Genomic DNA, 56,391 nt, shown 5'->3' on the forward strand with positions numbered 1-56,391 from the left:
CCGTCCCACATACCAGGACGTGCGATCCGCCCCGGCCTCCCGGTAGGACAGCACCCCCCGGATCCCGGTCACCCGGGTCCGGTACTCCTCCACCGCGTCGACCCGGCCTTGGGCGTTCGCCGCGAGCAGCCCCGCGCGGCGCGGGTCGGTGCTGAACGCGTACCGCCACAGCCGGGCGGGCCGCTCGCCGCCGGGGGCCGTCCACTCCGCGGCGACCAGGCTGGCCGGCGCCGTACCGCGGTCGAGCGCGAGCGCGCCGGGACAGGGCGGTCCGGTGGGCGAGCAGCGGCCGCCGGCGAAGCTGTAGCTGCCGACCGCGGGCATGACGTACCGGTACCCGTCGGCGGACCAGCCGCCCCGCACCCGGCCGATCGCGGGCCCGTCGACCGTGGCGCGCTGGATCCGGTCGAGGTCGTACACGTAGAGCGCCGCGGAACCGCCGCGGCGGGTGGTGACCAGCAGCTTGTCCCGGTACCAGACCATGGAGGAGACCCCGGAGCCCAGGCCCCGGTAGTCGCGGCCACCGTCCACCGGCACCACCAGCAGCACCCAGCGGTAGGCGAGCCGGTGGGGATCGTCGGCGTCGACGAGGGCGACCCGGGCGAGGCCGCGCTCGGCGCGCGGACCGGTGCGGGTGCCGTGCGTCCAGCCGCTGAGGACCACCCGGTGGGTGCCCCACACGCCGTCCTCGTCGGCGTCCCCGGACGTGGTCACCGAGGCCGGACGCCAGCCCGTGGCACCGGTGTCGGCCGGGTCCCAGCAGTACGCGCGGGTGGGCGAGGGCGCGACGGGCAGGGTCTCGCGGTCGGCGTCGGAGCAGCCGGGGCCCTCGCGCAGGGTGCGGTCCGCGCCGGCGAGCACGGCGTCCACGCCGACCGGGCGGCCCATCGAGGCGGCGAGGCGGTCCAGGGTGCGGGCGGGCACCAGGTGCTCGCGCAGCCGCAGCCGTGCGGTGTCCGCGGGAGAGGTGAGCGGCTTGAGCGCGCCGGGACGCTCGGTGACCTGTGCCTGGGAGGCGCTGATCAGGGTCGCGGCCGTGGTCAGGGCCAGCGCGGTCCCGGTCAGCACGGCGCGCAGGACCGTGCCCCGCCTGCGCCGGCGATGTCTGCCGCGATGCATCATGTCGTCCCCTCTTCAGGGCCCTTCCGCTCCGGCGCACGCCGTCGCCCCGGCCTGGCCGGAGCGGACCAACTGCGCTCGCCGGTCCGTACGTTGACGCCGCGTCCGGGCCCTCAGGGGATGCTACGGCAGTAACGGTCCGCGCAGGGCGAAGACCCCGCAAATACCCGGAAGTCACGCCGGAAACGCCGCGCCCCCGCCGTCACGCGGGCCGCGGACGGTCCCGCCGCTGCGCCGTCCGGCGGTGCGCCACCGCCGTCGCCGTGGAGCGTGGCAGCAGGTCACGGGGGTCATCGGGCAGCACGACCTCGACGTCGGCCGTATCGGAGAAACGATACGGCCGATGCTGGAGAAGTCCTCCGAGATAGCGGCGGATCCGCGACATCTCCGCCCGCACCGTCACCGTGCGTGTCGGGTCCCCGAAGAGGTCACCGGCCAGCTCCGCCGCCCCGCGCCCGCCCGGGTGTTCGGCCAGCAGGAACAGCAACTCGGCATGGCGCGGGCTCAGTTCCCGCGACCAGGCGCCCGTCGGCGCGGACGCCGACACGGTCACCGTGGCGCGCTCCGGCCGGGAGAGGTCCAGCACGAGGCGGGAGGCGGCCGTGGCGTGCGGCTCCCCGTCGGCCCGCAGCAGCCAGCCCTCGCCGAGCGGCTCCACCGCGCACCAGCCGAGCGCGGCCAGCCACCGGCGGCCCGGCACCAGCGACTTGGGCAGTGTCACCCGCCGCAGATACGGCATCCCGGTCACGGCCGCCGACCAGCCGTCCCGGTCCACCACCAGCGCCCGCCCGTCGAGCCGCGCCAGCACCGGCGCCGCCACCGTGCGCAGCCGCTCCAGCGAGCCCACGTGCAGCTCCCGCAGCCGTGCCTCGGCCAGCTTCGCCACCGCGTTCACCCAGGCGAGCGTCGCCGGATGCACGGTCTCCAGCGGGCCGCTGAGATCCACCACCCCGAGCAGCCGGCCGTCCCGGGGGTCGGTGATCGGCGCCCCCGTACACGTCCACGAGGTGTGCGACCGCACGAAGTGCTCGGCGGCGAACACCTGGACCGGCCGCCGTACGACCGCGGGGGTGCCCACCCCGTTGGTGCCGACGACGTCCTCCCGCCAGTCCGCGCCCGGTTCCAAGCCCAGCCCGTCCGCCTTGCGCAGCACCGCGACGGAGCCCTCGCGCCACAGCACGCGCCCGTCGGCGTCCGCGACGACCATGATGTGCTGGACCACGTCCGCGACCGAAAGCAGCCCCTCGCGCAGCACCGGCAGCACATGCCGCAGCGGCGACTGCTCGCGTCGCCGCCGCACCTCCTCCGGGGACAGTGGCCGGGATCTGAAGCCGCGGTCCGGGTCGACGCCGCTGCGCAGCATCCGTCCCCAGGACTGCTCGATCACCGGCCGGGGCGCGAGCGGCCCGCGCTGGCCGGCGAGCGTGGCCTCGCGCATCTCGCTGAGCACCCGCGCCGCCTGCGCCGCGTCCACGGCGGCCAGGCGCGCCACGTTCATCGGCGGGTTCACCACGGGTTCTCCTCCCGGCGAAGGGGGCCGTACACACTCTTCGAGCCGTCCGGGCGGCGCTTTCCGGTCGGCCGCACCTCACATACTGCCGGGCCGGGCAGGCCGGAGGCACAGACTCCGCGCATGTGCGCCAACAAGTTGCAACCCCCTGCAACCCTGGTGAACCGTCTGAACCCGGCCGAGACTTGACCAGGACGCCCGTCGCGGCGTCCACGGGCCGCAACGGGCCCATGTGGCGGGGGTGGTGCCGTGTCGGCGCAGCACCACCCCCGGCCGGGCACCGGCGGTTTTTGGCCAGTGCGGCGAGCAGCACCCGCCCTCCGCACGACGCTTCAGCGGACCGGGCGCGCCCGCTCCACCACCGACGCCAGGTCCAGACCCCCCGGCAACGTGCCGAACGTCCCGCCGTGATCGCCGCCGAGCCGCGAGGCGCAGAAGGCGTCGGCGACCTCCGGCGGCGCGTGCCGCACCAGCAGCGAGCCCTGGAGCACCACCGCGAGCCGCTCCACCAGCCGCCGAGCCCGGCCCTCCGCGTCCGCCAGATCGGCGAGTTCGGTGAACAGGTCCTTCACCGCCCGGTCCAGCCGGTGGTCGGCGCCGTGCGCCTGCCCGATCTCCGTCAGGCACGCGTCCAGCGCGGCCGGCTCCCGCCGGAGCGCCCGCAGCACGTCGAGCGCCTGTACGTTCCCGGCGCCCTCCCACACGGAGTTGAGCGGCGACTCGCGCACCAGCCGGGGCAGCCCCGACTCCTCCACGTACCCGTTGCCGCCCAGGCACTCCGCCGCCTCGACCACCACGGGCGCGCACCGCTTGGTGATCCAGTACTTGGCGGCCGGCACCGCGAGCCGCAGGAAGGCGCGCTCCCGTTCGCCCCCGTCGTCGTACGCCGCCGCGAGCCGCAGCGCCAGCGCGGTCGCCGCCTCCGACTCCAGCGCGAGGTCCGCGAGCACGTTGCGCATCAGCGGCTTGTCGAGCAGCCGGCCGCCGAACGCCTCGCGGTACGCGCAGTGGTGCACCGCCTGCGCCACCGCCTGCCGCATCAGGCCCGCCGAACCGAGCGCGCAGTCGAGCCGGGTCGCCGCGACCATCCCGATGATGGTGCGCACCCCGCGCCCCTCCTCGCCGACCCGGCGCGCCCAGGTGCCGTCGAACTCGACCTCGGCGGAGGCGTTGGCGCGGTTGCCCAGCTTGTCCTTCAGCCGCTGGAGCAGGAAGACGTTGCGCGTGCCGTCCTCCAGGACGCGCGGCACCAGGAAGCAGGTCAGGCCCCCGGGCGCCTGCGCCAGCACCAGGAAGGCGTCCGACATCGGGGCGGAGCAGAACCACTTGTGCCCGGTGAGCGCGTAGGCGTCCGCCTCCGCGAGCGGGCGGGCCCGGGTCGTGTTCGCGCGGACGTCGCTGCCGCCCTGCTTCTCGGTCATGCCCATCCCGAAGAGCGCGCCGGGCTTGCGCGCGGCGGGCCGCAGGTCGGGGTCGTACACCGTGGAGGTCACCCGCGGCTCCCAGACGGCGGCGAGCGCGGGATCGGTGCGCAGCGCGGGCACGGCCGCGTGGGTCATGGACAGCGGACAGCACGTGCCCGCCTCCACCTGGGTCCACAGCAGGAACCCGGCCGCCCTGCGCACATGCCCGGCGGGCCGGGTCCAGGCACCGGTCAGCCCGGCCGAGACGCCCTTGCCGAGCAGCCGGTGCCAGGCGGGGTGGAACTCCACCTCGTCGATCCGGTGGCCGTACCGGTCGTGGGTGTGCAGCCGGGGCGGCTGTTCCTCCGCCTGTCTGCCCCACTCCTGCACCTGCGCCGAGCCCCCGGCCCGCCCCAGCGCGGACAGCTCCGCGCGCGCCTCGGCCAGCAGCTCCCGCGGTGTGTACCGCTCGACGGCGTCCACCAGCGCCCGGTCGCCGGCGAAGAGGTCGTGGCCGACCAGTGGGGGCGGCTGGTTCGTCACGGTGTGGGTGGAGATGCCTGCCATGATTGCGAACCTACCCGGGACGGCGGCGGTGATGGCCTCCAGGGTGGCACAGGGCCGCCCGGGGTGGTGGGAGGGAACAGGGCGGGGTGGTGGGAGGAGATAGGGCGGGGCGGTGGGAGGGAACAGGGCGGGGCGGTGGGAGGAAACGGGACAGCCGGGTGCGGGACGCGCGGAGCCGGTCGCCGGACCGCCCCGCATGGTGAGGTCGGCCCGTCGCTGCGGATACCTTTGGGTCGTGCAGCCAGCTAGTGATTCCCCCGAACGGCCGGTCGGACGGTTCCACCGGGCCCGCGCCCTCTACCGGAACGTATCCAAGCGCAGGACCGCCTGGCTGCTGCTCAAGGACACCGTCAACTCCTGCATGGAGTACCGCATCCTCGGCCTCGCCGCCGAGGCCGCGTTCTTCACCCTGCTGTCCGTCCCCCCGCTGCTGCTCTGCCTCATCGGGCTGCTCGCCTACGTGGACACCTGGACCGGCGCGCACACCATCGGCAGCCTGGAGACCAACCTCCTCGAAGCCTCCCGGACCGTCCTGTCCGACAAGGGCGTCAAGGAGATCACCGAGCCGATCCTGCACGACGTGATAAAAGGCGGCCGGCCCGACGTCATCTCCCTCGGTTTCCTGTTCGCCCTGTGGTCCGGCTCCCGCGCGGTGAACGTCTTCATCGACACCATCACCGTGATGTACGGCCTCGACGGCGTCCGGGGCATCGTCCGCACCCGGATCATGTCCTTCGTGCTGTTCATCGTGGCGCTGCTGATCGGCTCGGTGGCACTGCCGCTGATGGTCGCGGGACCGGACGCGGTGGTACGGGTGGTGCCCTGGTCGGAGACGGTGGTGCAGGTCCTGTACTGGCCGGTCGTCATCGTCCTGTCCGTCGTCTTCCTGACCACGCTGTACCACGTGTCCGTGCCGGTGCGCTCGCCGTGGATCGAGGACGTCCCGGGCGCCCTGGTGGCCCTCGCCATGTGGGTCCTCGGCAGCTTCCTGCTCCGCATCTACCTCGTGCACACCGTCGAGGGCGCCACGATCTACGGCTCCCTCGCCGCGTCCGTCGCCGTCATGCTCTGGATCGGGGTGTCCGCCTTCGCCGTGCTGGTCGGCGCGGCGGTCAACGCCGCGATCGACCGGGTCTGGCCGGCCGCCGCCACGGCCGCCGCGCGCGAGGCCAACGAGCGGGTGCGGGAGGCGCAGGTCGCCGAGTACGTGGCGCGTGCGGCGGCGGCGCGGGAGAGCGACCCGGACGACCCCGACATGCCGTCCGAGTTCCCCGAGCGGTGGTCCCGGTTCCTGCCGCCGGAGGACGTGACGTCGCGGCTGCGCGGGCATGCGCGGGGCGCGCAGGGGGCGGGCAGGGGGAGCAGGGAGCAGGCCAAGGGGGACGGCCCCCAGGCGAACGGCGACGGTCCGCACGTGACCGGCGGCGGGCCCCGGTCCCCCGGCGACGGCCCGTACTCCAACGGCGAGGGGAACGGCGGCGACACCCCCCACCGCCGGTGGTGACCTGACCGCGTCGTCGGGACGAGCCCCCGCCGCCGTCGTACGCTGGCGGCCGTGTACGCGGAACGGACCTCCCGGCTGACCGGCGCGGTGGTGTGGACGAACGAGCCCGTCGCCGACCCGGTCGCGGCCCGGCCCGTGCTCCCCGACGGCTGTATGGACCTGCTGTGGGACGGGGAACGGCTGCTGGTCGCCGGGCCCGACACCCGCCCGTACCTCCCCGAGGGCCCGGCCCGCCGCTGGGCGGGCGTCCGCCTCCGCCCCGGCACCGCCCCCGTGCTGCTCGGCGTCCCGGCGTACGAACTCCTCGACCAGCGGGTGGAGCTGGCCGGTCCGTGGCCCGTCGCCCGGGTGCGCCGGCTGCGCGACCGCATGGCGGCGGCGGCCGACCCGGCGACGGCCCTGGAGGGCATCGCCCTGGACGCGGCGGCGCGGGCGCCGGCCCCCGAGCCGTGGGTGCACCGGCTGGTACGACGCCTCGACGAGGGCCGCCCGGTCGCCGCCACGGCCGCCGAACTCGGCCTCGGCACCCGCACCCTGCACCGCCGCTGCCTCGGCGCCTTCGGCTACGGCCCCAAGACCCTGGCCCGCGTCCTGCGCCTGCGCCGGGCGCTCGCACTGGCCCGCGCGGGGGTGCCGTACGCCGAGACGGCGATCCGTGCGGGGTACGCCGACCAGCCTCACCTCGCGCGCGAGGTGAGGGAGTTGGCGGGCATGCCGCTCGGGCGGCTACTCGGCGGCCGGTAGCGGCGCGAACAGGTCGACGCCGTTGCCGTCGGGGTCGAGGACGATGGCGTACCGCTGCCCCCAGACGGCGTCCCACGGTGCCGCCTCCCCGTGGTACCCGGCGCCCACGAGGTCCGCGTACAGCGCGTCGACCTCCGTGGGCGCCCCGCACCGGAAGGCGAGCGCGACCCGGCCCCCGGCGGGCAGGTGCCGGCCGGGGTGGAAGGAGCGGACGGTCTCCTCGGTGTCGAGGGCGAAGATCAGCCCGCCGGGCAGCCCTGCCTCGGCGTGCGGCAGGGCCTCGGCGCCCTCGGGAAAGACCAGTCCGAGGCGGCGGTAGAAGGCGAGCGAGGCGGCCATGTCGGAGGCCACCACGCCGATCAGGGCGAAGTGTGCGGTCATGAGGGGCACGGTAGGCGGCGGCCGGGGAAGGGGTCTTGAAGGAATCGGACACCGGGCCGCGGGGTCAGCCGAACGTGACCGGCCCGTTGGGCGTGTCCACCGTGAACGTGAGCGCCTCCGGCCCCTTCGCCAGGGCGAGTCGCGTGCCCAGCGCCGTCAGCGGGCCGCGCACCTCCTCCGGCCCCGGCGCCGTCGCGGACACCGTGAGCAACGGGGTGACCGGCAGCCCGGAGGCGGCGGGGTGGCGCGAGTCGCCCCAGTCGATCAGGAACGGCACCAGGCCCGAGGGGTGCGCCTGTTCGCCGCCGGTCAGCCGCCAGCGCAGCACCGTGCCGTCCGGGGTGCGCCGGCTCATCGGGTGCGCGGGACCGGGGTCGTAACCTCGCGCGCGGGCCGCCGCGATCGCCTCGTCCAGGTCCGGCGGGCTGATCGCCCAGGTCAGCACGCACGGCCCGGGAAGCCGGTCGACCCCGAACGGCCGCTCCCCGACCGGCCCCGGCTGCTCCGGGTCCGGGCCGACGATCTCCAGATAGGCCCGGCCGCCGAGGCCCACCAGATGGTTCCTGGTGCCATGGCCGGGGTGCGCGCCGCCGGGCGCGGGGGTCACCCCGGTGCGCCGCGCGAACTCGGCGACGGTGGCGTCCAGATCGGGGGTGGCGAGGACGAGATGGTCCAGATACGCGGGAATGGCGTTCACCCCGTGGGAGGCTACGGTCAACCGCCGCCCCGTTCAAGGCCGTCACACCGACGGGCCGCCACCGACCGCGACTCCGTCCCGGCCTTTGCCTCCCGGACTTCCCGGTTCACCTGGACGGCGGACCCCTCTGGGCGGATCGGCTCCTCAAGTGACGTTTCTGCGGTGAACGGATTACGCCACCCGAGTGAGTAAAGCTGGCGTCATGTCAAGTCAATGTGAGTACCTAGAGATGCTCTTGGCTTGGTAAAGAACCTTCAAGGTGCGGTGGCTCCCGCCGCCGCTCCCGCGTACCCACAGAAGGAGCCGGACCTTGACCTACGGGAAGAAGCTGCGCGATCGCATCGCCGGGCCCGGGACCACACCGCTGATCGGCGTCTACGACATGTACTCGGCGTCGATCGCGGCCAAGCACTACGACGGGATGTTCGTCTCCGGATTCGGCTTCGCGGCCTCGTACTACGGCCTGCCGGACATCGGGTTCATCGCCTGGCCCGACATGGTGGCCTTCGTCCAGCGGCTGCGGGGCGCGTTCCCGCACCACCACCTCCTCGTGGACATCGACGACGGGTACGTCGACCCCGAGGTCGCCTGCCACGTCGTCGAGGGCCTGGAGCGCATCGGCGCCTCCGGGGTGATCCTGGAGGACCAGAAGCGGCCCCGCCGCTGCGGACACGCGGACGGCAAGCAGGTGCTGCCGCTGGAGGAGTACCTGGAGAAGCTCCACCAGGTCCTGGAGACCCGCAAGGACCTGGTCGTCGTCGCCCGCACCGACGCGACCGACGAGCACGACATCCTGCACCGCGCGGAGCGGCTCGCCGCGACCGACGCCGACGTGGTCCTGGTCGACGGGGTGCGCAGCGTGGAGTGGATCAAGCGGATCCGGGAGGTCGTCGGCGACAAGCCGCTGCTGTTCAACCAGATCGCGGGCGGCAAGTCCCCGCGCCTGTCCCTCGGCGAACTCTCCGAACTCGGCGTCGACGTCGCCATCTACAGCACGCCCTGTCTGTTCGCCGCGCACGAGGCGATGGACTCGGCGCTCGCGGGGCTGAAGGCCGCCGACGGCCGGCTGCCCGTGGTGGACCCGGCGACCGGGGTGGGCGTGCAGGCGTCCACCACCCTGCTGGAACGCAACATCGCCCGCGACCGGCTCGTCCCCGAAGGCGTGGGCGTGTGACCGGCGGGACCCGCGCCGGCATGGCGGCCGCGCTCGCCGTGGCCCTCCTCGGCACGGGTGCCGCCCCGGCACTCGCGGACAACAGCCTGGTCACCCTGGTGGACAACTCCCACGCCGACTCCTGGCTGGAGGTCGACCGCACGGCCAACGTGCAGACCGGCAAGGGCGACGCCGGCAGCGACCACGACGGCAGCGCCGTGGACGCGATCGAGGCCCTGCTCGGCCATCCACCGCCCCCCGACGAGGACTGAAGGGGGCTGAGAAGGGGCGAGGGGGCTGAGAAGGGGGGCGCGCTCACGCGGTCGTGACGGCCGCGTGCTCGGGGCGGCGAGGGCCGGGCACCTTCCACGTGGAGGCCGCCCGGCCTTCGTCGTCCCGGCTCACGCCGGAGGCGGTCGCCCCGGTCCGCCGAACGGCGCGGACGCAGGTCCGTGCACCGGAATACATCGAAGCCCCCCGGCGCTCTGCATATGAAAGGTGCATGACGGCGAAGGGCTGGTGGGCGATGGCGGCAGACCCGGCGGGCCCGGTGGTCCGAACCCCGCACGGCGCCGTACGCGGCCGCTACGAGCGGGGTGTCGCCGTGTTCCGGGGCATCCCCTACGCCGCCCCGCCCGTCGGCCCCCGGCGCTTCCGGCCCCCCGAGCCGCCCGAGCCCTGGGACGGGGTGCGGGACGCGGCGGAGTTCGGGCCGACCGCGCCGAAACCGCCGTACTCCGAGGCGTTCGCCCAGTACCTGTCCGACCCCTCGATCCCCGGCGACGACTGCCTCAACCTCAACATATGGACGCCCGACCCGTCCCCCGGCGCCCGGCTCCCCGTCCTGGTGTGGCTGCACGGCGGCGCCCTGACCAGGGGCTCCTCGGCCGTGCCGGTCTACGACGGCCGGACCTTCGCCCGCGACGGCGTCGTCTGCGTCTCGGTCAACTACCGGCTGGGCGTCGAGGGCTACGGACTGTTCCCGGACGCGCCGCCCAACCCCGGCCTGCGCGACCAGCTCGCCGCGCTGCGCTGGGTGCACGAGGCGATCGGCGCCTTCGGGGGCGACCCGGACCGGATCACCCTGGGCGGCCAGTCGGCCGGCGCGATCAGCGCGGGCGTCCTGCTCGCCTCCCCCCACACCGACGGCCTGATCCGCCGCGCGGTGCTCCAGAGCGGCCCGCCGGAGGTCTGCGAGCGGGACAAGGTACGGCGGATGGTGCGCCGGATGGCCGCCCGCCTGAAGATCCCCGCGACGGCCGCCGCCTTCGCCGCCACCGACCGCGAACTGCTGCTGCGCACCCAGGCCGAGGTCGGCCGGCTGTCCGGGCCGGTGCTCGGCGGGCCGGCGTTCGGCGTCGTCGTGGACGGCGACCTCGTGCCCCGCGACCCGCTCAAGGCCCTGATCGAGGGCGACACCGCCCGGGACGTGGACCTGCTGATGGGCTGGACCCGGGACGAGTACCGGCTGTGGCTGGTGCCCGGAGGACTGCTGGAGCCCATCGACCGGCTCGGCGCCGTCGCCGTCGCGGGGGCCATGGCCCGCTGCCGCGCGGGGCACGAGATCCCGCGCGGCTACCGCGCCCTGCGCCCCGGGGCGGGGGCCGCCGAGATCGTCGGCCAGATGGTCACCGACCACATGCTGCGCGTCCCGCTGCACCGCCTCGCCGACGCCCGCCCCGCCACCAGCCACCTCTACGAGTTCGCCTGGCCCTCCCTGCGCCCCGGCCTGGGCGCCTGCCACGCCCTGGAGCTGGGCTTCGTGTTCGACTCCGGGGACATCCCGGAGTCGCGGAAACTGGCCGGGGAGGGCGCGCCGCACGAGCTGTGCGACGCGATGCACGGCGCCTGGGTACGGTTCGTGACCACCGGCGACCCCGGCTGGGAGGCATGGAACCCCGCGCACCCCGTCCGCGTCTTCGGCGACGGCGCCCCCCGCACCGCCTACGGCCCCCGCGACGCGGAATACGCCCTGTGGTCCACCACCCCGCGCACCCCGCCGCCCCGCCCCACCGCGGTCCCCCGCGCCCCCGGCGCCGAGCTGGCCTCCGCCATGCGCCGTCTGCGGCACTCGGTGGGGGCGCTGCGCCGCTGAACCCCGGCCTTCGCGCCCCGGCCGGCTCACCGAACGCCGATGCCCTCGACCTGCCGCACGTCCTCGGGCCCTCGGGCCCCGCCCGCCGGTCAGCCCCGTTCCGCCCCCAGCGCCCGCGCGATCGCCCCGATGCCCTCCGGGCCCACCCGGCAGCACCCCCCGATCAGCCGTGCCCCCCGTGCCCGCCAGGCCGTGACCTGCTCGGGGCCGAAGGTCGTACGGCCGTCCCAGGAGCGGGCCGCGGCGTCCCAGGACTCGCCGCTGTTGGGGTAGACCACGACCGGCTTGCCGGTGACGCGGGCCGCGATCTCCACGGCGGGGGCGACGTCCTGAGGGGCACAGCAGTTCACCCCCACCGCGATGATCTCGTCGGCGTCGGCCGCGAGGGCGAAGGCCCGCTCCAGGGGCTGGCCGGCGCGGGTGCGGGGGCCGTCGATCGTGAAGGACAGCCAGGCCGGGACCCCCAGACCGCGTACCGCCCGGAGCAACGCCTCGGCCTCGTCGGTGTCCGGGACGGTCTCCAGGGCCAGGGCGTCCGGCGCGGCGGCGGCCAGGACTTCGAGGCGGGGGCGGTGGAAGCGCTCCAGCTCGCCGGTGGTGAGCCCGTAGCGGCCGCGGTACTCGGAGCCGTCCGCGAGCATCGCGCCGTACGGACCGGCCGAGGCCGCCACCCACAACGGGCGCCCCACGCCCGCGTCCCGGGCCCGCCGGGCCGCGTCCCGGGCCAGCCCCACGCTCAGCGCGAGCAGCCGCGCCGCCTCCGCGTGGCCGATGCCGCGCCGGGCGAAGCCCTCGAAGGTGGCCTGGTAGCTGGCGGTGATCGCCACGCTCGCGCCCGCCAGGTAGTAGGCGAGGTGCGCCTCGGTGATCGCTTCCGGTTGTTCGGCGAGCAGCCGCGCGGACCACAGCGCGTCGCTCAGGTCGTGCCCGGCGGATTCCAGCTGGTTGGACAGCCCGCCGTCGAGGACGACCGTCCCGGCGGCGAGGGCGGCGGCGAGGCCGGGGGCGGAGACGTTGCCGGTCATGCCGGTGACGCTAGTCCAGACGGCGCGGGAGCGGGGCGGGTGTCCAGCGGCTGGGCGGCCGGTCGGGGAAGCGCCCCTCGCGGGCGCCCGCACGTTTCGGCCCGCGCCGAAACGATCCGGAACTAGCGTGGCCGCATGACCGCAGACCCGTCATCCCCGGGAACCTCCTTCGCCGCGCTCCACCACCGCCCCGGTGAGCCGCTGCTCCTGCCCAACGCCTGGGACCACGCCTCGGCCGCCGCGCTGGCCGCCCGGGGCTTCGCCGCGATCGCCACGTCGAGCCTCGCGGTCGCGGCGGCCGTCGGGCTGCCCGACGGGGAGGCCCGCACCCGGGAGCACACCCTGCGGCTCGCCCTGGCCCTCGGTTCCGAGCCGTATCACCTGACCGTGGACGCCGAGGGCGGCTTCGCCGACGACCCGGAGGAAGTGGCCCGGCTGGCACAGGAGTTGTGGACCGTCGGCGCGGTCGGGGTCAACCTGGAGGACGGGCTCGGGCCGAGCGGCCTGCTCGCCGCGAAGATCGCCGCCGTCAAGGCCGCCGTGCCGGGGATGTTCGTCAACGCCCGTACCGACACGTACTGGTCGGGGGACGGCGACGAGAGGGACACCCTCCGCCGCCTCGACGCCTATCGGCAGGCGGGCGCCGACGGCGTGTTCGTGCCCGGCCTCACCGACCCCGCACGCATCGCCGGTCTCGTGCGGCGGCTCGACGCCCCCCTCAACATCCTCCACTCGCCCGCCGGACCCACCGTTGCCCACCTCGCCGACCTGGGCGTGGCCCGGATCAGCCTCGGCTCCCTGCTCTACCGCAGGGCGCTCGGCGCGGCACTGGACGCGATGGCCGACATCGCCGCGGGGCGGGCGCCGGGCGGCACGACGCCCTCCTACGACGAGGTGCGCGCGCTGGAGCGCAGCGTCTCGGTCAGCAGGTCCGCGAACTCCACCGGGTGATCCAGCGCGCCCAGGTGGCCGCCGGGGAACTCCGCGAACGCGCCGCCCAGCCGTCCGGACAGGAACTCGGTCGTGCGGTGGAGGAGTTGGCCCTGCGAGTCGGCGCCCGCGGCGAGCGTCAGCCGGGTCGGGTCCTCCACCGCGAGCGGCGTGTACGCGGTGAACGGGTGCAGCACCCGCGCCAGGAAGACCCCCATCGCAGTCGCCGACCCGCCCTCGGCGGGCGGCCGCTTCGGCCCGTCCAGCTGTCCGAGCAGTTCGGCGCGCCGCTCGGCGCCGTCCGGCAGCACGGTGACGCACGGCGGCTCGTGCGCCACCACATGCGCCAGCCGCTCCGGATGCCGTGCGAGCAGATCGAGCACCGCGATCCCGCCCGAACTGGTTCCGAACACATGCGCCGACCCGCCCTCGGGCAGCACCGCCGCCAGCACCCGGTGGGCGCCCTCGCTCCAGTCCGCCACCCGCTGCTCGGGCACCGGCAGACCGAGCCGCCCATGGGCCAGCCCCAGCGGATCGTACGTCACCACGGTGAACCGCGTGGCGAGCCGCTCGACCAGCGGTCCCAACCCCATCGGATGCCCGGCCCCGCCCGGCAGCACCAGGAGCACGGGCCCCTCGCCCGTGACGTCGTAGTGGTCGCGGCCCTCGTGTGCCGTCTCGGTCATCGCTCGTCCTCTCCGGGTCCGGCGCCCGCGGCCGGCCGCGGGGCGTCGGTCGTCCTGTCCGCCGGACAGTACGTCCCGCCCCGCTCCGAAGCACGCGAATTAGGCGGCGCCCGGCCGGGCGGAGAAGACGAAGGAGAACTCCGCCGGTTCCGCCCGCAGCCGGTAGCGCGGCAGCGGCCCCGGCCCGCACGACTGGGAGCCGATGCCGTGCTGGGCGTGGTCCAGGCCGACCCAGACCGTGTCGCCCGGCACCAGGTCGGTCCGGTGCGCGGCGGCGTCCAACTGCTCGCTGGTCCAGCGGCGGGCCGTCAGGAGGAAGACCGGGTCGCCCTCGACGCGCAGTCCGCCCAGCTCCGCCCAACGGACGTCGATCCGGGCGCCGTTCTCCTGCGGACGGACGTACGGCGTCTGCAACGCGGCCACCGTGGACTCCCAGCACCCCACCACGGCGGCCGACCTGGTGTCCGGATACGCCTCCCCGGGGCCGCCGCCGAACCAGCGCACACGGTCGGTCGTGGCCGCCGCCAGCCCGAGGCGGACGCCGAGCCGGGGGAGCGGCACCGTCCAGTCGCCCTCCGGCACGACGCTCACGGCCAGCCGCAGCCGGTCCCCGTCCGACGTCCAGCGGTACACCGTCGACAGGCCCAGCTCCCGTGCCGCGGGCGCCACCCGGGTGCGGACCGTCAGCGCGTACCCATCCGCCTCCACCGCGTCCAGCCGGTGCCGCATCCGGTGCAGGCCGAGCCCGCGCCACAGCGGGCCGCAGCGCGGATCGTGCTGCCAGGCGGCGCCCCCGTCGTTGTCGGTGGGCGCCCGCCACACGTCCAGCCGCGGCCCGTCGACGGCCACGCCGCCGACCGCCGTCAGGGCGCCGGTGCGCGCGTCGAACGTGCCGGGGCCGAGGGTGAACACACGGTCGCCGGCGCGGAGTCGGGCGGTCGCCGGGACACGGACGACGGTCCGTTCCGTCGCCGGGAACTGGCCCCAGGCCACGACATGACCCCGCTCCGCCCAGGGCGCGTCGGCCGCGAGCACCGCCCGGATCAGCCAGTGCGCCTCCCCGTCCGGCGCCTCGGCAGGCGGCGCGGGCAGCTTCACGTCCGCCGACGCGCCGGGCGCAAGCGCCGGTACCGGCAGGGGCCCGGAGGCCACCGTCGCCCCGTCCACCTGGTACGACCACGAGAAGGCGAGCGCCGACAGGTCGGCGACGTCGTACCCGTTGGCCACCCGGACCGTGCCGTCCGTGCCGTCGCCCGTGATGCCGACCGGTTCGAGCACCTTGCGGTACTCGACCAGACCGGGGGAGGGACGCCGGTCCGGGAAGAGCAGTCCGTCGCAGACGAAGTTGCCGTCGTGCAGTTCCTCCCCGAAGTCGCCGCCGTAGGCGTAGCCCAGCTCCGGATGCGCGATGCCGTGATCGATCCACTCCCAGACGAACCCGCCCTGCAACCGCTCGTACGACGCGAACAGCCGCTGGTAGTCGGCGAGTCCGCCGGGGCCGTTGCCCATGGCGTGCGCGTACTCGCAGAGAACGAACGGGAGCCGCCGCCTCTTCCGGGGCCCTCCGTCCAGGCCCCGGCCGATGCGCTCCACCTCCTCGTGACCGGCGTACATCCGTGAATACACGTCCGTGTCACGGCAGTCGTGGTCGCCCTCGTAGTGCAGCGGGCGGGAGGGATCGCGCGCGCGGATCCACTCGGCCATCGCGGTCAGGCCCCGGCCCGTGCCGGCCTCGTTGCCCAGCGACCACAGGACGATCGACGGATGGTTCTTGTCCCGCTCGACCATGCGGGCCGCGCGGTCCAGCAGGGCGGGGGTCCAGCGGTCGTCGTCGACGGGGTTGTCCCGCCAGCCCTGTTCGGTGAAACCGTGGGTCTCCAGGTCGCACTCGTCCACGACCCACAGGCCGTACTCGTCGCACAGGTCGAGGAAGGCCGGGTGCGGCGGATAGTGGGAGGTGCGCACGGCGTTGATGTTGTGCCGCTTCATCAGCAGCACGTCCTCGCGCATGGTCGCGAGGTCCAGTGCCCGGCCGCGCTCCGGATGCCACTCGTGCCGGTTGACGCCCTTGAAGAGCACGGGCCTGCCGTTCACCGTGAGCAGGCCGTCCGCCACCTCCACCGTGCGGAAGCCGATCCGCAGCGGCACCCGTTCGCCCCCGGTGGCCAGCACCCCGTCGTACAGCCGCGGCACCTCCGCCGACCACGGCCGGACCGGCACCGTCACCGGCTCCCCGGTCGGCACGTCGATGCCGAGGTCCGGCACCGTGACCCTGCCGTCCACGTCCGAGTCGACGCGCAGGGTGCCGGTGCCCGTGCGGTGGTCGTACGAGGCGTGCACGAAGAAGTCCCCTACCGCGCCGGCCGGCCGGTGCAGCAGGGTCACGTCGCGGAAGACGCCGGGCAGCCACCACTGGTCCTGGTCCTCCAGATAGGAGCCCGCCGACCACTGGTGGACCCGCACGGCCAGCACGTTGCCGGCCGGCTTCAGCAGCGGCCCGACCGCGAACTCGTGGGCGAGTCGCGACCCCTTGAACGTGCCCAGCTCCGTGCCGTTCAGCCACACCCGGGCGCAGGACTCCACCCCGTCGAACCGCAGCACCGCCCCGTCGCCGTCGCCACGGGGCCAGTGCGCGGGCAGGTCGAAGACCCGCAGGTGGTCGCCGGTCGGATTCTCGGTCGGCACCCGCGGCGGATCGACCGGGAACGGGTAGCGGTGGTTGGTGTAGACGGGTGAGCCGTGGCCCTGGAGGACCCAGTGGCCGGGGACCGTGACCTCCGCCCAGCCGCCGGCGTCGTACCCCTGCCTCACGAAGGCGTCGGCGTCGCACCCCTGCTCGAAGAAGCGGACGTCGGCCGTCGGCGACAGCCGGAACCGCCACGAGCCGTTCAGGGAAAGGGACGTGGCGTCCGAGGACGCGTACCAGGCGCGGGGCGGCAGAGTTCCGGAGCCGGGGGAGACGTCCTCGACGTACTCGGAGCCGGAGGAGGAGGCGACGGACATCGGTCTCCGATCTGGTGCCACACACGACGGAAGAGTGGGGGTCAGGTGGGAGGGATGCTCACATGAGGCTAGGCGCGGGCCCCGGCGCCCGGCAAGGGGGCCGGGCCCCGCGGGACGTCGTCAGGCGCCGAGCACGTCCGCGACGAACGCGTTGGTGAACTTGCCCGCGGGGTCGAGGGAGCGGGCCAGGGCCCGGAAGTCGCCGAGGCGGGCGTAGCGCCCCCGCACCACCGCCGGCGGCATGCCGAACACCTTCCCCCAGTGCGGGCGCGGGTCGAACGGCTCCAGGGCCGCCTCCAGTTCGCGCACCACCCGCAGGACCGCCGCCTCGTCCCGCACCCAGGTGAAGTGCAGCGCCACCGAGTCCCGCGCGTGCGCCGGGCTGAGCCACTGCGGATCGGCGGCGATCGTGCGCACCTCGCACGTCTGGAGCACCTCCGCGACGCCCGCCCGTATCCCGTCGACCGCGTTCAGCGCGTCGACGGCCGCCGAGCGCGGCACCAGGTACTCCGACTGGATCTCCTCCCCGCTGCTGGGCGTGAACTCCGCCCGGAAATGCGGCAGCCGCTCGTGCCACGGCCCGGGAACGCCCAGCTGCTCGGTGCAGTTGGCCGCGGGCATGCCCGGCACCGGGTGCAGGGGCTCCGCCGCCGGCGCCGCCCACGGGAAGTCCACCGCCGGCTGGTCGGTGCGCCGCTTGACCCACACCTGCCGGAAGCCCGGCTCCCGCCAGTTCGTGAACAGGCTGACGCTGTACGCGGAGCCGGCCACCGCCTCGAAGTCCAGCCCCGCCAGGGGCAGTTCGGTGTACACCCGCTGCTCGACCTCGAACGCCGGTTCAAGGTCGAGGGTGAGCGCGGTGACGACGCCCAGCGCGCCCAGCGAGGTCACGGCTCCGTCGAAGCGGTCGTCGCCCCGGGCGATCGTCACCGTCGTACCGTCCGCGACCACCAGCTCCACCTCCCGCACCGCCGAGGCCAGCGGAGGGTTGGCCATGCCCGAGCCATGGGTGCCGGTCGCCACCGAACCGGCCACCGAGATGTGCGGCAGCGAGGCCATGTTCGCCACGGCGAGGCCGTGGGCGTGGACCGCGCGGGCCAGCTCGGCGTAGCGCACCCCGCCCGAGACCCGGACCGTCCGCGCGGCCTGGTCCACCTCGATCACCGGCGGCAGGGCGGCGGTCGACAGCAGCACCCCGGCCGGGCCGGGGTCCGCGACACGGTTGAAGGAGTGCCCGCTGCCCAGGACCCGTACCTTCGCCGCGTCCGCCACCAGGGCGCGCAGCGCGTCGAGTGTCCGCGGGCGCTGGTACTCCTTCGCGTCGTAGGTGATGGTGCGGGCCCAGTTGGTCACCGTCTCCCTCATGCTGCCGTTCCTTTCGCCGGGGCGGTGGGTCCGTTGACCCTCTCATCCGCCGCGACCTACGGTAGAGACCGCTTGCCGCCCGCGCCGCACCGAGCCCGGAGGGTCCGTCCTTGCCCGAGCGCCCGCAGGCCGTGTTCGCCATGGCGGCCGAGTACGTGCCGTGCGTCTTCCCGCCCGGCCTCCTCGCCCGCCTGCGCGCCCACCTGGACATCGACCCCGCCCTGGTGGCGCACGACTTCGCCGAGCCCCGGGTGCGCGCGGCCCTCGCCCGCGCCGAGATCCTCGTCACCGGCTGGGGCTGCCCCCGCCTCGACGCGGCCGCCCTGGACGCCGCCCCGGGACTGCGGGCCGTGCTGCACGCGGCCGGCTCGGTCAAGGGGTTCACCACCGCCGAGGTGTGGCGGCGCGGCATCGCCGTCTCCTCGGCCGCCGACGCCAACGCCCTGCCCGTGGCCGAGTACACCCTCGCGATGATCCTGCTCACCGGCAAGAACGCCTTCGCCCTGCGCGAGGAACTGCGCGAGCGCCGCGGCTTCCCGTACGGCGCGATCGTCCCCGGCATCGGCAACCACGGCCGCCGCGTGGGCGTCGTCGGCGCCTCCCGCGTCGGCCGTCGGCTGATCGCGCTGCTGCGCCCGTACGACCTCGCCGTCACCCTCAGCGACCCCTGCCTGGACGCCCCGGAGGCCGCACGCCTCGGGGTGCCGCTGCTGCCCCTGGACGACCTGCTGCGCACCAGCGACGTCGTCACCCTGCACGCCCCGGAGACCCCCGCGACCCGGCACCTGATCGGTGCCCGCGAGCTGGCCCTGATGCCCACCGGCGCGGTGCTCGTCAACACCGCGCGCGGCGCCCTCGTCGACCACGAGGCGCTCGTCGGGGAGTTGCGCACCGGGCGCCTCGGCGCCGTCCTGGACGTCACCGACCCCGAACCGCTGCCCGCCGACTCCCCGCTGTTCGACCTGCCCAACGTGTTCCTCACCCCCCATCTGGCGGGCTCCCAGGGCAACGAGGTGGCCCGGCTCGGCCGGGCGGTGGTCGAGGAGGCCGCGCGGCTGGCGGCGGGCGGCCGGCTCCGGCACGCGGTCGACCCCGCGACGCTGGACCGGACGGCCTGAGGAGCCCCTCACGGGCGCGCCCACGGGACCCGGCACCGTCCCGCCCGAGCCGGGGGCATACGGTTGGGCGGTACGCCTGAGCCGGGAGGAGACATACGGATGGGCACTCGCACCGCACTGGTCGAGGATCTGATGGAGCGCTTCCCGCACGTGCCGCGGGAAGCCGTCTTCAAGGAGGACCTGCTCCGGGGCGGAGTCGCCTTCGACAGATCCGCCCTCAGCGACAACGAGAGCGGGGACGTCAAGCCGAAGTCGTACTTCATCTTCTCCTTCGACCACGGCACCCTGCCCGAGCTGGGCGAGGCCGCGCTGCGCCGGCCCCCGGAGGAGATCATCCTCACCGGCGGGCCGTACGACCTGCGCCGTACGGTCGTCTCCGTACGGGTGAACCCCGCCTCCCCCTACCGGGTCGCCGCCGACGACGAGGGAGTGCTCGGTCTCTACCTCGACGGCAAGCGCATCGCCGACGTCGGCGTGCCGCCGATGCCCGAGTACTACCGGCACACCCTGTCCAACGGGAAGTCGGTGATGGAGGTCGCCCCCACCATCCAGTGGGGCTACCTCATCTACCTGACCGTCTTCCGGGTCTGCCAGTACTTCGGCGCCAAGGAGGAGTGCCAGTACTGCGACATCAACCACAACTGGCGCCAGCACAAGGCGGCGGGGCGGCCGTACACGGGCGTGAAGGACGTCGAGGAGATCCTTGAGGCCCTGGAGATCATCGACCGGTACGACACCCAGAAGGCGTCCACCGCCTACACCCTCACCGGCGGCGCCATCACCAAGACGGTCGCCGGGCGCGACGAGGCCGACTTCTACGGCCACTACGCCAAGGCCATCGAGGAGCGGTTCCCGGGCCGCTGGATCGGCAAGGTCGTCGCCCAGGCGCTGCCCAAGGACGACGTGCGGCGGTTCAAGGACTACGGCGTGCAGATCTACCACCCCAACTTCGAGGTGTGGGACCGTCGGCTGTTCGAGCTGTACTGCCCCGGCAAGGAGCGCTACGTCGGCCGCGACGAGTGGCACAGGCGGATCCTGGACTCGGCCGAGATCTTCGGCGCGCGCAATGTGATCCCCAACTTCGTGGCGGGCGTGGAGATGGCGGAGCCGTTCGGCTTCACCACCGTCGACGAGGCGATCGCGTCCACGACCGAGGGCCTGCGCTTCTTCATGTCGCACGGCATCACGCCCCGCTTCACCACCTGGTGCCCCGAGCCCACCACCCCGCTCGGCAAGGCCAACCCGCAGGGCGCGCCGCTGGAGTACCACATCCGGCTGCTCCAGGCCTACCGCCAGACCATGGAGGACTTCGGGCTGTCCTCCCCGCCCGGCTACGGCCCGCCCGGACCCGGCCGCGCGGTCTTCTCGGTCAGCTCCTTCATGGACAGCCTGCCCGCGCGGGAGCCGGCCGAGGCGTAGGAGCCGGTCAGGCCCCGAGTCGCTACGGTGCGTGATCGCTCGCGCACGGGCCGCTTGTCGGCGGGGCCGGGCCCGTGAAAGGCTCGGTTCCGCGAGGTTCCGCCAACTCCGTCGTCCCTGTGGCGAGTTGACCTCGCCCGTGATGCAGGAGTTCCATGCCCGACCTGCCGACCCCTCAGGACGACACCGAGGCCGCGCTGTTCTCGGAGGCCTGGGACGCGGTGCTCGCGTACGCCGCCCTGTGCGCCTCCGGCTCCGCCACCGCGCACCGGCTGGCCACCGAGGCGTTCACCCTCGGCATGCGCGAGGTCCGCGCCGCCGGACGCACCCATGTGCGCGGTGCGGGCCGGCGCCCCGCCCGGCTGCCGACCATCCCGGTCCTGCTCGGGGCCGTCCGCACCACCGCGGCCACCTGGTCGGCCGCGGGCCGGGGCCACCTGCTCGCCCCCGGTCTGCCCCAGTGGCTGACCTCCCCCGAGGCCTCCCGCCTCACCGGCCCGCCCCGCGCCCACCCGCCGGCCCTGCGCGCGCTGCGTGACCTGAGGGAGACGGACGCGGCGCTGCTGTGGCTGGCCGAGGTGGAGTCCCTGCCGCTGCCCGCGGCGGCGCACCGGCTGGGGCTGGACCCGGTCACCGCGCGGGCCGAACTCGACCGGGTCCGGGCGCTGTTCCGGGACGGCTGGCATCGCGCCCAGGGTGACGCTCCGGCGGCCGGGGATCGCGGGCCGGCCGCGGTGCTGGCCTGCGAGGTGATCGGCTGGGGCGGGCTCGACTATCTGGAGCGGCGCCGGCGGTCCGCCGAGGCGCGGCTCGGTACCGGGCGGGCCCCGGACCCCGGCGAGGGCGGGCCGGCGGAACGCCCGGGGCTCGTACGATGGTTGCGCGGCGGCGGGATGTTCGCCACCGCCCTGCTGCTGTCGGCGATGGCGCTGGGCGCGTCGCTCATGGTGCCCGGCGGCTCCGGCGCGGATTCCTTCGCCGCGCGGGACGACGCCGCCGCCACCCGCGACGACACCACGGCGCCCGACGACACCACGGCACCCGACGGCACCGGGACGTCCGGCGAGGACACCGCCCGGGGGAGCGGTCGTACGGGAGTCCGCCCCACCACCGCGGGCACCTCCCCGGCGCCCGAGCCCACGTCCACGCCTTCGGCCCCTTCCGCCCCGGCCCGCACGCCCTCCTCCCCGGACGGCCGCGACGCCGGCCGCGCGCACCCCTCGCGCACCCCCGACTCCCCGTCCCGGGGCCTCTCCTCACTCGCCCGCGGCCCCGGCGGCACGCCGGCCCCCGCGGCGACCTCGCCGGCCCCCTGCCGCATCGCCTACGACCTGGTCAGCCAGTGGTCCGGCGGCTTCCAGGCCACCGTCACCGTCACCACCGAGGGGGCCCTCGACGGATGGCGGGTCGACTGGGCGTTCCCGGACGGCCAGCGGATCGGCCTGGTGTGGGACGCCACCGCCCTCCAGAGCGGCGCGAAGGTGACCGCCACCGCCGCCGCCTACGACGAGGCCGTCCCGGCCCACGCCGCCGTGTCCTTCGGCTTCACCGGCACCTGGACGGGCGCCAACCACGCCCCGACCGCCTTCACGCTCAACGGTCGGACCTGCGCGTAGGCGCCGGTGCACGCCGCGCCCGGGGCGACTGGTCTCTACCTGACACGTCGTCGCGCAGCCGCCTGACCTCGATGTATCACGACTCGTGATTGTTCTCAGAGCGGATTGCGTCTTGGACGCCGCCGGGCCCGGTGCTGGACTGGGTCCACGGCGGATTCCGGCTGACGGCCGAGGTCCGTGCGTCTTCGGCACAACCTCGATCCAGGAGAACGCGATGCCTCTCATCCACGTGCAGCAGACCCCCGGCAAGACCGCCGAACAGAAGGCCGAGCTGGTCCGTGAGCTGACCGACGCCTACGTCAAGGCCACCGGCAGCAAGCCCGAGAGTGTCTGGGTGACCGTGCAGGAGATCGCCACCGACAGCTGGTCCATCGCCGGCGAGACGCTCGCCGCCCGCGCCGCCAAGCGCTGACCGGACGGGCCGGTCCCAAGCCGCCGTTTCCGGGTTCAGATCCCCCGTCAGACCCGGAAACGGCTCACCTTCCGGGCCGGCCCTGCCCGTGCCGGCCCGTTCCCCTCCCCGTACGCGGACGGGAGTCCCGCACCGACTCGTCCTTGACCGAGGAAGTTGCCACGCACTATGAAGAACGCCGCAAAACGGACTCCCTACGCGCTGTTGCTCGCCGTCCTGTCCTCGCTGAACGCGGGTGGCCTGTTCGCGTCCGACATCAACCTGCCCGGCGTGCCGGCCACCGCGCACGCCTTCCACACGCCCGTCGCGTCGGTGCAGTGGACGTTCAGCGCCTTCATGATCGGCATCGCGGTGTCGCAGGCGATCTACGGGCCGATATCGGACGCCTACGGCCGTAAGCGCGTCATCGTCTCCGGGCTCGGCCTGTTCGTCCTCGCCTCGCTGGTGTGCGCCGCCGCGCCCACGGTCGAGGTGTTCGGCGCGAGCCGCCTCCTCCAGGCGCTGGGCGCCGGCTCGGGCATGGTGCTCGGCAGGGCGGTGATCAGCGACCTGTACGAGGAGAAGGACGCGGCCCGGATGTTCGCCACGGTCATGCCGATCGTCGGTGTCTCCCCGTCCGTCGCCCCGCTGATCGGCGGCTATCTGACGACCTATGTCTCCTGGCGCGCGCCGTTCGTGGTCACCGCGGTGATCGGCCTGGTGACCCTGGTCGCGATGATCACCGCGATCCCCGAGAGCCTGCCGCCGGAGCGGCGCAGCAAGCACCTGGGCGCCACCCTCAAGAGCTACCCGAAGCTGCTGTCCCGCCCGCTGTTCTGGGCCTACACCGTCAACCTGTGCGTGGCGTACGGCGGTTACTTCGGCTACCTCGCGGCCTCTCCGCTGGTCTTCGAGAAGATGCGGCTGGCCACCGAGACCACCAGCTACTGCTACATCACCGTCTCGCTCGCCTACGTCGCGGGCAACCTGACCTCGCGCGCCCTGGTCCGCACCCGGTCCGTCAACCGGCTGCTGTGGACGGGGCACGGCTTCTTCCTCGTCGGCGCGCTGATGATGCTCGGCCTCGGCCTCAGCGGTGCGGGCGGGCGCTGGGGCCTGCTGGTGCTGGTCTTCATGCCGGTGATGACCTTCGGCAACGGCTTCCTGCTGCCGCTGTCGATGAGCGCGGGCGTGACCACGTTCCGGTCGACCGCCGGTTCCGCTTCCGGACTGATGGGCGCGCTCCAGCTGCTGTCCGCCTCGCTGGGCATCTACCTCTCCAGCCGGCTGCCCGCGGGCGACCTGTTCGCCCTCGGCTGGTTCGTGCTGACCGCCGCGGTGCTCGGCATATCCGCCTTCGCCCTCTTCCTGTCCCTGGCGAACCGGACGCCGGCGGCCGTGCCCGCGCCGGCCGGCGGGGCCGGGGCGGACGACAGGCCGGCCGCCGAACTACAGGAAGCCGCCATGGAATAGAACCCCGCGCACGACGGCGGCGGGACCTGCTCAGGGGCGGGTCCCGCCTTCGGGTACGGCCGCGGCCGCGGGGTGTGCGAGGATTCGTCTGCGCGACCTCGAAGGCTGTATTGACTCATTCATCAACATTGAATCAATCACCGGCACAGGTATTTTGAGATTCAATCACAGGGTCGCCCGCTCGGAGGATTGGGGGGTCCTGTGGAACTGCGTCAGATTCAGTACTTCGTCGCCGTCGCTGAGGAACTGCATTTCGGCAGAGCGGCGGAGCGGCTGCACATCGGCCAGCCCGCGGTCAGCCAGCAGGTGCGCCGGCTGGAGCGGGAACTGCGCACCCAGCTCTTCGACCGCTCCAGCCGTACCGTCACGCTCACTGCGGCCGGCCAGGCCCTGCTGCCCGAGGGCCGCGCACTGCTGAAGGCGCTGGACTCCTTCGCCGCCAAGGCCCAACGGCTGGCCGCGCAGAGCGATGCCACCTTCCGGGTCGGGATCAGTTCCGCCCTCGGGGAGCGCCTGGACGACTTCCTGGACGCGCTGCCCGACTCCGGCTCCGGCACGCGCTTCGAGTTCCAGACCCTCGGCGCCCACAACCGGCTGGAGAAGGTCCGGGCCGGGCGGCTGGACGCGGCCTTCGTGCGCGGCGTCGAAAGCGCCCCGGGCCTGCGGCTGCTCACGCTCTGGTACGACCCCTTGGTCGCGGCCCTCCCGGCCGCCCACCCGCTTTCCGGGCGCACCAGCCTGAACCTCGCCGACCTGGCGGGGATTCCCCTGCGCATCGCGTCCCGCAGCGAGAACCCGGCGCTCTACGACGCCGTCGTCGCCGCGTGCCGCAAGGCCGGTTTCGAGCCCACCTTCGGCGCGCCCGTCCGGGGATTCCAGGACACCCTCGCCGAGATCGGCGCGAGCGGCGACGGCTGGACGCTGATGTATCCGACCGCGGCCGAAACGGTCTCCTCACGCCGGATCGCACTGCTCCCGCTGGACGGGGAGCCCATCACCATGCGCATGTTCCTCGCGCTGCCCGAGAACGCGGACCCGACGCGCCTGGAACTGCTCACCGCGACGGCCGCCCGGGTGCGCCGGAAGACGGCGGAGGAGAACCGGCGAAGACCGGCGCCGCACGACGCCTTGTCGTGATCCCCGGTATCACCGACCCCGGGCGGGTGATTCCCCCTGCACGCGTTCGGGCGGGCCCGGAACGCCGGGCCCGCCCGAACGGCTGTCACCCCGCCGTCCTACAGGCTGAGCATCCTCAGCGGCGCGTCACGCACGACCTCGGTGATCCGGTCCTCGCCGAGGCCGGCCTTCCCGAACCACTCCCGGCTCCGCGCCCACCAATCGCCGATGTCCATCTGGGAGGTCTGACCCAGATCGGAGCTGTAGACCACCCGCGGCACCCGGGCGAGGACGGCGGAGAAGTCGTCCCATTCCTGGTAGCCCAGCAGGTACGTCAGCGCGGTCTGTTCGGTGTAGACCTGCCTCGCCGACGCGATGTCCAGGAGGTCGGCGCAGCTCAGACCGGTCATCGGGTTGGCCGGCTGATTGAGCATCAGGCGCGGCACGTCGAGCTTCACCGCCTCCTCGACCAGCAGGGCCACCTCGCGCCCGTCGGCGTGCCCGGTGGAGATCACGACCGGCAGGTCGCGGGCCATGCGCAGGATCTCGCGCACCTCCGCGCGCAGCCCGCCCGCCTCGTCCGTGACGGTGAGCGGACGCAGTCCGTCCCGGGCCAGCAGCGGATGGGCCGGGGTACGGGCCAGACGGCTCTTGTGGGTTCGGCCGGTCACCGTCGGCAGATGGACGACGAGGCGCAGACCGCTGTCCTCCCCGTGCTGGACGACGGCCTGTTCCACCAGCCGGGGGTCCAGGCCGCCCGCGATGTCGTTGAGCACGATCGACCCCGACACGGGCAGGCCCTGCTGCCGGGCCTCCCACGCCTGGGCCGCGGTGGAGCCCAGGTGGTTCTTCAGCACCACCCAGCCGCCGAGTTCTGCGTAGCGGGCGCCGGCCGCGGCCGCGGTGTGCCGTCGTACGTACGCGTCCGGACCCACGTGGTAGTGGACGTCCACGAATCCGGTCCGCTCGGCGCCGGCCGCGGGCCGGGGGTCAGCGAGCGTCATCGCGGCCCTCGTCCTCCCACGGGCGCGCGTAGCCGTAGCGGGCCCGCGCCTCGTCCAGCCGGGTGCCGTCCAGGGCGGCCTCCCGGATGCGCCGTTCCGTCCGCTCGACGGCCTCGGCGCGGCGGACCACCTCCGCCACGAGGTCGGCGGGGATGCGCAGCGCCCCGTTGTCGTCGGCGAACACCAGGTCGCCGGGGCGGACGACGGTGCCGGCGATGTCCAGGTCGATGCCGGTGCGCTCCAGCACCACCCGGTTCTTGCCGCTGACCATGGTGACGGCGCTGCTGAAGAGCGGGTAGCCGGCCTCGCGGGTCTCCCGTACGTCGCGCACGGCGCCGTGCACGACGGTGCCCGCGATCTCCCGGCGCAGCGCCACCGAGGTGAGCAGGGAACCCCAGTTGGTGCACGCACCGGTGCCGCCGTTGTCCACGACCACGACCGAGCCGGGCGGCACGTCGTCGATGTAGTTGGCGGCGTTGTGGAACGCGCCGTCGTCCTCGATGGGCCGGTAGCGCAGGGTGAACGCCGGACCGAAGGCCACGCTGCCGGGGGTGCGGGCGCTGATGCCCGGCAGCACGCACGGCGCGGCCCGCAGGCTGTCCACCGCGTCGGAGAGGGCGGCGGTGTCCAGCCGTGCCAGGCGGGCGCGCAGGGCGCTGTCCGGCATCGGGTCGGCGGATGCGGCGGTGGTCATGCGGTCTCCTCCACGAGACGACGGGCGACGGTCCAGGCGGCGAAGTGAGCGGCGTAGGTGAGGACTTCGGGACCCCGGTTGGGGACGGTCAGTTCGCCGGTGTGCTCGTGCGCCCCGTCGCGCACCGTGCACAGGAGGCGGATGGTGCCCGTGTGGTCCTCGGGGCCCCCGCCGTTCCAGGCCGCGTCCAGCGTCACGGACACCCCGCCGGCCGGCGTCCCGGCCGGCGCCGGCTGCCGTGCGGCGGCCACCTCGGCCGCGAACCGGCCGCCGGTGACGTGGTCGGTCGCGTCCAGGGTCAGACCGCGGGCGTCGAGCAGGGCGGCCAGCTCCTGGACGGCGGTGCGCTCCTCGCTGGTGACCACGTACGCGCCCAGCGCGTCGTCCAGCCGCTTCGCGAGCTCGTCCGCGCCGCCGGGCGGGCAGTCGATCCGGACGTCCACGTACGGGTAGTGCCAGCGGTAGGCGGGCTTGACGCCGAGGCCCGTGTCCCGGACGAGGGCGTCCACCGCGGCGGCGGCGTCCGCCTCGATGACCCCGAGGGTGCGCCGGAACACCGTGACGACGGGCTCCGGTTGGGGGAGATGAGCGATGCCGTCGCGCAGGAAGGCGTCGAGCATCGGCAGGCACTCGCGCGGCGGGCCGGGGAGCATGACCACCGTGGTGCCCTGCACGTCGAGGCGGCAGCCCCAGGCGGTGCCGTTGGTGTTGGGCAGCAGTTCGGCGCCCTCGGGGAACTGCGCCTGGCGGCGGTTGTCCTCGTGGACGGCGACACCGAAGCGGGTGAGCCGTTCGACGACACCCTGCCAGGCCTCCTCGCGGTGCTCCAGCGGGCGGCCCAGCGCGCGGGCGACCCCGACCCGGGTCACGTCGTCCGAGGTGGGACCGAGGCCGCCCATGACCACGATCACGTCGTCACGGCCGATGGAGGCACGCACCGCGTCCGCGATCGCCGCCTCGTCGTCCCCGACGGTGTGCCGGATGCGGACCGGCACACCGCGGGCGGCGAGCCTGCGGGACGCCTCGCCCGCGTTGGAGTCCTCCAGGGCGGCCCGCAGCAGCTCGTCGCCGATGGTGACGACGGCGGCGGTGTGGGCGCGCGGCACGGCACGGCAGGCGTCCCGCACCGACGCGGCGCACTCCGTGGTGGTCGCCGTACCGCCCAGGTCGTACGTCACCCGGTCCCGGCGGCGCGTGACGTGCGAGACCGCGTCCCGCACCTGGTCGGCGGCCTCGCCGAAGCCGAGGTGTTCGAGCAGCAGGCCGATGGTGAGGAAGGCGGCGAGCGGGTTGGCCCGGCCGGTGCCGGCCAGGGCGGGGGCGCTGCCGTGCACCGGTTCGAAGTAGTTGCCGTTCTCCCCGATGTTGGCGCTGGGCGCGAGACCGAGCCCGCCCATCACCCCGCCGCCGAGGTCGGACAGGATGTCGCCGAACATGTTCTCGGCGACGATGACGCCGAAGCGCTCCGGGCGCCGGGCCATCCACAGCGCGACGGCGTCCACGTTGAGGATCTCGTACTCGATCTCCGGGTAGTCCGCGGCGATCTCCTCAAGACGTCCGCGGGCGTACGCGCTGCTCTGCCGCAGGACGTTCGGCTTGTCGGCGAGGGTGACCCGGGGGTGCCCGTGGGCGCGGGCGTGCTCGAAGGCGAAGCGCAGGATGCGGTCCAGTCCGTGCCGGGTGAGCATCCGCACGCTCGCGGTGGTGGCGTCGCGGCCGCTGCGGCGGGCGTTGGGGTGGTCGGCGAGGAGCGGCCACATCTCCTCGGGCACCCGGTCCCAGTCGAGGCCCGCGTAGAGGCCCTCGGTGTTCTCGCGTACGACGCAGAACCGGTACGGGGTGCCGCCGAGGTGGTTCTCGACCGGCCGGAGGTTGGCGAACAGGTCCAGCCGCTGGCGCAGTTGGATGATGGGCGACACGTACTGCGGGGCCCGCTCGCGCAGGTGCGGCTGGAGGTCGGCCAGGGCCTCGCGCCCCGGCTTGCTGGTGGTGGCGCCGAGCAGCACCGCGTCGCTGCGGTTGATCAGGTCCCAGGTGCGCTCGGGCACCGGGTTCCCCTCGGTGCGCCAGAACTCCCAGCCGATGTCGCCGTGTTCCAGCGTGATGGGCAGTCCGAGGTCGTCGATGACCGGAAGGGCCGCGTCGAGGACTTCGGGGCCGATGCCATCGCCGGGGAGGACTGCGACGGTCTTACTTCTCATGGATCCTCTTCGTTCGCTGTGCTTCAAGGAATGCGGCGACGGCCTGCCGGGTGGCACCCGGCTGGTCGGCGTGGGGGCGCATGCCCGCCCGCGGGACACCGACGCGGGTGTGTCCGGGGCCGGTCGCGAGGTGCTGGCGCTGGACGAGCTTCGACTCGGTGCCGTAGACGTGCAGCAGCCCGCCGGGGAACGCCTCGACCCGGTGGCGGGCGTCCGCGCGGTGCAGCAGGCGCAGTCCGGCGGCCAACCGCCGTCCGTGCAGCGGGTCCTCGTCGAGGTGGCGCGGGCCGCCGGGCGCGGGGGAGGGCTCCTCGGGACCGCGGACCACCTCGTGCAGCAGGTCCAGCGCCGCCGCCGTGCCGTGCGACGCCACGGCCGCCGCGATGCGTTCCAGCGTCGCGTCGAGCGGCCCGTCGGCCACCGTGGGGGCGGACAGCAGGACGACGTCGGCCCGGTGCGTCCAGGGCTGGTCGAGGAGATGCTGTACGACGGCGCCGCCCAGGGCGTTGCCGGCGAGCAGGTCGGGTTCCTCGGCGCGCAGGACGCCCGCCCAGCGGTCGGCGAGCGCCGCGAGGTCGTCGCCCTCGCGCAGCAGCGACAGGGTGTCGTACACGGTCACGTGGTGGCCGCTCGACAGCAGTGCCCCGGCGACGGGTTCGAAGAAGGCGCCCTGGTCCCACCGCGCCATGACAGGGGCCAGCACACAGGCGGTGCGGGGTGCGCCCGCGTCGCCCAGGCGTACGGCGACCGGGGTCGCGGTCGGCGAGGTCATGCCGCGACCCCCGGGGAGGTGAGTTCGCGCGCGGCGCTGAAGGCGGCACCCATGTGGTCCACGGGCAGCTTGGCGCGTTCCTCGACGGAGAGGTCGAAGTGGCCGAGGACCAGGTCCGGCAGCGGCAGCGAGGGCTTTGCCTCGGCGATCTCCGACTCCATGCGGTGCGCGAGGGTGAGGACCCGCCCGAGGTCGTACCGGTCGGTCCGGCCGGCCCGGCCGAGGTAGGCCAGCCACTGCTCGGTGATCAGGTTGCCGGGGCCCTTGCCCATGCCGAGCACGGAGGAGTCGATCCAGGTGGCGCCCGCGTCGACCGCCGCGATGGAGTTGGCCAGCGCCAGGCCCAGGTTGTTGTGCGCGTGCAGGCCGATGGCGGATCTGGTCACCGAACGCACCAGGGTGACCAGTCGGGCGACCTCGTCCGGCAGGAGGCTGCCGTTGGAGTCCGCCAGGTAGATCACGTCCGCGCCCGCGTCCTCGGACAGCGCGGCGAGCTCCACGAGCCGCCGCCGGTCGAGCTGGCTGACGCGGGTGATGTTCACGGTGGTGGTGAAGCCGGTGTCCGCCGCCTTGCGGAGCATGGCCAGGCCCGGCTCGGGCGTCTTGGACGGCAGACAGAACCGTACGAGCCGCACGCCCGCCTCGAACATCCGGGTGAGGTCGTCGTCCTCGATGTTCTTCGGGTGCAGGATCATGCAGATCCGCTCGGGCGGTACGACCTCGGCCACGGCCCGTATGTAGTCGTCGGTGCCCACACCCGTCAGACCCAGGCCCGGCTTGGGCTGGAAGGACCCGTTGCGGTAGCCGATCTCAACCCACTCGACACCGGCTTCGACGCTTTCCCTGGCGTGGTGCAGGGCGTAGTCGAGTGAGAAGTCGAAGTTGTTGCGGTATCCCCCGTCTCGCAGCGTCACATCGAGATTGGTGACCATGTCTCCTCCGTTGACTGTCCGAGGTGGCGGCCGAGAAGGCGAGACTGATGGTGGGTATCGTGAACCGCGATGAAGAACCGGTGTCAACGGATAACTGACACACAGCGGCGATTTCCCCCGTCCTCGGTCGCCCTGATTCAATGCTTCAACAGGCCCGCAAGAAACACCGGCAGATTCCGGAACGGAATGTCTGCCAGGCGGACCCGGAATTCTCCGTGGCGCAACGATCAAGCATTCGCGTCGCTAGCTGCGACCCCCGAAGGCGGAATGGATGTTATCGGTGCCGATACAGGCAGTGCAAGCCGTGCTCGCGGAGACAGGAAGGACGGGAAATGGGTCGGTCGAAAACTCCACTTCTTCCCCCGTGCGTCTCCGGAAAAGGCCACTGCCCAAGTGATGCTCGCACAACGCGCCGCAATTTCCGAAGAAATTTACTGTCTATATACCATGAGCTGACCCGGCGGGGTTTCGGCTGGTCCGGGCGTCATGAACGTGCTTCCCTGGGGGGTTTGTGGGGGTCTGCTGGCCGTACGTGCTCGGTCACGGGCCAAGTTCAGCATCGATACGCGGGCCGTCCAAGACGCAATCCGCTATTGCACCGATCATGATTGGTGATGGGCCGCGGGCGCTCCCGGCGGCGGGGCGATGTCGGGATCGCCCAGTTGTTTCACCGTTTTATCCTGCGGGTCTTGCGCACGAAACAGAACGTTCAATGCGGCTGGTTGCCTCGACCCCCCAGGGGAGTATCAGTGATAGTCGGTCGATTCGTACACCCCCGTGACGCACATCCGTGCGGCGCGTACCCGGCCGCACTTGCGCGGACCTCCGGCCGGACCGCTTCGCCGTCGGCGGGGAGTCGGCCTGACGGCCCCACCGGGCCAGGCCGCCGAGGCGGGGCACGAGGGCGGCCTTCCGAAGTCCGCGACGGCGACCTGACCCTTCGGGTGTTCCGGCGGGACCTCGAACGCGGCCGGGCGCGGCCCGCCACCGGACCGGACGGGTCGTGTGGCGAAGGGTCGCCATGGGGTCCCGCGGCCCCTGCGCCCGCACCGCCGCCGCGCACTGCCTCGAACGGGGCGAGCGGGTCGGTGGCGAGGAGGCCGCCGGGTCACGGCGTCGGGCGAGGAGGTGCGGGAACTCGCCTCCGCCGCCCCCGTCGGTGCGGGCGCGTTAATTCGGTGGCGCTCGCGGCGGGGCCGCCCTAGGGTGAGCACCACTTCGCAAGGCGGCCGTCGGCCGCCGCAGGCGACCGGAGTGCGGAAGAGGAGGTGTCGACGATGGCTGTCACTGTGCAGGGCGCTGCCCGCATCCAGGAACTCCTCAAGTCCACCTCCGTGGCCACCGGCTGACCCGAGCGCGTCGCAGACCGCTCCTTTCCGGGGCCGCCCTTGTGAAGGGTCTCCCTTGACTTCCACCTCTGGTGTGCACTCCGCGCTGGCTCCCTACGGCTGGGACGACGACTGGGCCGACGCGTTCACCCCGCACGCGGCCGAAGGGCTGCTGCCCGGCCGGGTCGTACGGGTCGACCGCGGTCAGTGCGACGTCGTCACCCCCGGCGGGGTCGTCCGCGCCGACACCGCCTTCGTCACCCCCCACGACCCGATGCGGGTCGTCTGCACCGGCGACTGGGTCGCCGTCGAGGCGGGCGGAAACCCCCGGTACGTCCGGGCGTATCTGCCGCGCCGCACCGCCTTCGTGCGGTCCACCTCCTCCAAGCGGTCCGACGGGCAGATCCTCGCGGCCAACGTCGACCACGCGGTCGTCGCGGTGTCCCTCGCGGTCGAACTCGACCTCGGCCGCGTCGAACGCTTCCTCGCGCTGGCGTGGGAGTCCGGGGCGCAGCCCGTGGTCGTGCTCACCAAGGCCGACCTCGTGGGTGATCCGGTCACGCTGGCCCATCTCGTCCAGGACGTCGAGAACAGCGCGCCCGGCGTGCCGGTGCTCGGCGTCAGCGCGCACACCGGCGACGGGCTCGACGGCCTGCTCGCGCTCGTCGGCTCCGGCACGTCGGTGCTGCTCGGCCAGTCCGGCGCGGGCAAGTCCACCCTGGCCAACGCGCTCGTCGGCGAGGACGTGATGGACGTCCGGGCCGCCCGGGACGTCGACGGCAAGGGGCGGCACACCACGACCACCCGCAACCTGCTGGTCCTGCCCTCCGGGGGTGTCCTCATCGACACTCCGGGGCTGCGCGGGGTGGGCCTGTTCGACGCCGAGAGCGGGGTCGGGCAGGTGTTCGCCGAGATCGAGGAACTGGCCGAGCGGTGCCGCTTCCACGACTGCGCCCACGAGAGCGAGCCGGGCTGCGCGGTGCGCTCCGCGGTCGACAGCGGTGAACTGGCCGTACGACGCCTGGAGAGCTACCGCAAGCTGGTCCGCGAGAACCAGTGGATCGTCGCCAAGACCGACGCCCGCGTCCGCGCGGAACTGCGCCGCGAATGGAAACGCAAGGGCGCGGAGGGCCGGGCCTCGATGCAGTTCAAGAGGGGCCGCTGGACCTGACCGGTTCCGGGTGGGGCTCCGCCGGACAGTCGGCTCGGACAGCCCGGGGAGCCCCACCCGTGCCGCCGAACCCGCGTCCCCCCTCGCCCCGGCCCGGCCCTGCCCGGACCGGGGCGAGGGCCACCCCGACCGACGCGGCCCCCGGCCCCCGTACCCCCGTACCCCCGTCCGCACCCCACCCCCGCGCGTCCCGATGCCCCACCCCGGCAGGTCGCACTGTGTCCCCTTCGGTGGTGAATGCTAGAAATGCACCATGAAGAGGCGTTTCGGCCTGTCTCCGGGGTGGGACGCTTCCGCCCCGGCCGGAGCGTCCTCGGCCGCCGTCGACTCCGGCCGGCTGAGGCGGCTGCCGCCGGGTGTCCGGACCGTTGCCGGACAGATGTTCGTCCTGCAGCTCGTCATCCTGCTGCTGTTCGGCGCGGCGGCCGGCATCACCCTGGTCCTCCAGGCCCGCCAGGCCGGTCTGAACGAGGCGCGGCACCGCACCCTCGCCGCCGCCGTGGGCTTCGCCCGCGCGCCCGGCACGCTCGACGCGATGCGCTCCCGTGACCCCAGTGCGGTGCTCCAACCCCGCGCCGAACTGGTCCGCAGGGAGACCGGCGTCGACTACGTGGTCGCGTTCAGCCCGGCCGGCATCCGCTGGACCCATCCCGACCCCCGCCTCATCGGCAAGCACGTCATCGGCTCCTTCGCGCGGCCGCTGCACGGCCACGTGAACACCCTGACCCACTCCACCCCCATCGGCGTGGCCGTGGACTCGACCGCACCCGTCCTCGACGCCCGCGACAAGGTCGTCGGACTGGTCTCCGCCGGCATCACCGTGCGCAGCATCGAGCAGCAGGTGACCCGTCAACTGCCCCTGCTGTTCGCAGCCGGCGGCTGCGCGATGCTGCTGGCCACCGCCGGCATCGCCCTCGTCCACCGCCGCCTGCTGCGCCAGACCCGCGGCCTGGAACCCGCCGAGCTGCGCCGGATGTACGACCACCACGACGCCGTCCTGCACGCCGCCCGCGAGGGTGTCCTCATCGTCGCCGCCGACGGGACCCTGCTGCTCGCCAACGACGAGGCCCGGCGTCTGCTCGGCCTCCCCGAGGACGCCGAGGGCCGTCAGCTCACCGACCTCGGGCTCGCGCGGCCCCTCGCCGCGGTGCTGGCCTCCGACCCCCCGGCCACGGACGAGGTGTGCGAGGCCGGCGACCGGCTGCTCGCGGTGAGCGTCCGGCCGACCGCGCCGCGCGGTTGCCGGCCCTCCAGCATCGTCACCCTGCGCGACACCACCGAACTGCGCGCCGTCGCCGGCCGTGCCGCCGTCGCCCAGCGGCGGCTGCGGCTGCTGTACGACGCGATGAGCAGGATCGGCACCACCCTCGACGTGGCGCGCACGGCCGAGGAGCTGACCCGGTTCACCGTTCCCCGGTTCGCGGACTACGCCTGCGTGGACCTCCTCGACTCGATCCTGCGCGGCGGCGATCCCGAGGGCACGATGATGCGCCGTACGGCCCTCACCGGCATCGACACCGACCACCCGCTGTACCCCGTCGGCACCCTCGTGGACTTCGCCTCCCGGACCCCGCAGGCCATCGGCCTCGGCACCGGCGCGCCGGTCCTGGAGGCCGACCTGCGCAAGGACACCGGATGGCAGGAGAACGACCCCGACAACGCGCGGCGCATCCTCGATCACGGCATCCGCTCGATGCTGGTGGTGCCGGTGCGCGCCCGGGGCGTCCTCATGGGTGTGGCGAGCTTCTGGCGTTCCGCGCTCGCCGAGCCGTTCGAGGAGGAGGACCGGGCGGTCGCCGAGGAGCTGGTGGCCCGCGCCGCGGTCGCCATCGACAACGCCCGCCGCTACACCCGCGAGCACACCACCGCCGTCACCCTCCAGCGCAGCCTGCTGCCGCGCGGCATCCCGGACCAGTCCGCCCTGGAGGTGGCCTACCGCTATCTGCCCGCGCAGGCCGGGGTGGGCGGCGACTGGTTCGACGTCATCCCGCTGCCGGGCGCCCGGGTGGCGCTGGTCGTCGGCGACGTCGTGGGGCACGGGCTGCACGCGGCGGCCACCATGGGCCGGCTGCGCACCGCCGTGCACAATTTCTCCGCCCTCGACCTCAGCCCCGACGAACTCCTCGTCCACCTGGACGAACTGGTCAGCCGCATCGACAGCGACGAGCGCGGCGACGGCACGACCGAGGGGTCGCTGAAGGACGGGCGGGTCGCTCGCGACGGCATCGCGCACGTCACCGGCGCCAGCTGCCTCTACGCGCTCTACGACCCGGTCGGCGGCCGCGCCACCATCGCGCGGGCCGGCCACCCCGGCCCCGCCCTGATCCTGCCCGACGGCACCGCCGCCTTCCCCGACGTGCCCGTCTCCCCGCCGCTCGGCCTCGGCGACGGCATGCCCGTGGAGACGCTGGAGCTGGAGCTGCCGGAGGGCTCGCACCTGGTGCTGTACACCGACGGGCTGCTGGAGGACCGCCGACGGGACATCGACACCGGCCTCGAACTGCTGCGCGACACGCTGGCCGGATCGGCGGGGCGCGGCCCCGAGGCCCTGTGCACGGCCGTCCTCGACGCGGTGCTGCCCGCCCGGCCGATCGACGACGTCGCCCTGCTGGTGGCCCGTACCCGGCTGCTGGGCGCCGACCACGTCGCCGAGTGGGACGTGCCCCGCGATCCGGCGGCCGTGGCCCCGGTCCGCGCCGAGTGCGCCGCCACGCTGGACGCCTGGGGGCTCGGGGACGTCGGGTACACCGCCGAACTGATCCTCAGCGAGCTGATCACCAACGCGGTCCGCTACGGCTCACCGCCCATCCGCGTCCGCCTGCTCCGCGACCGCGGCCTGATCTGCGAGGTCGCCGACGGCAGCAGCACCGCCCCGCATCCGCGCCGGGCGGCGGCCACCGACGAGGGCGGCCGGGGGCTGTTCCTCGTCGCCCAGCTCGCCACCCGCTGGGGCACCCGCTACACCGCGCGCGGCAAGGTGATCTGGGCCGAGCTGTCCCCGCAGCAGGACGGCCCGGGGCCGGCCGAGGGCACGGGCGAGGACAGCGCGGACGACATCCTGGACCAGTGGGAGAGCCTCTAGCCTCCTGAGCTGCGTGTCCGTTTTCCGCCAGCCGGTACCCGCGGCCACGGGCCACACTGGAACCCGTGATGGACGAGGACAGCAGGTACGAGGCGGTGCGCAGCCGGGACGGGCGGTTCGACGGGGCGTTCTTCTTCGCCGTCGAGACGACCGGTATCTACTGCCGGCCCAGCTGCCCCGCGGTGACTCCCCGACGGCGCAACGTGCGCTTCTACCCGACGGCCGCCGCCGCCCAGCGCTCCGGATTCCGGGCCTGCCGGCGGTGCCGGCCGGACGCGGTGCCCGGGTCGGCGGAGTGGAACGTCCGCGCGGACGTCGTCGGCCGGGCCATGCGGCTGATCGCCGACGGCGTGGTGGACCGCGAGGGCGTCGCCGGGCTCGCCGCGCGGCTCGGCTACAGCGCCCGGCAGGTGCAGCGGCAGCTCACCGCCGAGCTGGGCGCGGGGCCGGTGGCACTGGCCCGGGCGCAGCGGGCGCACACCGCGCGGGTGCTGTTGCAGACCACGGAGCTGGCGGTGACCGAGATCGCGTTCGCGGCCGGGTTCGCCAGCGTGCGCCAGTTCAACGACACCGTGCGCGAGGTGTACGCGGCGACCCCGACCGAGGTGCGGGCCGCCGCCCCGCGCGGCGGCGCCCGCCGGGCCGCCGCGGGCACCGGCATCCCGCTGCGGCTCGCCCACCGCGGTCCGTACCAGGCCGCCGCCGTCTTCGACCAGCTCGCACGGGAGGCGGTGCCGGGGATCGAGGAGGTCACGGGACGGCCCGGCGCGCGCACCTACCGGCGCACCCTGCGGCTGCCGTACGGCACCGGGATCGCCGCCGTCGCCGAGCGCACCCGTGCCCCGCGCGCGGGCACCGGCACGCGTCCGGGCGGCTGGCTGGACGCCCACCTGCACCTCACGGACCCGCGGGACCTGACCACCGCCGTGCAGCGGCTGCGACGGCTGTTCGACCTCGACGCCGATCCGTACGCCATCGACGAGCGCCTGTGCGCCGACCCGCGCCTCGCCCCCCTGGTCGGGGCCCGCCCCGGCCTGCGCGCCCCCGGCGCCGTCGACCCCCTGGAACCCGCGGCCCGCGCGCTGCTGGGCCCGGCCGGCTGCGGGCGCCTGGTCCAGGAGTGCGGCAAGAGGCTCGACACCCCGAACGGCGCCCTCACCCACCTCTTTCCGGAACCGGCGGCGCTCGCGGAGTCAGGAGCGGTACCCGCACCGCTCGCCGCGCTCTCCGCGGCCCTCGCCGACGGCGCCCTGCGGCTGGACCCCGGCGCCGACCGGGACGACGCGCAGCGGGAGTTGCGTGCGTTGCCGGGGATGGACCCGGCCACGGCCGCCGTGATCCGGGCCCGCGCGCTCGGCGACCCCGACGTGCCCCCGCCCGGCGTCCGGGCGCCCGGCACCTGGCGTCCCTGGCGGACGTATGCCGTACAACACCTCTACGTGGCAGGAGAATCGCCCCGATGACCGCCGTCGGCTGCTTCACCCACCTCGACACCCCCCTCGGACGGCTGCTCCTGACCGCCGACCCGGACGGCGCGCTGACGTCGCTGCACTGCGCGCGGGCCGTCCCGGACGAACTGCGCGCCGACCCCGGCCCGTTCGCCGCGGCACGAGAGCAGTTGGAGGCGTACTTCGCCGGCGAACTGCGCGAGTTCCGGCTCCCGTTGCGCACCCACGGCACGGCCTTCCGGCAACGGGTCTGGGAAGCCCTGGACGAGGTGCCCTACGGCACCACCCTCACCTACGGCGACCTGGCCACCCGGATCGCCGCACCCCGCGCCGCCGTTCGCGCCGTCGGCGGCGCCCTCGGCGCCAACCCCCTTCTGATCGTGCGCCCCTGCCACCGTGTCATCGGTTCCGACGGCTCGCTGACCGGCTACGCGGGCGGCCTCGACCGCAAGATCCACCTGTTGGCCCTGGAGGGTGCGCTCAAGGCGTAGCCGAATCGCCCGTGGAGACGGCCTGGGCGGGATCGCCCTTTGCCGGGGCGGACCGGCGGGGCCGGCCGGTGCCTTCGGCCGGCTGGAAGATCCGGTCCAGGTGGTACGTGAGGATCGCGGTCGCGGATTCGGCGGTGCGCTGGCCCACCAGGACGCCGGTGCCGAGCCCCGCGGACAGGGCGAGGAGGCCGGCGGCCGCGGCGGACGGGTCCGTGCCGGGGCGCAGCAGCCCGGCGTCGGCGGCCCGTCGGAGCAGGGCGGTCACGGTCGCCTCGGCCGCGTCGGGGTCCTTGATGAAGGGCTGGGCGGCGAGGGCCTCGTCGGTCACCGACAGGACGGCGTACGCGGTGTAGAGGTGGTGGAACGTACGGCTCTCCGCGTCCACCGGGAGCGCGGCCGCCAGCAGCGCCTCGATCACCGCCCGCGGTCCCGGATCGGATCCCGCGGCGGCGATCCGCGCGCTCACCCGTTCCCCGAACCGCCCCGCCAGGTGCTGGAGTCCGAAGAGCAGCAGCTTCTCCTTGGACTCGAAGTAGTACTGCACCAGCCGCAGCGACACGCCCGCCTCCGCGGCGACGTCGCGCATCCCCACGGCATGCAGTCCGAGCCGCCCCGCGGCCCGCACCAGCGCCTCCGCGATCTCGGCCCGCCGCTCGGCGTGGTCCACGCGCCTGGGCATCCTCCGCCCTCCTCCGCTCCCGCAGTCCGGTCGCCTTGATGGTACAGCCGTACCATCATGGTGGTACGGTCGTATCACGAATGCCCCGGAGGTGGCCGTGTCCAAGCCCGCAGTCCGTCCCCCGGCCGACGTCGGCCGCTACGTCAGCGACACCTGGCGCGAGCGCTACTTCGCCGCCTGCGACGCGCTCTACGCGCTGGGCGCGCCCGCGTCCTGGGAGGGGGACGTGGAGACGTCCTTCGGCACCACGCACGTCTACCGGTACGACCCCCCGGCCGGCCCCGGCGGCGACCCCGACGCGGCCGCCCGGGACCGCGTACCCGTCGTCCTCGTGCACGGCGCCGGCAGCTGCTCGGCGATGTGGTACCCGAACACCCGCGACCTCGGCGCCGAGCGGACCGTCTACGCCGTCGACACCCCCGGGGACCCCGGCCGCAGCGTGCACCGCGCCCCCCTCCACGAGCCCGAGCGCGCCGCGCGGTGGCTGGACGAGACCCTCGCCGGGCTCGGCCTCGACCGGGTGCACCTGGTCGGCAGCTCCTACGGCGGCTGGCTCGCCCTCAACCAGGCGCACCGCGGGCCCGATCGGCTCGCCTCGGTGACGCTGCTCGACCCGGGCGGCCTGGAGAAGGTCGGACCGCGCTTCTTCGTCTGGATCTTCATCAGCCTGTTCGCCACCTTCGCCCCCAAGGCGCTGCGACCCCGCCTCGCGTCCTGGCTGGAGCAACCGGTGCTGGTCGTGCCCGAACTGCGCACCATGGTCCGCACCGGCGTGCGCGCCTACCGCATCCGCCGCCCGGCGCCGAAGCCGCTGACCGACGCCGAACTGGCCTCCGTACGAACGCCGTTGTACCTGCTGCTCGGCCGGCGCAGCCTGCTGGTGCACCCCGAGCGGCAGGCCGAGCGCGTCCCCCGGCTCGTGCCGGGCGCCCGCGCCGAGATCATCGCGGACACCGGGCACGGCCCGCAGATCGACCACGCCGGGGCGACCAACCGGGCGATGCTCGACTTCATGGCCGACACCGAACAGGGCCGGACCAGGACGCGGCTTCCTCACGTCCCCGGCCGGGCACCAGGCTCGGACGAATCCGGACCACCTCCTCGCTGAGCCCCGGACCCAAGCCGTGCGGCCCGGCGAGGGGTGCGGCCTCGCGCGGTTGTCCCCACCGCGCACCCGCCCGGGACCGACGCGCACGACGTCGTCCACGACGAGCGCGGTCTTCGGGTGCTCCGGCTCCGGGAGCGCGGACGCGACCCGCGTACCCCGGGCCTCGTGCCCCGCCGTTCGAAGAGGCCCCGTCGGGCTGGTTGCCGACGCGCGCACGTACCCGTGGACGCTGCGTCACCGCCACGGCGTGGCGGACGGCGGCCGGTCCTGCCGCCAGACCCTGACGCTGTACCCGCGGCCGGCCGGCGTCGGCGGCCCCCCGCGCATCGTCTTCACCGAGGGCCCCGGCAGGTATGTCCCGATGCTGTTGGTTAATCCGGGGCCTCGCGTGACGTCGGCCTTCAAGACCCGGTTGTGGTCTTGAAGGCCGACGTTGTCGTATGGGGTGGGTGCGGATGTCGATGCAGCCGAAGGGGTCTGGGGAGATCCCGGCGGAGACGGTGCGGGTGGCGCGGGCTGCGTTCCCGAAGGGGAGCCTGGCGATCCGGGTGCGGGACGAGCTGGGATTGTTGTTCACGGACGAGGAGTCCGCGGACCTGTTCCCGGTGCGGGGCAGACCTGCCTGGTCACCGGGTCGGCTCGCGCTGGTACTGGTGTTGCAGTTCGTCGAGGGGCTGACCGACCGGCAGGCCGCGTAAGCGGTCCGGGCCAGGATCGACTTCAAGTACGCCCTTGGCCTCCAGCTCGATGATCCGGGGTTCACTTCTCGGTGCTGTCGGAGCTCCGGGACCGGCTGGTGGAGGCGGATGCCGGGCGGCGGGTGCTGGACGGCATCCTGGTCGCGGCCCGGGACAAGGGCCTGTTGAAGACGGCGGGCCGAGCCCGCACCGACGCCACGCATGTGCTGTCGTCGGTGCGGGAGCTGTCCTGGCTGGAGATGGTGGCCGAGACCCTGCGGTCCGCCTACAACGCGCTTGCCCAGGCTGCCCCGGACTGGCTGGTGGGTGTCGCGGAGCCGGACTGGTTCAGGCACTACGCCAGCGGGGCCGAGACTCCCGGTTTCCCAGGGCCCGTGCCAAGCGTGATGAGGCGGGCTTGCGGGTCGGTCGTGACGGAAACAGGGCGTGTCCGGCCTGCTGAGCACCCTGCACCCCCTGCACCCCCTGCTGGTCTGGGAACCTCCCGTCCTCACCGTCCACGGCCCGCTCGGCGAACGCGACCTGCACCTCGACGGCAGGGGCGTCCTCCTGCTGCCCTCCTACTTCTGCTGGGGCGCCCACATGGTTCTCAGGGATTCCACCCTGCCCCCGGTCGTGGTGTACCCGATGGCCCACCGGACCGGCACGACCCTGACACCGGACACCCGGGGAGAGCCGGCCGGCACCTCCCTCGAGGGCCTGATCGGCCGCACCCGGGCGGCGATCCTCAGGAACGCCGTCGGGGGACGCACCACCACCGCGCTGGCACGCGCCGCGGGCGTCTCCCCGGGAACCGCCAGCCACCGCCCCTCCGTCCTGCGCGAGGCGGGCCTGGTCACGACCCGGCGGAAGGGGCCCTCGGTCCTGCATGTCGCGACGCCCCTCAGAACCGGCCCACGAGCACGTGAGGGGCGTTCGCAGTCATGGCTTGCTCTGGTGGCCAGCTTCGCCCCCTTCGCCGGCAGGACCGTTGTTAGGGTCGAGGTTCATCGACTTGAGAGGCAGTGGCATGGCCAGCGAGATCGTGATTGCGCAGACGACCATCGATGACGAGGCCAGGGCGAAGGTCCTCGCTCGCGGTGCGGTCGAGAACCGGTTGGCCGCCTGTGCTCACATCGACCAGCCGTTCACGGCGGTGTACCGGTGGAAGGGCGCGATCGAGACCGCACAGGAGTGGCGGATCTCGTACAAGACGACTGCGGACCGGCTTCCGCAGCTGGAGGCGTGGGTCGCAGGGGAGCACAGCTACGAGGTCCCGGAATGGATCATCATTCCCGTAATCGGCGGTTCCGACGCGTACCTGAAGTGGGTCGTTGAGGAGTCCGCGCCCCAATCTGCGGAGTGACTCGTCACAGTGCGAGCTGCTTGAAGTGCCGGGCGAGGTCGCGCTCACTGGCCGGAAGCTTATCCGCGACGGCCTGAGCGCGGGCTCGACCCATGGTGGTAGGACGGGCCTCGCTCGCGGCGGCGAACTGGCGTGACACGTAGACGCCCTGGTCGATGTCTCCTCCTTGCAGCAGTGCAGTCGCCAGGTCTCCCAGCACGACGACGCCGGATTCCGGCAGGTCCCTGCCCAACCGATCTACCGCCTGGTCTGCGGTCTCGGCCAGCTCTTGCCTCCCCAGCTGCCCGTACACGGACAGCGCCAGGGAGTCCATCCGGTAGGGCGTCACGAAGGCCACCCATGCTTGCTCGGCAGTGTGGTCAGCGAATTCGTACGCGAAGCGGGCGCGGTCGAGGGCGCGAAGGGCGTTGAGGGCGTCGCCGATCTGGGCTGCCTCTTCTGCGAGCCTGCCGTAGATCCAGGCAGCGGCGGCCGCGTTGCCTGGGCCTCGTACGTCCTTGGCGGCTTGTGTCAGCAACTCGGCCGCCTTCTGGGGGCTGGCTGCTCCGTAGCTCGCGTAGGCGAGCGCCAGGGCGCGCAGGGGAGGATGCCCGGCGGCTTTCGCACAGTCCATGGTGGCCCTGTAGTACGCCTGGGCCGGAGGGTAGTCCCCCGTGTCCCATGCGACCCACCCAGCCAGAGCAGCGGTCTCGCCGGCCGCGATCGTGAGGGCTCGTTCGCTCTTACCGGCTCGCGGCAGCGCGGCCGTTACAGCGTCGAGGTGCGACTCCACCTCGCCTTGCAGCTGGCGAGCAGTCAAGTGGCGTTCGCTCACATGCAGCGCGCAGGCCCGGTCAATGAGGGCGGCGGCGGCCTCTGGGTCGATCTCCTTGCCCATGCTGACGGCGCGCGAGAGGCGCTCCCACGGCTCGGTAGCGGCGGCGGCGCCGACCACGACGCCTTCGAGTAGCGTGCGGCGTTTCACGTCGTCCTGGTCCTCCCCATCGCGGCGAGCGTTACGCCTGCGCCGGGCGCGGGCGGCTGCGGCCTCCCGCTGTAGGTATTCGGAGGAGATACCGAGGGCCGCCGCGATGTGCGCGAGCGTGTGGTTCGTCGGAATGTTCCTGCCGCTCTCGTAGCGGTTGATCTCCCGCCGGGTCATGGTTTCCCGGCCTGAGACCGCGTTGATCGCGTCTGCCTGCTGCTCCTGCGTCCGTCCTACGTCCTTGCGGAGCTGACGAAGTAAGGCAGCGAACTCGTCTGACATGAGTGAGTGTGACCTCGCCGTTGGATGGAAGCCAATCATGGCCCCAACTTCCCCCGTCTGTTTCCCCCTTGACAGAGATTTCCCCCTCGGGTTTCCCCTGGCAGAGCGCTCGTACTCGCGACACGGTGAGTCCATGACCACGATCCGTAAAGAGGTCGGCTCGGTGGGGACGATGCATCTCGCCCGATCCGATGCGATCCAGATCAACGATGCGCGGTCGCTGCGTGGGGAGGCCCTGGAGCGGCGGACGCGGGCGACCCAGTGGATGCTCCGTGCCGCGACGGCTCCGTACACGGCCGAGCAGTGGACCGAGCGTGGTGTGGCCGTGCTGACTGCCGGGATTGTGTGGGACGTCGTACGGGCGCCCTACAGCGTCCTTGGCCGCGGGCTCGACCGGCGCACCGACCCGGAGGCGCTTCGCTCCCTGGTGACGGCGCTGGGAGCCGGGGCGGTCTGGTGCGACCCCTACCGGCCGGCCGTCTACTTCCTGGTGCCGCCGGGCACGGACGAGTACTGGCCGCGCGATCTGGCCGCCGTGTGCCAAGGCGGGACCGGACCGTACGTCCACCACATCGGCGTGCCGAGCCTGGACCGCACTTCGCCGCCCGGTCAGTTCTGGCTGGTTCCTCCTGACTACGGCGGTCCGGTGCTCGCGGGCCCCGAGCGCCTGCACGAGGCACTGCGCGAGCGCACGAGCGAGCCAAGCGCGCCCGCATCGAGAACCCCATGAGCCGGCGTCGGTCGTGCCGTTCCCCGCCGCGTACGGCCGACGTCTCTTCCTTCCCCCTCCGACCTTGTGAGAGTCATGTCCGCAAGACATCCCCTGTGCCGTGGCCGCGTAATGCGTGTGGACCTGTTAGGCGTCATCCCGCCCGCGCTGCTTGTCGCCGGTCACATGGCTGCCTATGTGCTCCTCGGCGTCACCGTCCACGACGACATCAGTAAGCCCCAGGCGGCCGCGGCCGCGCTGGACACGCTGGATCAGCCTGCCCCCTCGCCCGAGGAAGCCGCCGCATGAGCACCGCGGTCCACGAGACACGGACCCCCGGGTACTGGGACAGCCTCTACGACGCGGGGTACGCCGTCGACCCACCCACCGCCGACGAGCGGCAGATGCTGCGGGTCCATACGGGGGCCCAGTCCGGCATGCGGGCCCTGGACATTGGGTGCGGTCGAGGACAATTGAGCGCCCACATGGCCGACTGGGGGATGTCGGTCACTGGGGTTGACTTCAGCCTGTCCGCCATCAAGGCCGCCCGGGAGACGCACCCCCAGGTCGGGGAGCTACTTGACTTCCACCTCTACGACGTCACCGCCGCCAGGCCCCTCGTCCCCGATCCGGGGCCCGTCGACATCGTGGTGTGCCGGCTCAGCTTTGAGTTCATCGACGGGCCGCGCTTCATGACTCGCGTCCGCCGCTGGCTCAGGCCCGACGGAGTCCTGCACATCACGACGACCGTCGCCGAGCTGATGCCGCAAGGCGTCGCGCACTGCGGCCTGTCGAGGGCGCGCATTGCCGAGCTACGCAGCGGGTGGGCGCACATGACCCTGTATCCCCTCACCCAGGACTCCAGCCTCGTCGGCGTAGCCCTGCGGAGCTGATGGGACACCCGCCTCCTGGGACCGGACCAGGAGGCGGGGCAGACACCGCTCCCCGGCCGCTCGGACGTCACAGTCGCGGCCGGGGAGCGGCACCAGCAGTCGGCGCGAGCGCCTTTTAACCGACATAGAGCCCACGTCGGCATCTCGGCCCCGCGTACCGCGTCGACCTGTGGCACGAAGCTCGGGCCTCACCGGCTACGGGCCGGGAGCCCGCACCGCACGGCAGCGCCGCCTCCGAGGCGCGAAGTGGCGTTGCCCAGATCCGAGGTGATCATGACTCAGGCAGTACCGAGATTCAGGGCCAACGCGCGGCCCACGCACGGCCGGACCGTGGTAGAGGCCCTGGCCGGCACTGCGGCCCAGTGGACACCGGTGGGTGGACACGACGGTGTCGAGCTGTGGCGGGTGTCCGGCTTGCTGGGATCGTGGAAGCTGAAGGTCGGCGTGGGCCCCGGCGCCGCGTCGGTGGCCCGAGAGGCCGCGGTGCGGTCGCAGCTCACCGGTATGTGGCCGGCCGTGTCCAACGGCTCCAGAACTCGGCACGGTAGTGGTGGCGGCGCCGCCTGGCTGGCCACGCCGTGGGTCACCGGGCCCACGCTGTGGGAGGTCTTCGCGCCGGTCCGGGACCGCACGGGTAAGTGCCAGGAGGAGGTCCTGGGGGCTGCCATCGATACGTGCGTCTCGGTCGCCGCCGTCCATCTGCGGGGATGGGTACACGGTGATCTCCAGCCACATCACGTCATCGTCGCACCGGATGGGGCTCGGCTGATCGACTGGTCACGGGCCTGGTCCGCGGATAGCGACGTGCACCCCACAGGGGGTGCAGGTCTCGTCCATCTGGCCAGTCCCGAGATGCTCGCGCGAGCGGAGCGGCCGACGTGCACTACCGCGGCAGACGAGACCTGGATGCTGGCCGCGATGATCTGGTGGGCGGCCAGCGGCCGGTGGCCGCGCGACTACAGCGCCCTGGGGGTAGACCCCTCCCTGTTCACCGAGGCCGAGCTGGCCAAGGTGATCGTCCGCCATCCCGCCCCATTCGGCGGTCTCGATCACTGGCGGCAGCTGGACACGGTGCTACGGGCGGTGCTCGACGCTCCTGAGGCGAGCCGGCCTCCGGCTGCGGATCTGGCCCTGCAGTTGTCCCGGTCCCGAATGCTCTGACCTCCGCTCTACCCGCGATCTCCGTGGTGCCTCTGCCTCCCCGATGGGCGGCCACCACGGGCGCACCGATGCTCCTTGGAGAAGACCGCTTTGGCGACTCACGAGTTACGTGCCATCACCTACAACCTGCTGACCGGCGGCCTCGACGCCGGCGACGACACGCGCCTCCGCGCCCAGACGGAGATGCTCGCCCACCTGACCCCGGACATCCTGAGCCTCCAGGAGTGCACGGGGTGGACCAACCGCCACCTGTGCCAGGTGGCGGACGCGCTGGGCATGGTTCCCGTCGGCATGGCCCGCTCGCGCGTTCGCAGGGTCCCGGACCCTTACAACGGCACCGCTTTGCTGATCCGGGATTCCAGCGTCCGACTGATGGACTGGTGGATCGTGGGCGAGGGGGATTTCCACCACGCCCTGATCCGGGCCCAGCTGCGTCCGGTCGCGGCCGGCAGCGACCCGAGCAGCGACTTCACCGTCTTCGCCACGCACTTCGACTGGTCCTCCGGTGACGCGCGGCTCGACGAGGCCCGGATGCTTACCGACTACGGCGGTCCCTTCCCGGGCGCACCCCGGGGCGCACTGCTCCTGGGTGACCTCAATACGCCGGACCGGCACCCGGACTGGTCGCTCGTCCCGCGGAACTTGCACTCGCGGTACCGGCTCGTCTCGCCCGACGGACACTTCGGGCGTGCGGATCGACGCGCCGTCCAGGTGCTGCTCGAAAGCGGCTGGCAGGACCCGCAGATGCTCTTTGGCGATCCCGAGGCCGCGAGCGTCGGCTACTACTACCCCAACGAGCCGGTGCTCTTGCGCTTGGACTACACCCTTGTCTCCGGCCTGGTCGTCACCTCCTACGCCATCCACGACACACCCGCAGCACGGGGCCTCTCGGATCACCTCCCCGTGGTCCTCGACGTCGACGTGATGGCGGGTGCCCCTGCCGCCGGGCTGACCGTGGAGCCGGAGGGGAAGAGCCGTGTCTGAAGAAGAGATCAGCTGGCCGGAATACGGCCGGTGGCTCAAACCCGAGCAGGAGGCCCGTGCCGCCGCGTGGCTACGGGAGAAGTACGGCGGTGGTGCGTCGGTCCGCGCCATCGCGGATGAGATAGGTAAATCGTACGGATTCGTACATAAAGCCCTGTCTAAGGCCGGTGTGCCTCTCCGGCCGCGCGGTGGTGCGAGGCCGCCGCGCCCGAAGTAGCTGCTGCCTGGCCGTCGATCTCGATGTGCCCAGGCGCATCCCCGTTCACGCAGCGCACTGCCGCACTCCCGCCCGCCACTGCCCGGAGAGGGCGGAGACGCCTGCTGCCGGGCAACGACTCCACCTATCCCCTCATGTGAGGAGGATACGCATCATGAGCACACAAAACACCCGATTCCGCGTCGTTGTCGGCGCCGATGCTGCCGGCCACCACTACAAGGGCATGCTCGCCCACGATCTGCGGGCGAGCACGCTGGTTGCCGAGGTCATGGACATCGGAATCGACGGCCCCACCCATATCGCCTACCCCGAGATCGCCCTCGCTGCCGCCCAGCTCATAGCAACCGGCCAAGCCGACCGCGCCCTGCTGGTCTGCCACACCGGCCTCGGCATGGCCATCACCGCCAACAAAGTGGCCGGGGTCAGGGCCGTCACCGCACACGACTCGCTGTCCGTGCGGGCCGCGGTGCGCTCCAACAACGCCCAGGTGCTCACCTTCGGTCAGGGCGTCATCGGTCTCGGCCTGGCGCGCCAGCTGGCCGCCGAGTGGCTCACCCACCGCTTCGACCCCGGCTCGTCCGCCGCCACGAAGGTCCGCCTGATCAGCGACTTCGAGCAGCGAAACGTCCCCGGTCTCGCGGCCGTGGAAGGGCAGGTCTGATGCCCACGAATCCGCTTACGGTGCCGCGGCGCACCGGCGGCCTGCGCTGGCCCGTCGAGCCGGCGCAGGGCGGCTGGTACACCAGCGCCGAGCACCTGGCCGTGCAGAAGGTGATGGCTGAGTCCGACGACTGGCGTACGGGCTGGAAGCCGGCCGCGTACTGCGAGGCCTTCGAGGGCGCGTTCGCCGCCTGGATGGGCGCCGAGCACGCCATCGCGTTCAACAGCGGCGGCACCGCCATGGAGATGGTCCTGCGCCATCTGCGGCTCGCGCCGGGTGACGAGGTGATCTCCTGCGCCCTCAACTTCGTCGGCCCGCACATCGCGGTCATCGGGCAGGGCGGTCGCCTGGTCCTCGCCGAACCCGACCCGGTGACGCTCAACCTGGACCCCGCCGACACCGAGAGGGTCATGACGGAGCGTACGAGGGCGATCCTGGTCACCCACTGGAACGGGGCGGTCGCCGACCTACGGCCCTTCCTCGACCTGGCCGCCGCGCACCCGCACCCCGTGTACGGGCCGCCCGTCGTCATCGTGGACGCGGCGCGGGCCTGCGGCGGGGTCACGCCGGCCGGGGCGCGGGTCGGCGCGGACAGCGAAGGCTGGGCCACGGTCTTCAGCTTCGAGTCGAAGAAGCTGATGACCACCCTGGGCCAGGGGGGCATGGTCACCACCTCCGACCCGCAGCTGGCCGAGCACCTGCGGCTGCTGCGCACCTACGGTGGCCGGGCCCAGTGGGGCACCAACCAGATGATGAGCAAGGCCCAGGCCGCAGTGGGTCTGGTCCAGCTCGCGCGCCTGGACGAGATGAACGACGCCCGCATCCGCCGCGCCCACACGCGCACCCGCGCTTTGGCCGACACCGAGGAGCTGACGCTACCGCTCACCCTCGACGGCCGGCGGCACCTCTACTACCGGCACAACCTGCTCGTGCCCGAGCAGTGGGCGGGCGGCCGGCGGTACGAGCTGATGAACACGCTGGCCGACCGGCACGGCGTCGGCAGCATCATCAGCGACCCGGTGACCTACCTCGGACACGGCCTGATCCGCGAGCACACCCGCGGCCAGCACTGCCCGCGCGCCGAACAGCTCGCCGCGCGGCTGCTGTGCCCGATCCTCCACCCCCGCATCAGCTCTGGGGACGAGGCCGCCATCTGCATCGCCATCCGGCAGGCCCTCGCCAGCACCGCCCGCACCCCCGCCGCGTGAAAGGAACCCCCGCATGTCACAGCTCCAGCAGGAGATCGACGCCATCCACGCCCGGGAGATCCGACTCGCCGACGCCTACCAGCCCAAGGACCCGGCCGGGCTGCTGCGCATGGTCTTCCTCCTCCCCTTCGGCCACGCCTACAGCCTGATGTGCAACGGGCCGATGAGCCTGTGCGACCTGATCAACCGCAGCGAGGACATCCCGGCCGTCGCCGAGCGGGCCATCCAGTACGACTGCCTCGTCCGCGACGGCAACCGGCTCACGGCGCCCGCCGGGGAGCCGTTCCGCAGCATCGAGTCGCCGCTGCCGGTCGGCGAGGCCGACGTCCTCGGCATATCCGTCATCAACTCCGGTGATCTGCACAGCGTGTTACGGCTGCTGGACCTCGCCGGTGTGCCCCGGCGCACCGCCGACCGCATCCCCGGCGTCCACCCGCTCGTCGTGGGCGGGAACAGCGGCCTGGCCGATCCCGAGCCGCTGGCCGACTACCTCGACGTTGTCGCCATCGGCGAGGCCGAGCAGTCCCTGGCCGAACTGCTCCGCATCGTCCACGCCGACCGCGCCCGGCCCTACACCGGCCCGTCCCTGCACGAACAGCTCGCCCGGGTGCCCGGCCTGTACGTCCCCTCCATGTACGAGTGCGACTTCCTGCCCGGCGGCGGCGTCAGCGCGGTCCGGCCCAAGCACCCCACCGTGCCCGCCGGCGTGCATGCCCAGTACCTCACCCCGAAGGAGCTGGGCGCCTCCCACTTCTGCTATCCGATCACCGACGGCACCGCGGCCGGCGTGCACCCGGTCCTGGGCTGCCTGCACGATTGCAGCTTCTGCAACCTGGGCCTCCCGGACTTCCGGCAGGCGCCGCTTGAGCTGCTCACCGACTACGTGGACCGGCTCGAAGCCCACAAGGTCCGCAAGATCATCATCAGCGCGCCGACGTTCACGCAGTACCGGTACCGGCAGCAGCTGCTGGAGCACATCCGCGCCTACGCCCGACGGGCGGAGGCCGCCGGGGAGAAGGTCACCACGATCATCGGCTCCGTCCGGGCCGACGAGATCAGCGCCGACTACCTCCAGGCCGTCACCGAACTCGGAGACTTCGGGCACCTGTTCACCGAGCTGCACCTCACCCAGGCGCGCGGCATCATCACCGTCGCGCCCGAGTGGGCCGCGCCCGACCTCGTCGCCCTGTACGGCAAGACGCAAAAACGCGAGCGCGTGGCCAAGGCCATCGACCTGTGCCGGGCGAACGATGTCAACACAGTGATGCTGTACTTCATCATCGGGGCGCCCGGCGAGCGCGAGGCCGACCGGCTCGCCATCGCCGACTACGCCCTCGACGTCCGCCGACGGCTCGGCCACCCCGACGGGACCGTGATCGTCAAGCTCCACCAGTTCATGCCCAAGCCGGGAACACTCAGCCAGCGGCTGCGGATGGCGGACCCCGACGTGGTCCAGGACTACGGCGACCAGGTGGCCGCCCGGCTGCGCGAACTGGCCGGCGACGAGGAGTACGAGCAGCACTACCGTGTGGAGCAGTTCGGCGCGAGCCGCATGCACCTGGAAGTCGTGTGCTCGCGCGGAGACCGGCGCATCGGCCACGTGCTGGAAGACCTCTACGACGCCGGTACCGACTTGGGCGAGCTGACGAAGGACCAGCTCGTCCAGGTCCTGGCCAAGCACGGCCTGGACTACGACCGGCACCTGCGGCACATGGACGAGCCAGTGTTGCCCTGGCACGTCCTCAACCACGTCCACGCCGGCGCCGAGCAGGAGTTCGCGGCCGCGCTCGCCGAGCGGGAAGCACGCCCATGACCCCACCGTTCCCGCTGCACCCCGGCAAGTACGCCCTGCGGGCGGTGACCGACCCGACCGAGCACGCCCAGCACGTGCGCGGCCAGTACCCGAAGGCGACGCTCGCCGACGTCGACGGCGTCGTCCTGCTGTACCAGCAGGACGTACTGAAGCAGGCCGTGACCCGCTATCCCAGCCGTCGCGTGCACTGGGTCCGCGGCGAGCTGTTCATCCTCAAGCGCCGGGACCGACAGGTCGCCGTCTGCGGCGGGTTCGGCCTCGGAGCCCCGGCGGCGACCCTGGTCCTCGAACAGCTGATCGCCCTCGGTGCCCGCCGCGTCATCACGGTCGGTACCGCCGCCACGCTCCGCTCCGACCTGTCGCCGGGGCAGCTCGTGATATGCGACAACGCACTCCGCGACGAGGGAGTTTCCCACCACTACCTCCCTCCGGGATCGCACATCAAAGCGTCCCAGCAGCTCACCCGCGACCTCGCTGGAAGCCTGCGCGCGAGGGGGGTAGACGCCCGGCGCGGGCCCAGCTGGACTACGGACGCCCTGTACCGGGAGACCTCGGCGGAAGTCTCCCGCTACGGCGGACACGGCGTGCTGACTGCCGATATGGAAGCCGCGGCCGTGTTCGCGGTCGCCAAGTACCGGCGCATCGACGCGGCCGCGGTCTTCGCGGTCGCCGACTCCCTGGTGGAGCGCCAGACCCGGCATGGGCAGTCCCAGGTCGGCGTCGCCCTGCACACGGCTGTGGAGGCCGCCCTCAGTGCCGTCGGCCCGGCTAAGGTGAGGCGTCCGCAAGGTGACGAGAAAACGACGGGCTTACTACGCCCGCATCAGCAGTGAAGGACTCCCGCCCCTGTGAGCACTGGCGCATCCCGGCCGGCCGTCGGAGCCGTCGTTCTGACCATGAACGACCGGACCGAGGAGTTCCCTCGGGCCATGGCTTCGCTCCTCGCCCAGCAGGGCATCGAGCTGGACGTCGTCGTGGTCGGCAACGGCTGCACCCCCGAGCTGGTCCCCCCGGGGGTGCGCACGGTCGCCCTGCCCGAGAACGTCGGCATCCCCGAGGGCCGCAACATCGGCGCCCGGGAGGTCAAGGGCGACTACCTGTTCTTCTTCGACAACGACGCCCACCTCCCGGACGCCGACGTACTCGCCCGGCTCGCCGCCGAACTCCGCCAGGATGCGGGGCTCGCGTACGTCCAGCCCCGCATCAGCGACCCGGACACCGGCGTCACCCTGCGCCGCTGGGTGCCCCGGCTCCGGGCCGCCGATCCCTCCCGGCCCGGCATCGTCACCGTCATGGCCGAAGGCGTCGTCATGGTCCGCCGCGACGCATTCGACGCCGCCGGCGGCTGGCCCGGCCGCTTCTTCCTCTTCCACGAAGGAATCGATCTGGCCTGGCGGCTGTGGGACCAAGGGCGCACCGGCCGGTACCTCCCGGACATCGTCGTACACCACCCCGCGACTGATCCGGCCCGGCATGCCAGGTTCTACCGGCTCAACGCACGTAACCGGGTCTGGCTGGCCCGCCGGAACCTGCCTCACCTCCTAGTGCTGTTGAACCTCGCCACGTTCGGGGTGCTGACGCTGACCCGATTCCGGGACCGGGCCGCGCTCAAGGCATCCATCGACGGCTTCCGGGAAGGCCTGCGCGGCGGCCACGGCGAGCGCGCGCCCATGAGCTGGGGCACCGTGGCCCGGCTCACGCGCGCTGGGAGACCACCGATCTTCTGATCCACTCCTGGGGTATCGGAGATCCGTCCTGTGGGACGAGCCCGCGTGGACCGCATCATCGTCCTGAGCGACGGCCGCATCGCCGAAACCGGCACGTACGCCGAGCTACTCGCTGCGGGAGGCTTCGCCGGGCTCCATCGCCTTCAGGACGGCAACGGCTGACCTGCACTCGGCCCCCGGCTTGCGAGACCGTGTCTGCGCGTTCAGCAGTCGCGAATGGCCGATCTGCCGGATGCCCTGGTCCCAGTCGTGGGCGGTGCGCACGTGGACACCGACCTGCGCGGCGGCATCCCGGCGTCGGACTCCGGCCGCACGCAGCCGCTCGTACTCCGCCCGACCGGGATGCCCAGACGTGCCGGACTTGCCGCGACCGCGGACACCAGCCTGGCGGGCCCATCCGAACGCCGTGTTGCGGTTCACCCCGACAGCGCGAGCGGCAGCGCTGACGCTCCCGCCCTCCCGATCCAGTGCCTCGAAGAACTTCGCCTTCAGCACCTCAAAATCCACGATCCTCGCAACTCCCTGAACTCCAGGGTGTTGCGAGGATCGGTGGAATCGGCCCCCTGCTCGGGGGCCGATCGCGGCACGAAGCACGCCGAGGCTGACCGGTCCCCGGCCTTCGCGTCGGCCGTCGTGACTGCCGCGGCCGCTCGATGGCTCGTCGAGGATCGCGGAGGCCAACCGCGTCACGGGTCGAGCCGAGAGCGGTCTGCCGGCGAGAGGACACCTGCTGAGGAGTCCTGGAAACGCGTCGGTGCCTTCGGCTGACTCGTGCCGGTCGTCCCGGAGGTCATGTGGAAAGAAGGGCGGCCAACCGCCCATTGGGCCGAGCGGGTGGAATCGCGGCCGACGTGCGGCGGCGCGGGCCGGCGCTGTGGCACGGTCGCCTCCGGCGGACCACGGGGAAGGGCGGGCGCACATGGGCAAGGTGGGGCGGGCACTCGCGGTCCTGCTGCTGGCACTGGTGCTACCGGGCACGGGGGCCGGCGCAGGCGTCGCCGCCGCACCCGGCGCCGCGCACAACGCACCACGCTGGAGTGGCAGTTGGGAGACCGCGCCCTCCGGGACCACCGCCGCGGTGCCCGGCGCGGCCGTCCGCAACGTCGTCCATCTCAGCGTCGGCGGCACCGCCGTCCGGGTGCGGCTCAGCAACCGGCTCGGCACCGAGCCCCTGCGGCTCGGCGCGGTCACCGTGGCGCTGCGCCGGGCGGCCGGACCGGACGCGGTACCCGGTACCCTGCGCGCCGTCACCTTCCGGGGCGCCGCCACCGCCACCGTCCCGGCGGGGCGGGACACCGTCAGCGACCGGGTGCCGCTGGCCGTGCCGGACGCCGCCGACCTCCTCGTCACCGTGTACACCCCCGAGGACGACGGTCGCGCCACGTACCACGCCACCGCCCTGCAGACCGGATACCTGGCCCCCGAGGGCGCGGGCCACGCCGATGACGTCGGCGGATCGTCGTACGGGAAGATCATCAGGTCCTGGTACTACGTCACCGGCGTCGACGTCCTCGGCGACGCCACCGGCAGCGTGGTGGCCTTCGGCGACTCCCTCACCGACGGCACCGGGTCCACCCCCGACGCCAACCACCGCTGGCCCGACCGGCTCGCCGCCCGGCTGCTCGGCCACGGGCTCGGCGTCCTCAACGCCGGGATCAGCGGCAACCGGCTGCTGCGCGACGGCACCGGACCGAGCGCCCTCACCCGCCTCGACGCCGACGCACTCGACCGGGCCGGGGCGCGGGTCCTCGTCGTCTTCGAGGGCATCAACGACATCAAGGGCCTGCCCCCGGCGAACGACCCCGCCGCCTACGCCGACGCCTACCGCACCCTCGTCTCCCGCGCCCACGCCCGCGGCATCCGCGTCGTCGGCGTCACCCTCACCCCGTTCTTCGGGTACGCCGCCTACACGGACGGCCGCGAGGAGGTACGGCAGCGGGTCAACACCTTCATCCGCACCGGTGGAGCCTTCGACGCGGTCGCCGACGCCGACGCGGTCGTCCGCGACCCCGCCCGACCGAACCGCATCCTCCCGGCGTACGACCCCGGTGACCATCTGCACTTCGACGACGCGGGGATGGCGGCGGTGGCGGAGACGGTACGGCGGGCGCTCGGCGGGCCGGAGAGCCGTGGTCCCGCGGGGGAGGGGTGACGGGAGCCGTGGTCCCGCGGGAAGGGGTGACCGCCGGCGTCGTACGGCCCGGGCCGTACGACGCGGCGCACCGTGCGGGGATGCCGACGGCCCCGTACCGCAGGCCGGTTCACCCCCGCAGCACCACCCCCAGCCACGCCCCCGCGACCAGCAGGCACGCGAGCAGTTCGGTCAGGACGCCGGAGCCGCCCGCGCGCATGGTCGTGCGCAGAGCGGCCATCGCCTCGCCGTGCCGGCCCAGGCGGAGCCTCTCGTGGAGATAGATCCCGGCCAGGAAACCCGGCACCGCCCCCACCACCGGCAGCAGCACGAAGCCGAGCAGCGCGCCCACGCCGGCGTACGCCGCCATCGCGGGGGTCGCGCCGCTCTCCCGGAGCCGGCGGGGCGGCAGCGTCCAGCGCACCACCTGCGCGAGCAGCAGCACCGCGGTGGCGCCCGCCAGCACCGCCCACGCCTGCGGGCGCGGATCCTTCAGCGCCCACCACAGGACCCCGGCCCACACCAGCCACGACCCCGGCACCCCGGGCACCAGCACACCCGCCAGGCCGAACGCGATCACCACGCCGACCAGCAGGAGTTCCCGGGCGTCCATCTGCCCAGGGTGGCGGAGAACCGGCGGCCCGGCGAGGCCGGCGGCGGGATCAGTCCCGCTGCTCGCGGGCGACCCAGCCGCGCTCGAAGGCGTGCCAGCCCAGCTGGAGCCGGGTGGTCACCCCGGCCAGCTCCATCAGCCGTTTCACCCGGCGCTGCACGGTCCGCAGGCCCAGGTCGAGCTGCTTGGCCACGCTCGCGTCGGTCAGCCCGGCCAGCAGCAGCGAGAGCACCTCCAGATCGGTGGCGTCCGGGCCGTCCGGCACCTCCTCGGCCGCGCCGTCCGTGTTCAGCCGCAGCGGCAGCGCCGCGCGCCACACCGACTCGAACAGCCCGGCCAGCAGCTCCAGGAGGCCGCTGGCGTGCACCACCAGCGCGGCCGGCTCCGCGCTGTGCGAGGTCAGCGGCACCATCGCCAGCGAACGGTCGGCCACCACCAGCTTCGTCGGCACCCGGTCCACCACCCGCACCCGCTCGCCCCGGCCGAGCGCCTCGGTCAGCCCGTCGAGCGCCCGCGGCAGATCGAGCACCCCCCGCTCCATCACCACCCGGTACCGCACCCCGCGTGCGGCCGCCTGCTCCTCCGCCTCGTTCTCCGCCGCGGAGACCGCCACCGGGCTGTCGGTCACCAGCGCGCACACCTCCTCGGCGGCGCCCAACTGGAGCTGGAGGAAGCGCTGCGCGACCGCCGAGGCACCGGTCACCACCTCCACCAGGTCGTGCACCGCCGGTTCGGCCGCCGCCGCCCGGTACTCCCGCGC

50 protein-coding genes and 1 pseudogene (2 of these 51 running past the window's edge) are annotated in these 56,391 nt (G+C 73.4%); 32 read left to right on the forward strand and 19 right to left on the reverse strand.

Annotated elements, in window-relative coordinates:
* From ACWDD7_RS03415 to ACWDD7_RS03425, 3 genes are all read right to left on the reverse strand, one after another.
* A protein-coding gene (locus tag ACWDD7_RS03415) for a hypothetical protein (protein WP_450456046.1) crosses the window boundary here: on the reverse strand, window positions 1–1,122 show its 5' portion. Its footprint begins 213 nt before the window's first position; the window shows 1,122 of its 1,335 coding nt (coding positions 1–1,122); its start codon is at window positions 1,120–1,122; its stop codon lies beyond the left edge, outside the window.
* A 199-nt stretch (window positions 1,123–1,321) separates the two neighbouring features.
* The gene (locus ACWDD7_RS03420; protein WP_450456350.1) at window positions 1,322–2,617 is read right to left on the reverse strand and encodes a GAF domain-containing protein; all 1,296 of its coding nucleotides are present in this window, start codon (window positions 2,615–2,617) and stop codon (window positions 1,322–1,324) included.
* Window positions 2,618–2,961: 344 nt separating this feature from the next.
* Window positions 2,962–4,599 carry an acyl-CoA dehydrogenase family protein gene (locus ACWDD7_RS03425; protein WP_450456047.1) on the reverse strand — a complete coding sequence of 546 codons (1,638 nt, stop codon included), beginning with the start codon at window positions 4,597–4,599 and terminating at the stop codon, window positions 2,962–2,964.
* A gap of 235 nt (window positions 4,600–4,834) precedes the next feature.
* Here ACWDD7_RS03425 and ACWDD7_RS03430 point away from each other — a divergent pair, with 235 nt between their 5' ends.
* Entirely contained in the window at window positions 4,835–6,103 is a 1,269-nt protein-coding gene (locus tag ACWDD7_RS03430; RefSeq protein WP_450456048.1) for a YihY/virulence factor BrkB family protein, read from the forward strand.
* Between the two features lie 51 nt (window positions 6,104–6,154).
* Window positions 6,155–6,847 (forward strand): helix-turn-helix domain-containing protein, encoded by a 693-nt coding sequence (locus ACWDD7_RS03435; RefSeq protein WP_450456050.1) that lies wholly within the window; start codon window positions 6,155–6,157, stop codon window positions 6,845–6,847.
* On the opposite strand, the gene ACWDD7_RS03440 is transcribed toward ACWDD7_RS03435, so the two are convergent.
* Complete coding sequence (locus tag ACWDD7_RS03440) at window positions 6,830–7,228, reverse strand: VOC family protein (protein ID WP_450456052.1); 399 nt, start codon at window positions 7,226–7,228, stop codon at window positions 6,830–6,832. The genes ACWDD7_RS03435 and ACWDD7_RS03440 overlap by 18 nt on opposite strands.
* 64 nt (window positions 7,229–7,292) lie before the next feature.
* Window positions 7,293–7,925 (reverse strand): VOC family protein, encoded by a 633-nt coding sequence (locus ACWDD7_RS03445; RefSeq protein ID WP_450456054.1) that lies wholly within the window; start codon window positions 7,923–7,925, stop codon window positions 7,293–7,295.
* Window positions 7,926–8,235: 310 nt separating this feature from the next.
* Between ACWDD7_RS03445 and ACWDD7_RS03450 the strand changes: the two genes are divergently transcribed.
* From ACWDD7_RS03450 to ACWDD7_RS03460, 3 genes are all read left to right on the forward strand, one after another.
* Window positions 8,236–9,099: an isocitrate lyase/PEP mutase family protein gene (locus ACWDD7_RS03450; RefSeq protein WP_450456055.1), complete on the forward strand. Its 864-nt coding sequence runs from the start codon at window positions 8,236–8,238 to the stop codon at window positions 9,097–9,099.
* On the forward strand, window positions 9,096–9,350 hold the full coding sequence (locus ACWDD7_RS03455) for a hypothetical protein (RefSeq protein ID WP_450456057.1): 255 nt from the start codon (window positions 9,096–9,098) through the stop codon (window positions 9,348–9,350). The genes ACWDD7_RS03450 and ACWDD7_RS03455 overlap by 4 nt, the downstream gene beginning before the upstream one ends.
* A 254-nt stretch (window positions 9,351–9,604) precedes the next feature.
* Window positions 9,605–11,173, forward strand: coding sequence for a carboxylesterase/lipase family protein (locus ACWDD7_RS03460; RefSeq protein WP_450456351.1), 1,569 nt, complete (start codon window positions 9,605–9,607; stop codon window positions 11,171–11,173).
* An 89-nt stretch (window positions 11,174–11,262) separates the two neighbouring features.
* On the opposite strand, the gene mmuM is transcribed toward ACWDD7_RS03460, so the two are convergent.
* On the reverse strand, window positions 11,263–12,198 hold the full coding sequence (gene mmuM / locus ACWDD7_RS03465; protein ID WP_351866514.1) for a homocysteine S-methyltransferase: 936 nt from the start codon (window positions 12,196–12,198) through the stop codon (window positions 11,263–11,265).
* Window positions 12,199–12,333: 135 nt separating this feature from the next.
* Here mmuM and ACWDD7_RS03470 point away from each other — a divergent pair, with 135 nt between their 5' ends.
* The gene (locus ACWDD7_RS03470) at window positions 12,334–13,149 is read left to right on the forward strand and encodes an isocitrate lyase/PEP mutase family protein (protein ID WP_392211800.1); all 816 of its coding nucleotides are present in this window, start codon (window positions 12,334–12,336) and stop codon (window positions 13,147–13,149) included.
* Here the strand turns inward: ACWDD7_RS03470 and ACWDD7_RS03475 are convergent.
* The 3 genes from ACWDD7_RS03475 to ACWDD7_RS03485 all read right to left on the reverse strand — a co-directional run bounded on the left by ACWDD7_RS03475 (window position 13,083) and on the right by ACWDD7_RS03485 (window position 18,182).
* Entirely contained in the window at window positions 13,083–13,814 is a 732-nt protein-coding gene (locus ACWDD7_RS03475) for an alpha/beta fold hydrolase (protein ID WP_450456060.1), read from the reverse strand. The two genes, ACWDD7_RS03470 and ACWDD7_RS03475, sit on opposite strands and share 67 nt — an antisense overlap.
* 99 nt (window positions 13,815–13,913) lie before the next feature.
* Entirely contained in the window at window positions 13,914–16,817 is a 2,904-nt protein-coding gene (locus ACWDD7_RS03480; RefSeq protein WP_450456061.1) for a glycoside hydrolase family 2 TIM barrel-domain containing protein, read from the reverse strand.
* Window positions 16,818–16,937: 120 nt separating this feature from the next.
* Window positions 16,938–18,182 carry an FAD-binding protein gene (locus ACWDD7_RS03485; protein ID WP_450456063.1) on the reverse strand — a complete coding sequence of 415 codons (1,245 nt, stop codon included), beginning with the start codon at window positions 18,180–18,182 and terminating at the stop codon, window positions 16,938–16,940.
* Window positions 18,183–18,292: 110 nt separating this feature from the next.
* Between ACWDD7_RS03485 and ACWDD7_RS03490 the strand changes: the two genes are divergently transcribed.
* The 6 genes from ACWDD7_RS03490 to ACWDD7_RS03515 all read left to right on the forward strand — a co-directional run bounded on the left by ACWDD7_RS03490 (window position 18,293) and on the right by ACWDD7_RS03515 (window position 25,336).
* Window positions 18,293–19,300, forward strand: coding sequence for a hydroxyacid dehydrogenase (locus ACWDD7_RS03490; RefSeq protein WP_450456065.1), 1,008 nt, complete (start codon window positions 18,293–18,295; stop codon window positions 19,298–19,300).
* Between the two features lie 99 nt (window positions 19,301–19,399).
* Complete coding sequence (locus tag ACWDD7_RS03495; protein ID WP_351866526.1) at window positions 19,400–20,719, forward strand: radical SAM protein; 1,320 nt, start codon at window positions 19,400–19,402, stop codon at window positions 20,717–20,719.
* 155 nt (window positions 20,720–20,874) lie between these two features.
* Window positions 20,875–22,335 (forward strand): cellulose binding domain-containing protein, encoded by a 1,461-nt coding sequence (locus tag ACWDD7_RS03500; RefSeq protein ID WP_450456067.1) that lies wholly within the window; start codon window positions 20,875–20,877, stop codon window positions 22,333–22,335.
* Window positions 22,336–22,549: 214 nt separating this feature from the next.
* Entirely contained in the window at window positions 22,550–22,747 is a 198-nt protein-coding gene (locus ACWDD7_RS03505) for a tautomerase family protein (protein ID WP_145486504.1), read from the forward strand.
* A gap of 168 nt (window positions 22,748–22,915) precedes the next feature.
* On the forward strand, window positions 22,916–24,199 hold the full coding sequence (locus ACWDD7_RS03510; protein WP_450456070.1) for a multidrug effflux MFS transporter: 1,284 nt from the start codon (window positions 22,916–22,918) through the stop codon (window positions 24,197–24,199).
* Between the two features lie 201 nt (window positions 24,200–24,400).
* Window positions 24,401–25,336, forward strand: coding sequence for a LysR substrate-binding domain-containing protein (locus ACWDD7_RS03515; protein WP_450456072.1), 936 nt, complete (start codon window positions 24,401–24,403; stop codon window positions 25,334–25,336).
* 98 nt (window positions 25,337–25,434) lie between these two features.
* Here ACWDD7_RS03515 and ACWDD7_RS03520 read toward each other — a convergent pair whose 3' ends face one another.
* The 5 genes from ACWDD7_RS03520 to ACWDD7_RS03540 are packed head-to-tail and all read right to left on the reverse strand — an operon-like array spanning window position 25,435 to window position 30,918.
* Window positions 25,435–26,319 carry a DUF6282 family protein gene (locus ACWDD7_RS03520; RefSeq protein ID WP_450456074.1) on the reverse strand — a complete coding sequence of 295 codons (885 nt, stop codon included), beginning with the start codon at window positions 26,317–26,319 and terminating at the stop codon, window positions 25,435–25,437.
* On the reverse strand, window positions 26,306–27,013 hold the full coding sequence (locus tag ACWDD7_RS03525; RefSeq protein ID WP_351866539.1) for an RraA family protein: 708 nt from the start codon (window positions 27,011–27,013) through the stop codon (window positions 26,306–26,308). The genes ACWDD7_RS03520 and ACWDD7_RS03525 overlap by 14 nt, the downstream gene beginning before the upstream one ends.
* Window positions 27,010–29,214, reverse strand: coding sequence for an isocitrate/isopropylmalate family dehydrogenase (locus ACWDD7_RS03530; RefSeq protein ID WP_450456076.1), 2,205 nt, complete (start codon window positions 29,212–29,214; stop codon window positions 27,010–27,012). The genes ACWDD7_RS03525 and ACWDD7_RS03530 overlap by 4 nt, the downstream gene beginning before the upstream one ends.
* Window positions 29,204–29,986, reverse strand: coding sequence for an alpha/beta fold hydrolase (locus ACWDD7_RS03535; RefSeq protein ID WP_450456078.1), 783 nt, complete (start codon window positions 29,984–29,986; stop codon window positions 29,204–29,206). The genes ACWDD7_RS03530 and ACWDD7_RS03535 overlap by 11 nt, the downstream gene beginning before the upstream one ends.
* Window positions 29,983–30,918, reverse strand: a complete 936-nt coding sequence (locus ACWDD7_RS03540) for a hypothetical protein (protein WP_450456080.1) — start codon at window positions 30,916–30,918, stop codon at window positions 29,983–29,985. Before ACWDD7_RS03540 ends, ACWDD7_RS03535 begins: the two co-directional genes overlap by 4 nt.
* A gap of 1,404 nt (window positions 30,919–32,322) precedes the next feature.
* On the opposite strand from ACWDD7_RS03540, the gene rsgA reads away from it, so the two are divergent.
* From rsgA to ACWDD7_RS03560, 4 genes are all read left to right on the forward strand, one after another.
* On the forward strand, window positions 32,323–33,417 hold the full coding sequence (gene rsgA / locus ACWDD7_RS03545; RefSeq protein WP_450456082.1) for a ribosome small subunit-dependent GTPase A: 1,095 nt from the start codon (window positions 32,323–32,325) through the stop codon (window positions 33,415–33,417).
* A 379-nt stretch (window positions 33,418–33,796) separates the two neighbouring features.
* Complete coding sequence (locus ACWDD7_RS03550; RefSeq protein ID WP_450456084.1) at window positions 33,797–36,499, forward strand: SpoIIE family protein phosphatase; 2,703 nt, start codon at window positions 33,797–33,799, stop codon at window positions 36,497–36,499.
* 68 nt (window positions 36,500–36,567) lie between these two features.
* Entirely contained in the window at window positions 36,568–37,962 is a 1,395-nt protein-coding gene (locus tag ACWDD7_RS03555) for an AlkA N-terminal domain-containing protein (protein WP_392211830.1), read from the forward strand.
* Window positions 37,959–38,438 (forward strand): methylated-DNA--[protein]-cysteine S-methyltransferase, encoded by a 480-nt coding sequence (locus ACWDD7_RS03560; protein ID WP_450456086.1) that lies wholly within the window; start codon window positions 37,959–37,961, stop codon window positions 38,436–38,438. The genes ACWDD7_RS03555 and ACWDD7_RS03560 overlap by 4 nt, the downstream gene beginning before the upstream one ends.
* On the opposite strand, the gene ACWDD7_RS03565 is transcribed toward ACWDD7_RS03560, so the two are convergent.
* Window positions 38,428–39,117, reverse strand: coding sequence for a TetR/AcrR family transcriptional regulator (locus ACWDD7_RS03565; protein ID WP_450456088.1), 690 nt, complete (start codon window positions 39,115–39,117; stop codon window positions 38,428–38,430). The genes ACWDD7_RS03560 and ACWDD7_RS03565 overlap by 11 nt on opposite strands.
* Before the next feature lie 91 nt (window positions 39,118–39,208).
* Between ACWDD7_RS03565 and ACWDD7_RS03570 the strand changes: the two genes are divergently transcribed.
* From ACWDD7_RS03570 to cutA, 4 genes and pseudogenes are all read left to right on the forward strand, one after another.
* On the forward strand, window positions 39,209–40,225 hold the full coding sequence (locus tag ACWDD7_RS03570; protein ID WP_450456090.1) for an alpha/beta fold hydrolase: 1,017 nt from the start codon (window positions 39,209–39,211) through the stop codon (window positions 40,223–40,225).
* Window positions 40,226–40,680: 455 nt separating this feature from the next.
* Window positions 40,681–41,347: pseudogene (locus ACWDD7_RS03575) on the forward strand (transposase); the annotation flags it as partial.
* Window positions 41,348–41,349: 2 nt separating this feature from the next.
* Window positions 41,350–41,973, forward strand: a complete 624-nt coding sequence (locus ACWDD7_RS03580) for a winged helix-turn-helix domain-containing protein (RefSeq protein WP_450456359.1) — start codon at window positions 41,350–41,352, stop codon at window positions 41,971–41,973.
* Window positions 41,933–42,268: a divalent-cation tolerance protein CutA gene (gene cutA / locus ACWDD7_RS03585; RefSeq protein WP_392211831.1), complete on the forward strand. Its 336-nt coding sequence runs from the start codon at window positions 41,933–41,935 to the stop codon at window positions 42,266–42,268. Before ACWDD7_RS03580 ends, cutA begins: the two co-directional genes overlap by 41 nt.
* A 4-nt stretch (window positions 42,269–42,272) precedes the next feature.
* Here cutA and ACWDD7_RS03590 read toward each other — a convergent pair whose 3' ends face one another.
* A complete protein-coding gene (locus ACWDD7_RS03590) occupies window positions 42,273–43,514 on the reverse strand; it encodes a helix-turn-helix domain-containing protein (RefSeq protein WP_450456093.1) in 1,242 nt (413 codons plus the stop codon).
* Window positions 43,515–43,647: 133 nt separating this feature from the next.
* On the opposite strand from ACWDD7_RS03590, the gene ACWDD7_RS03595 reads away from it, so the two are divergent.
* The 11 genes from ACWDD7_RS03595 (at window position 43,648) to ACWDD7_RS03645 (ending at window position 52,887) form a co-directional block, all read left to right on the forward strand.
* The gene (locus ACWDD7_RS03595) at window positions 43,648–44,244 is read left to right on the forward strand and encodes a hypothetical protein (protein WP_450456095.1); all 597 of its coding nucleotides are present in this window, start codon (window positions 43,648–43,650) and stop codon (window positions 44,242–44,244) included.
* 165 nt (window positions 44,245–44,409) lie between these two features.
* On the forward strand, window positions 44,410–44,532 hold the full coding sequence (locus ACWDD7_RS03600; RefSeq protein WP_450456097.1) for a hypothetical protein: 123 nt from the start codon (window positions 44,410–44,412) through the stop codon (window positions 44,530–44,532).
* Window positions 44,529–45,116, forward strand: a complete 588-nt coding sequence (locus ACWDD7_RS03605; protein ID WP_450456099.1) for a class I SAM-dependent methyltransferase — start codon at window positions 44,529–44,531, stop codon at window positions 45,114–45,116. Before ACWDD7_RS03600 ends, ACWDD7_RS03605 begins: the two co-directional genes overlap by 4 nt.
* 330 nt (window positions 45,117–45,446) lie before the next feature.
* Window positions 45,447–46,277: a phosphotransferase gene (locus ACWDD7_RS03610; protein ID WP_450456101.1), complete on the forward strand. Its 831-nt coding sequence runs from the start codon at window positions 45,447–45,449 to the stop codon at window positions 46,275–46,277.
* A 90-nt stretch (window positions 46,278–46,367) separates the two neighbouring features.
* The gene (locus ACWDD7_RS03615) at window positions 46,368–47,261 is read left to right on the forward strand and encodes an endonuclease/exonuclease/phosphatase family protein (RefSeq protein ID WP_450456102.1); all 894 of its coding nucleotides are present in this window, start codon (window positions 46,368–46,370) and stop codon (window positions 47,259–47,261) included.
* Window positions 47,254–47,478 (forward strand): helix-turn-helix domain-containing protein, encoded by a 225-nt coding sequence (locus tag ACWDD7_RS03620; protein WP_450456103.1) that lies wholly within the window; start codon window positions 47,254–47,256, stop codon window positions 47,476–47,478. Before ACWDD7_RS03615 ends, ACWDD7_RS03620 begins: the two co-directional genes overlap by 8 nt.
* A 154-nt stretch (window positions 47,479–47,632) precedes the next feature.
* Window positions 47,633–48,139, forward strand: coding sequence for an RpiB/LacA/LacB family sugar-phosphate isomerase (locus ACWDD7_RS03625; protein WP_392213904.1), 507 nt, complete (start codon window positions 47,633–47,635; stop codon window positions 48,137–48,139).
* A complete protein-coding gene (locus tag ACWDD7_RS03630; protein ID WP_450456105.1) occupies window positions 48,139–49,347 on the forward strand; it encodes a DegT/DnrJ/EryC1/StrS family aminotransferase in 1,209 nt (402 codons plus the stop codon). The genes ACWDD7_RS03625 and ACWDD7_RS03630 overlap by 1 nt, the downstream gene beginning before the upstream one ends.
* Before the next feature lie 13 nt (window positions 49,348–49,360).
* Window positions 49,361–51,160 (forward strand): B12-binding domain-containing radical SAM protein, encoded by a 1,800-nt coding sequence (locus ACWDD7_RS03635; protein WP_450456107.1) that lies wholly within the window; start codon window positions 49,361–49,363, stop codon window positions 51,158–51,160.
* Window positions 51,157–51,993: a nucleoside phosphorylase gene (locus ACWDD7_RS03640; RefSeq protein WP_450456108.1), complete on the forward strand. Its 837-nt coding sequence runs from the start codon at window positions 51,157–51,159 to the stop codon at window positions 51,991–51,993. The genes ACWDD7_RS03635 and ACWDD7_RS03640 overlap by 4 nt, the downstream gene beginning before the upstream one ends.
* Before the next feature lie 15 nt (window positions 51,994–52,008).
* Window positions 52,009–52,887 carry a glycosyltransferase family 2 protein gene (locus ACWDD7_RS03645; protein WP_450456109.1) on the forward strand — a complete coding sequence of 293 codons (879 nt, stop codon included), beginning with the start codon at window positions 52,009–52,011 and terminating at the stop codon, window positions 52,885–52,887.
* A gap of 105 nt (window positions 52,888–52,992) precedes the next feature.
* Here the strand turns inward: ACWDD7_RS03645 and ACWDD7_RS03650 are convergent, their stop codons facing one another.
* The gene (locus tag ACWDD7_RS03650) at window positions 52,993–53,394 is read right to left on the reverse strand and encodes a hypothetical protein (protein ID WP_450456110.1); all 402 of its coding nucleotides are present in this window, start codon (window positions 53,392–53,394) and stop codon (window positions 52,993–52,995) included.
* A gap of 412 nt (window positions 53,395–53,806) precedes the next feature.
* Here ACWDD7_RS03650 and ACWDD7_RS03655 point away from each other — a divergent pair, with 412 nt between their 5' ends.
* Complete coding sequence (locus tag ACWDD7_RS03655; protein ID WP_450456111.1) at window positions 53,807–55,039, forward strand: SGNH/GDSL hydrolase family protein; 1,233 nt, start codon at window positions 53,807–53,809, stop codon at window positions 55,037–55,039.
* Window positions 55,040–55,148: 109 nt separating this feature from the next.
* On the opposite strand, the gene ACWDD7_RS03660 is transcribed toward ACWDD7_RS03655, so the two are convergent.
* Entirely contained in the window at window positions 55,149–55,631 is a 483-nt protein-coding gene (locus ACWDD7_RS03660) for a DUF456 domain-containing protein (RefSeq protein WP_392213897.1), read from the reverse strand.
* Between the two features lie 49 nt (window positions 55,632–55,680).
* Window positions 55,681–56,391, reverse strand: partial view of a helix-turn-helix domain-containing protein gene (locus ACWDD7_RS03665; RefSeq protein WP_450456112.1) — the 3' portion only. Its footprint extends 279 nt past the window's final position; only the last 711 of its 990 coding nucleotides appear in the window; its start codon lies beyond the right edge, outside the window; the stop codon is at window positions 55,681–55,683.

It is taken from the genome of Streptomyces sp. NPDC001056 (genome assembly GCF_053598955.1).

Bases quoted from the DNA above. Each gene is read 5' to 3' on its own strand.
- ACWDD7_RS03495 (WP_351866526.1), top strand. From the start codon at position 19,400: ATGGGCACTCGCACCGCACTGGTCGAGGATCTGATGGAGCGCTTCCCG.
- ACWDD7_RS03475 (WP_450456060.1), bottom strand. From the start codon at position 13,814: ATGACCGAGACGGCACACGAGGGCCGCGACCACTACGACGTCACGGGC.
- ACWDD7_RS03560 (WP_450456086.1), top strand. From the start codon at position 37,959: ATGACCGCCGTCGGCTGCTTCACCCACCTCGACACCCCCCTCGGACGG.
- ACWDD7_RS03460 (WP_450456351.1), top strand. From the start codon at position 9,605: ATGGCGGCAGACCCGGCGGGCCCGGTGGTCCGAACCCCGCACGGCGCC.
- ACWDD7_RS03600 (WP_450456097.1), top strand. From the start codon at position 44,410: ATGGCTGCCTATGTGCTCCTCGGCGTCACCGTCCACGACGACATCAGT.
- ACWDD7_RS03655 (WP_450456111.1), top strand. From the start codon at position 53,807: ATGGGCAAGGTGGGGCGGGCACTCGCGGTCCTGCTGCTGGCACTGGTG.
- ACWDD7_RS03630 (WP_450456105.1), top strand. From the start codon at position 48,139: ATGCCCACGAATCCGCTTACGGTGCCGCGGCGCACCGGCGGCCTGCGC.
- ACWDD7_RS03500 (WP_450456067.1), top strand. From the start codon at position 20,875: ATGCCCGACCTGCCGACCCCTCAGGACGACACCGAGGCCGCGCTGTTC.
- ACWDD7_RS03510 (WP_450456070.1), top strand. From the start codon at position 22,916: ATGAAGAACGCCGCAAAACGGACTCCCTACGCGCTGTTGCTCGCCGTC.
- ACWDD7_RS03660 (WP_392213897.1), bottom strand. From the start codon at position 55,631: ATGGACGCCCGGGAACTCCTGCTGGTCGGCGTGGTGATCGCGTTCGGC.
- ACWDD7_RS03440 (WP_450456052.1), bottom strand. From the start codon at position 7,228: ATGACCGCACACTTCGCCCTGATCGGCGTGGTGGCCTCCGACATGGCC.
- ACWDD7_RS03530 (WP_450456076.1), bottom strand. From the start codon at position 29,214: ATGAGAAGTAAGACCGTCGCAGTCCTCCCCGGCGATGGCATCGGCCCC.
- ACWDD7_RS03540 (WP_450456080.1), bottom strand. From the start codon at position 30,918: ATGGTCACCAATCTCGATGTGACGCTGCGAGACGGGGGATACCGCAAC.
- ACWDD7_RS03525 (WP_351866539.1), bottom strand. From the start codon at position 27,013: ATGACCACCGCCGCATCCGCCGACCCGATGCCGGACAGCGCCCTGCGC.
- ACWDD7_RS03590 (WP_450456093.1), bottom strand. From the start codon at position 43,514: ATGTCAGACGAGTTCGCTGCCTTACTTCGTCAGCTCCGCAAGGACGTA.
- ACWDD7_RS03640 (WP_450456108.1), top strand. From the start codon at position 51,157: ATGACCCCACCGTTCCCGCTGCACCCCGGCAAGTACGCCCTGCGGGCG.
- ACWDD7_RS03595 (WP_450456095.1), top strand. From the start codon at position 43,648: ATGACCACGATCCGTAAAGAGGTCGGCTCGGTGGGGACGATGCATCTC.
- ACWDD7_RS03520 (WP_450456074.1), bottom strand. From the start codon at position 26,319: ATGACGCTCGCTGACCCCCGGCCCGCGGCCGGCGCCGAGCGGACCGGA.
- ACWDD7_RS03420 (WP_450456350.1), bottom strand. From the start codon at position 2,617: ATGAACGTGGCGCGCCTGGCCGCCGTGGACGCGGCGCAGGCGGCGCGG.
- ACWDD7_RS03470 (WP_392211800.1), top strand. From the start codon at position 12,334: ATGACCGCAGACCCGTCATCCCCGGGAACCTCCTTCGCCGCGCTCCAC.
- ACWDD7_RS03480 (WP_450456061.1), bottom strand. From the start codon at position 16,817: ATGTCCGTCGCCTCCTCCTCCGGCTCCGAGTACGTCGAGGACGTCTCC.
- ACWDD7_RS03605 (WP_450456099.1), top strand. From the start codon at position 44,529: ATGAGCACCGCGGTCCACGAGACACGGACCCCCGGGTACTGGGACAGC.
- ACWDD7_RS03555 (WP_392211830.1), top strand. From the start codon at position 36,568: ATGGACGAGGACAGCAGGTACGAGGCGGTGCGCAGCCGGGACGGGCGG.
- ACWDD7_RS03625 (WP_392213904.1), top strand. From the start codon at position 47,633: ATGAGCACACAAAACACCCGATTCCGCGTCGTTGTCGGCGCCGATGCT.
- ACWDD7_RS03505 (WP_145486504.1), top strand. From the start codon at position 22,550: ATGCCTCTCATCCACGTGCAGCAGACCCCCGGCAAGACCGCCGAACAG.
- ACWDD7_RS03565 (WP_450456088.1), bottom strand. From the start codon at position 39,117: ATGCCCAGGCGCGTGGACCACGCCGAGCGGCGGGCCGAGATCGCGGAG.
- ACWDD7_RS03550 (WP_450456084.1), top strand. From the start codon at position 33,797: ATGTTCGTCCTGCAGCTCGTCATCCTGCTGCTGTTCGGCGCGGCGGCC.
- ACWDD7_RS03635 (WP_450456107.1), top strand. From the start codon at position 49,361: ATGTCACAGCTCCAGCAGGAGATCGACGCCATCCACGCCCGGGAGATC.
- ACWDD7_RS03485 (WP_450456063.1), bottom strand. From the start codon at position 18,182: ATGAGGGAGACGGTGACCAACTGGGCCCGCACCATCACCTACGACGCG.
- cutA (WP_392211831.1), top strand. From the start codon at position 41,933: ATGGCCAGCGAGATCGTGATTGCGCAGACGACCATCGATGACGAGGCC.
- ACWDD7_RS03425 (WP_450456047.1), bottom strand. From the start codon at position 4,599: ATGGCAGGCATCTCCACCCACACCGTGACGAACCAGCCGCCCCCACTG.
- mmuM (WP_351866514.1), bottom strand. From the start codon at position 12,198: ATGACCGGCAACGTCTCCGCCCCCGGCCTCGCCGCCGCCCTCGCCGCC.
- ACWDD7_RS03535 (WP_450456078.1), bottom strand. From the start codon at position 29,986: ATGACCTCGCCGACCGCGACCCCGGTCGCCGTACGCCTGGGCGACGCG.